This is a genomic window from Streptomyces sp. NPDC127084 (assembly GCF_042724175.1).
GTDB lineage: Bacteria > Actinomycetota > Actinomycetes > Streptomycetales > Streptomycetaceae > Streptomyces.
Map to the genome: position 1 here is coordinate 19,723 of NZ_JBHXFA010000015.1, position 50,831 is coordinate 70,553.

Genomic DNA, 50,831 nt, shown 5'->3' on the forward strand with positions numbered 1-50,831 from the left:
CCGCTTGGTGGGTGGGGGTGTTTTCCGTATGCTATATTTTGTCCGCGTTGGCGTTTTAGTGGGGGGCGGCGATACCGGCGCGGCGCCCGAAGACGTTGATGTCGAGCAGCGAGTTGGTGCCCAGGCGGTTGGCGCCGTGCACCGACACGCAGGCGACCTCACCCGCGGCGTACAGACCCGGGACGACGGTGGTGTTGTCGCTGAGGACCTCACCCTCGACGTTGGTCGGGATGCCGCCCATCGCGTAGTGCGCGGTCGGCTGGATCGGGATCGGGTCCGTGTAGGGCTCGATACCGAGGTACGTACGCGCGAACTCGGTGATGTCCGGGAGCTTGGCGTCGAGCTGCTCCGGCGGCAGGTGGGTGAGGTCCAGGAAGACGTGGTCGCCCTCGGGACCGCAGCCGCGGCCCTCGCGGATCTCCGTGTAGATGGAGCGCGAGACGACGTCACGCGAGGCCAGGTCCTTCATGACGGGCGCGTACTTCTCCATGAAGCGCTCGCCGTCCTTGTTGCGGAGGATGCCGCCCTCACCGCGGGCGCCCTCCGTCAGCAGGATGCCCATGCGCCAGATGCCCGTCGGGTGGAACTGGAAGAACTCCATGTCCTCCAACGGCAGACCGCGCCGGTAGCAGGCGGCCTGGCCGTCACCGGTCAGGGTGTGCGCGTTGGAGGTCACCTTGAAGAACTTGCCGGTGCCGCCGGACGCGTAGATGACGGCCTTCGCCTGGAAGACGTGGATCTCGCCGGTGGCCAGCTCGTACGCGACGACACCGGCTGACTTCCTGACCCCGTCGACCTCGGTGATGAGCTGGTCCAGGACGTAGAACTCGTTGAAGAACTCCACGCCCTCCTTGACGCAGTTCTGGTACAGCGTCTGGAGGATCATGTGACCGGTGCGGTCCGCGGCGTAGCAGGACCGGCGCACCGGGGCCTCACCGTGGTTGCGGGAGTGGCCGCCGAAGCGGCGCTGGTCGATGGTGCCGTCCGGGGTCCGGTTGAACGGCAGACCCATCTTCTCCAGGTCGAGGACGGCGTCGATGGCCTCCTTCGCCAGGATCTCGGCGGCGTCCTGGTCGACCAGGTAGTCACCGCCCTTGACCGTGTCGAAGGTGTGCCACTCCCAGTTGTCCTCCTCCACGTTGGCCAGCGCGGCGGCCATGCCGCCCTGCGCGGCACCCGTGTGGGAGCGGGTGGGGTAGAGCTTCGTCAGCACGGCGGTGCGGCTGCGCTTCGTCGCCTCGATGGCGGCGCGCATGCCGGCGCCGCCGGCGCCGACGATGACGGTGTCGTACTTATGGATCTTCATCAGTGTTTCGCCTCAGCCCCGTGCCTAGCGGATGTTCGGGTCGAAGGTGAAGATCACCAGCGTGCCCAGAAGAATGGTGAACACCGTGGCGGTGTACAGCAGGCCCTTGAGCCACAGGCGCGTGTTCGCCCGCTCCGCGTAGTCGTTGATGACGGTACGCAGGCCGTTGGCGCCGTGCAGCATGGCCAGCCACAGCATCAGCAGGTCCCAGACCTGCCAGAACGGGGACGCCCAGCGGCCGGCCACGAAGGCGAAACCGATCTTGGAGACGCCGCCGTCCAGCACGAGCTGGATCAGCAGGTGGCCGATGACGAGGACGACGAGCACGACACCGGACAGGCGCATGAAGAGCCATGCGGCCATCTCGAAGTTGCCGCGGGTGGTCCTCGCGGTCTTGGAGGTGCGCTTGCGCGGCGCCTCGATGACAGGGGCGGGGTACTCGGCGTCGTAGAGGGCGGCGCCCTCGACGTCCCCGATCGCGGAAGGGGTCTCAGCGGACATGTCTGGCGTCAGCTCCCGAACAGTTCACGTGCGGCATGGCCGAGGACCGGGTAGATGGCGAAGGCCATCAGCACGACCCAGATGCCCATGGCGGTCCAGAGCATCTGCTTCTGGTAGCGCGGGCCCTTTGACCAGAAATCGACGGCGATGACGCGAAGGCCGTTGAGCGCGTGGAAGAGGATGGCGGCCACAAGGCCGTACTCCAGCAGCGCGACGAGCGGTGTCTTGTACGTCGCAACGACCTCGTCGTAGGCCTCGGGTGAGACGCGGACGAGCGCGGTGTCCAGCACGTGTACGAACAGGAAGAAGAAGATGAGGACGCCGGTGACTCGGTGAGCCACCCAGGACCACATACCTTCCCGGCCGCGGTACAGCGTTCCAGCCGGCACGGAAAAACCCTCCGGGAGCGGGGATTGGAGCCGGCCGCCAGCGTTCTCCCAAAGGTGACAGCTCTGTCGGTCTGGCCCGGCCGGGTACGGTCCACCGGCCCCGGCCATGGTAGCGACGAGTTGTCGGTTCCCTCGCGCGGGGTCGTGTTGTGTGATCAAACAGGCACGGACGGGCTATCGGAACGGCCCTCCGGACAACCGGAATGGCCCTGACGGCTCTGTACGGGCACGGTGGGGGCGGCGGTCGCCGTGGCGGTCACGGTCGCGGCGGCGGTCGCGGTGGCCATCGCCCGGCTGAGCCGGAAGCGGGTGAGCCGGCGCAGTTCGTCGGCGGCGATCACACGCTCGTCGTCCGGATCGTTGCCGAGTCGTGAGCGGATCGCTGCCAGCGTCTGGTCGAGCTGCTCGTCGGGGCGGTATCCCTCCAGGCAGATCACGAAGGCATGGCCGAATCTGTCCAGGTAGGCGGTGTGTGCGGCGTCCAGCGCCATACGGGCCGCGGGCGGCGCGTCCGGCGGCAGGACGGAGGTCTCGCCGGCGAGGGCTTCGTGCAGATCGGTGCCCGAGAGGTCGTAGCCGGCCTCGTCGGCGGCGGCGAGCAGGGCGTGCAGATCGGGGTAGGGCCGGTGGGCGGCGATACGGCGGCTCCAGCGGCGGCTGCCGCAGCAGCCGAGCAGGGTCGCCTCGGCGGAGCCGGCGGATGCGGTGTTGAAGCGCTCCAGTCCGGGCAGGCGGGAGCGGGAAGGGGTGCCCGCCGAGCCACGCGACGGTCCGGCGGGGGCCGGGACCCGCGGGAGGCCGCTGTGCGATTCGCTGGACCTGGACAGCGTGTGTGCTCCTCGGCTCCGTGGCTTGCTCCCCAGCCTGCTCCAGCCGCTGTGTCCGGGCGTGTCGGACGCCTGCGGACGGTGGGGCGCATGGGTCTTGACGCTATCGATCCTGAAGTTGAAACCGTCCGGATGTTGCATGAACTTCACCCGGACGAGAGAGTTTCACGGCGCATTGTAGACGAATGTGCCCGGCTTCGCCTGATTCATCTTGATTGGTCATACTTCTTCGGGATGAGGAGGCTGATCGGATGATCTGGCAGTCCAAGGGCGGACGGCCGCTCGCGGGCTCGATAGCCGCGGCGACGGCTGCCCTGACGGCCCTGACGGCAGTGGTGTCCTGTTCCCCGGGAGCGTCCGGGGCGTCCGGCGAGACCCCGGCAGGGGCGCGGAGCGAAGGGCGGCACCCACCGGGCCCGGCCGACGCCGCCGGAGAGGGCACCACCCCCAGCCCCACTCCGACACCCACGAAGAGTTATCCGCTCTCCACCGCCCCCCGCACCATCCCCTCGGTCCGCACGCATGAGCCGGCCCGCGGTCCGGGCTGGCGCCCGATCCGCGGCAGCGCGATCGTGGTCGCCAAGGGCAGCGAGGCACTCGCCGACGAGGCGCGGCTGCTGGCCAGGGAGCTGAAGACCGGTGTACGCAACGGCGGCCAGGTCCGGGCGGGTGATGTGGAACTGGCGCTCGGCGCCGCGGGCTCCGGCGCCCCCGAGTCGTACACCCTCACCACCCGCGGCGACCGTGTCCGGATCAGCGGCCCCGACGAGGCGGGCGTCTTCTACGGCACGCGCACCCTCAAGCAGGCGCTGCGCTCGGGCGGCACCATGCCCGAGGGCGTCATACGCGACCGGCCCGACCGCCCGCAGCGCGGGCTGAACGTGGACATCGCGCGCAAGTACTACAGCGCGGCCTGGATAGAGGCGCGGCTGCGTGAGATGGCCGACCTCAAGCTGAACACGCTTGGCCTGCACTTCTCCGACGACCAGGGGTTCCGGATAGCCTCCGACACCCATCCCGAGGTGGTCTCCGCACAGCACCTCAGCAAGGCCGAGGTGCGCCGGATCATCGCCCTCGCCAGCAGTCTGCACATCAACGTCGTCCCCGAGATCGACTCCCCCGGACATCTGGGCGCCGTGCTGCGCGCCCATCCGGACCTGAGGCTGCTCAACGTCCAGGGCGTGCCGCGGCAGGGCGCGATCGACATATCCAAGCCCGGCGCCGCGAAGCTCGTGGACGAACTGCTGCGCGAGTACGCGGGCCTCTTCCCGGCCGGCTGGTTCCATGTCGGCGCCGACGAGTACCAGGCGCTGACCGTGCGCGATCCGGCGGCCTCCTACCCGCAGCTCGCCCAGGCGGCGGTGCGCGCGTACGGGCCGAACGCCGGGGTGAAGGACCTGGCCACCGGCTGGCTGAACGACCGGGCCGCGGTCGTGCGAGCGGCGGGCAAGCAGCCCAAGGCGTGGAACGACGGGTTCTTCAGCGGAGGCGTGATCAGCCCCGCCAAGAACATCGAGGTCGAGTACTGGACCGGCAAGGAGACAGGGGCCCGGCCGCCGCAGGAGTACCTGGCCGAGGGCCGCAAGGTGGTGAACCTCAACGACGAGTACCTCTACTACGTGCTCGGCGAGCCCAACGACTTCACCTATCCGACCGGCCGCCGCATCTACGAGCAGTGGACCCCGCTCGTCCTGCGCGGCAGCGCGGCGGTCCCGGCCCGCTACTCGGACCAGATACTGGGCGGACGCCTGGCCGTCTGGAGCGACCTGGCCGATGCCCAGACCGAGGGGCAGGTCGCGGCGGGGATCAGGATGCCGCTGCGGGCGGTGTCCCAGAAGCTCTGGACGCCCGGTAAGCCGCCTTTGGACTGGGCGGCGTTCGGCGCGCTGGCGAACCGGCTGGGGTAGCCGACGGCCCTCGTATCGCGCTGGACGGCGTACGGCCGGGGCACATAGGGTCCGCTGGCGGTTCCGACCAGGCCGCAGCGGTGCCTTTGGGGAGAAGGCGCCGAAGCATTTCGTACCACCACAGGGGGGAAATCTCAGCCGTGCACTGCTCCAACTGCACCACGCATCCAGCGGCGACGACCGAAGGGCTCTGCGAAGACTGCGCCGCGGCACAGGCGTCCGCGTCGGCGCCCGAGCCCGCATCCGCACCGGAACCCGCGTCGGGGTCGGCACCCGCACCGGAACCCGCGTCGGGGTCGGCACCCGCGTCCGCGTCCGAGCCCGCTTCGGCACCCGAGTCCGTCGCGGGGACGCCGACCGCTCCGGCCCAGAACCCGGCTCCGGGCCCTGTCGCGACTCTCGCCCCGGCACCCGTGCCCGTGCACGCACCCGGGCCGCTGCCCCGCCCGCCCGTCGTGCTCTCGTATGTCGTCATCACCCTGCTCGCGGTCATGGCGCTGATCGACCTGGCGTGGATCGCGGCAGCCGCGCACATCCGCGGGCTCATGGAGGACGTGGGCGCACACACCGAGGACGAACTGGCCAGCGGCGACCTGTTCATGGCCGGGACCTCGACGGTCTACGCGGTTGCCCTGGTCACGACGGCCGTCTTCTTCATCAGCTGGTTCCACCGGGCGCGCGTCAACGCCGGGGTGCTGCGCCCCGACCTGCAACGCCGCGGCTCCGGCTGGGCGATCGGCGGCTGGATCATCCCGATCGGCAACCTCTGGATTCCGCGCTCGGTGGCCGGAGACATCTGGGACGCCTCGCTGCCCGACTACGGGCAGCCCAAGAAGGGGTCGTCGCACGCCCTCCTCAACATGTGGTGGGCGCTGTGGCTGATCTCGTCGCTGGCCGGCCGGGGCGCGGCCAGCTCGTACGACCGGGCGGACACACCCGACGCGATCAGCGGCGCCGCGGCCGCGCTGATGGTCGGCAACCTGCTGGAGATCGTGGCCGCGCTGCTGGCGATCGCCGTCGTCCGCAGGCTGACGGTCATGCAGGCCCGGAAGCTCAGCGGAAGCGTGCCGAGCGTGGCGGTGCCCCAGTCTCAGCAGCAGGTCTGAATCTCCGCGAGTTCGACACTTTTCGGCCGACGGGGTGACGATTTCACGCCACGCGACGCAGAATGATGCGGGGACTACGGGGAGCACGCAGCGTCCGCATCGTTCGGGAGGCGTCGATGAGCCTGGTGGAACTGATCGCAGGAGCGGATGAGAGGAGCCTGGCCGCCAGTGGTGTGGCCTGCCTTGACCGCTGTCTGCCCCTCCTCGCAGAGGAGACCGACGTGCTGCGCCCCCTCTGGGCGGGCATCGCGGACGGCGAGGACGGCTGGGCCGGGCGGCTCCAGGACACCAGGGCGGTGCTGGACGACACCTCCGCGCTCGGTGAGGCCGCGGCTCCGGTGCGCAGGATGATCCGGGAGGCCCCTTCCGAATGGTCCACCGCGCGGCTCTGCGAATGGGCCACGGCCTGCTCGGCGCTCGCGCTGGAACTCCACCAGGAGCTCGACCCGTCGCGCGGCGCCGAAGGGCCGCTCGCCACGGGGGAGCAGCGCCGGCAGGTGCAGATCCTGGAAGCGCTGTCGGCCATCCCGGGCGGCGCCGGGCTGCGCAGGGCGCTTGACCTCTCGGTGGAGGGGCAGCGTGTGCTGCGTGCCGCCCTCTCCCGCAGGGCGAGGGCGGCGCAGGCATAGGCCGTGTCCGGCCAGGCAGGGTCCGACCTGAGCGGCTCTCAGCTCGCGGGGACCTTCGCGGCGGCGAGGGCGACGGCCCCGCCCGTTCCGCCCTTCGCCACGACCACCCCGTTGGCGAGCAGTTCGGCGTAACCGTCGCCGTCGGTGTCCCGCGCGGCGAACGCCATCGCCGTCCCCGTCGTTGCCGCCGCGGCGGCCCACCGGCCGTCGAGCACCGTTGCGCCGGTGGTGGTCAGCCCGGTGGCCGAGCCGTGGAAGGTGGCGATACCCCGGCCGGTGAGCGCGGCCAGGTCGGCGTATCCGTCACCGTTCAGATCACCGGCGGCGAGGGCCTGTCCGCCCGCGCCGAACAGCGTCGCGGGAAACGCGGTGTCGTACCCGCTCTCCGTGCCGTTCAGGATGAAGAGGGGGATGTCGCCCAGCGGTGTGCGGAAGGACAGCGCGGCGTCCTCGTAGCCGTCCCCGTTGAAGTCCCCGGTCGTGACCTGGATGCCGGAGAGGCCGGTGAGGGGCTGCGGAGTGAGGCCAGCCGCCATGGCCGTGGCCAGTGCCCGGATCTCGGGCAGATTGGCGTACAGCTTGTCACCGGGGCAGTCGGTCGCGGAGCCGTCGCGGTGACCGGAGATGCGGCGCAGGCTGACCCGCTGCCCCGCCCGGTACTTGCCGTTGTCCGTGGACACGGTGAGGGTGACGCTTCCCGAGGGGTCCTGCTTGTAGAGCCCGAGCTTCCAGGCGGCGACCCAGGCGACCGCCCTGCGCGCCGCCGTGCTGGTGGTGGCCGTCATGTAGTCGCCGAGCACCGAGACACCGCTCGTGTCGACGTTGAGGCCGAGGGTGTGCGCGCCCTGGACGGGCCGGTCGATACCGCCCGCCCGGCCCTCGAAGACCTTGCCGCACTTGTCCACGAGGAAGTGGTAGCCGATGTCGTTCCAGCCCTGGCCCACCACGTGGTAGCGGAAGATGGCGCGGATGATCGAGGGCGACTGGGCGCAGGTGTAGTTGTTCGTCCCCGCCGTGTGGTGGACGAAGACCGCCTTGGTGGTGGTGTTGTACTTCGGCGGCTCCTTGACGAGCGACTCGTCGGCGCCCCAGCCGGAGCGGCTGACGACGGCGGGCCTCGGGACCGCGGCCTGGACACGGGCATCCCGTGACCCGGCGGTCGGCGGCGGAGCGGAGGGCGGCGGTCCGGCGGCGGCCCGGCCCCCGTCCTCCGGGCCGGGGTCGACCAGCTCCAGCCGCAGTCCGTGCGGCAGTGCGTCCCCCCGCGCCCGCAGTTGTACGCCGTCGGCGGGCCCGGTCCACAGCGGCGCGGTCCCGCCGCGCAGCGCCGCGCCCGCCCGCTCAGGACCGGGCTCCGGAGCCCGGAGGCCGGCTTCGAGCGTCTGCCAGGCGGACCAGGCACCCGTACGGCTGTCCCGGGTACGCACCTCGACCGTGCCGTCCAGTGCCGCCCCGGGGTCGTCCCAGGTCAGACCGAGCAGGCTGAACGGCTCGGTAGTGCGGGCGGGCAGCGTCCGCAGCGCCGGATCCTCACCGACCGGTACGCGCACACTGCGGACGTCACCGGCCGCCCGTGCCCCGGGAGAGGGGGAGGGCGCGGGTTCGTGTGCGGGCGGGGAAACGGGCGCGGCGTACGTCGCGGGCCCCACGAGAGACATCCCCACGGCAACGGCGACGGCGGCGAGGGCGGTGCGGTGTGAACGCTTCTGGGCACGGCTGGTCATGGCGCGCGAGCTTACGGAGCACATCACGTCAAACGGTGCAGACCGGCCCGGACCAAGCGTTGATCGCCCGAAATGAGGAGGTGAGTGACGGGCCGTCGGCGTACTTCCCGACGGCTGTTCGGGTGGCGGGTCCGGGGACGCGGCTGCCCGCGGTTACCCGCTGGGCGGACGGTGGGCCGTTGGTACGGTCACCGGTATGACTGATGATCATGCGCCGACTCGTGTGCGGGTTACCGCGGACGACGTCCGGCACACCGTGCGGCTCGCGCTCACGGCTCTGCGGGCGGGCCTCGGTGCCGACTGGGAGACGAAGGCCGGGACGCTGGAGTGGAGCTGCTGGGAGACGGTCGAGCACCTCGCCGACGACCTGTTCGCATACGCTGCGCAACTGGGCCCCGAGGAACCACCGCTGGACGGTGAGGTGCCCTTCGACTGGGTGGCACGCCGAGCGGACGGACCGGCGAACGTGACCTTCGCCGACCGCGCCCATGGCCCGGCCGGGCTGCTGATGGTGCTTGAGGCCTGTGGCGCGATGCTCACCGCGATGGTGCGGACGGCGCCGGCCGGTGTGCGCGCGTACCACGGCTACGGGGTGTCCGACCCTGAGGGCTTCGCGGCGATGGGCGTGGTCGAGACCCTGGTCCACACCCATGACATCGCCGAGGGCCTCGGACTCGCGTGGAACCCGCCGTCCGGTCTGTGCGACCGCGTTCTCGCCCGCCTCTTCCCCGGCGCGCCGATGGGCACCGACCGCTGGGCCACCCTGCTGTGGGCGACAGGGCGCGGCGAACTGCCGGGCCAAGGAAGGCTGGAGAAGTGGCGGTGGTACGGCGATGTGCCCGAGTGACGAGCCTGACGTGCAACCGCAACCGCTACCGGACGCGCAACCGCAACCGCAACCGAGCCTGCACCTGGCACCGGCTCACGAACAACTCGCCGCGCTGCGACGGCGGACGATCACCAGTCGCGCCCTGCTGGAGCAGTACCTGCGCCACATCGACGCGACCAACCCCGCGCTCAACGCCGTCGTCACCCTGGACGCCGATGCCGCACGCGCGGCGGCCGACGCCGCAGACCGCCATCTGGCGAGGACCGGCAAGCCGCTCGGCGCGCTCCACGGTCTGCCCCTCACGGTCAAGGACGCCCTGGAGACCAAGGACCTGCGTACCGCCTGCGGTTCCCCCGAGCTCAGCGCCCATGTCCCCGACCGGGACGCGGACTCCGTAGCACGCCTGCGCGCCGCCGGCGCCGTCATCGTCGGCAAGACCAACGTCCCGGTGATGTGCCAGGACCTCCAGACCGCCAACCCGCTCTTCGGTTCGACCGAGAACCCGTACGACGAGACGAAGACCCCGGGCGGCTCGTCCGGCGGCCCGGCGGTCGCCGTCGCCACCGGCATGACCAGCGTCGAACTCGGCTCCGACCTCGCGGGCTCGCTACGTCTCCCGGCCGCGTACTGCGGGGTGTACGCGCTGCGCCCCAGCATCGGCATCGTCCCCACTCGCGGCCATATCCCGAGGCCCCCAGGCTGGCTCACCAGCTCCGATATGCTCACCATCGGCCCGCTGGCCCGTAACGCCGAGGACCTCGACCTCCTGCTGGACGTGCTGGCCGCCCCTGCCCCGGCCGAAGCCGCCTGGCGTATCGACCTCCCGGCGCCGCGGCACGACCGGATGGCGGGCTACCGCTTCGGACTGTGGCGGGACGACCCGTACTGCCACGTCGACAAGGACACCCGCGCGCTCCTGGACCAGGTCGCCGAACTCCTGCGGTCGGCTGGCGCCGCTGTCGACGACGGCACGCGGCCGGTGGACTTCGCCGACAGCGACCGGCTGTTCCAGCGCCTGATGTTCGCCACCGCGAGCGCCACCGCAGCGGACGACGGTTTCGGCGCGGATATCGCCGCCGCCGAGCAGATCCCTGTCGGCGACCCCAGCGGTCTGTTCCTGCACTCACGCACCATGCGACACCGGGACTGGCTGCGTGCCAACGAGGAGCGCGAGCAGTTGCGCGTCCGATGGGCCGGCTACTTCGCCACCCACGACATTCTCGTCACACCGGCCGTCCCCGCCGGATCGGTCGCCGATCAGACGTCCGTACCGGTCCCGCGGCGGTCCATCACCGTCGACGGCGAGAAGCGCCCGTACTTCGACCAGACCGCCTGGCTGAACCTGGCAGGCCTGGTCGGCCTTCCCTCCGTCGTGATGCCGGCGGGCCGAACCGCCGACGGCCTGCCACTGGCCGTCCAGCTCATCGGCCCGTACCTGGCCGACCGCACGGTGACCGCCGCCGCCACCGAGCTGGCCCGGCGCCTACCCGGCGCCCACCCGGTGTGACCAGCCCGCGCGGGCGCGACCGGAGTGACGCCCGCGCCCGCACCCTGCCGGGCGCGTGACCGGGGACGTCCAGGGACCGGGGTCGCTCTGCCCCACGGGGTGGGGCGGGGTGACCCCGCACATCACGCGCGCGACCCCGTCGGGGTGCGGGCGACTCCCCGCACTACCGTCGCCGCCACCCGCGCCGCGAGCGACGCGGTAGCACGCGGTCGCGTGAGCGCAGGGCCCGAGTGAGCGGCGGGTGAGCCCGAATTGCCACTCGGACTCACCCGCAGGCAAGGAGGAGGTCGGCGTCAGATGTGCGGCGCCGCCGCGAGGACTCGTTCCCGGTCCTGCTTGGCGGTCGTGCGTTCCGTCGAGTGATTCGCAGTTGAGCGCTGAACCGTCATGATGCCCTCACCGCCAGGCAGCGCGAGGACACCCCACTTGGTGGGATCGCCGGCGAACCAGGCACCCTGCTCAAGCCGGTCGTCCCATCGGTTCCAACGCCGCGGGTCCCGGGCGCACATGGTGGGTGACCACCGCACCTCGCCGTCCGTACCAGCGCCCAGAGCCAAGTGCACGGCCACGCCCTTCGCTTCCGGCCCCGATGCCTTCCGCGCGGCGGGAAGCTGTTGCCAGGGAAAGGCCTGCAGCGCGCTCCTCGCCTGCTTCAGGCGGGAAAGCGCGCCAAGGCACGTGTACAGCACGAAGGGGTACCACAGGAAGGCCAGAGCCCCGATGGCCGGTCCGGCCTGGTTGCCGCCGCGCCCGGCGTAGTCGGTCTGCGCCGTCACCACCGTGCTGAGGGCGAACAGGGCGACGAACAGGAGGGTCCAGAGCCAGAAGCGGCCCATGACCCTCCGTCGGGTGCGCTTCCAGGTCGCTCGCGTTTCCGGATGGTCGAACGCCATGGTGGGTGGTGGCTCCTGTGACTGGTACATCGCGTCTACCGCGCCCCTTTGCTGGATCTGTTGTCGTGTCAGGCCGATGGAGTGGGTGCGGAGGTGTAGCTCGCGCTACTTCAGGGTCCGCCCGATACCCGCCCGCTTCGCCGTTTCCTTCCGCTCCGGAGAAAGCGACTCACGCTGGTACCGGAGCGCGGGTTCATCGGCGGGCTGTGCCCAGACGAACTCGCCGGAACCAGGTACCAGGAGAACGCCGCCGAAGAGCTCGTCTCCCGCGAACCACACCCCGTCCGCGACTGAATCGGCCCACCTCGTCTCGGCTCCAAGCTGCCTGCCGAGCAGCTTGGAGGACTCCTCGTCACCATCCCCCAGCCTGAAGACCTGCTTGCCGCCACGTGAGCGGTTCAGAATCCTCACGGGCGCCCGGTAGGTGTAGGGGTACGTCTTCAGCACGCCGGAGCACTTCCCGATCGTGACCATCTGGTCAGACAGCTCATAGGAGCCGAAGAGGAACAGAAAGACGGCCAGCGGCGCCAGGGGAATCAGATAGTCGCTCCGCGTCAAGACGAAAAGCGCGACCACCACGGCGACGAGCGCCAGCAGCAGCGCGTAGCGCTTGCGGAGCACCGACCGGTAGTACTGCACCGCGCTTTCGCGATCCGCACCGTCCATGGCGTAGGGGACGGTCTGCGGCAGCCGGCTTCTCAGCAACGCCGAGGCGGTGAGAGCCCCGAGGGTCGCCATGCCGATGATTCCGGGGATGGCCAGCAGGAACCAGTCGTCGTTCAGCACGAACAGCACCAGCCCGTAGAAGACCGCGAACAGCGAGCCGAAGAACGCTACGCGGCGCAGTGCGGAAGGGACGATGCCCGCTGGAGCCGTAGCGGCCTGCGCGCCGGTGGCGGCCGCCTGCTCGCGATCGTCCCGGATCATCCGAAATCATTCCTTACTGCCTCGGCGGCCGAGCGGGGGATCGGCTCGGCCGTCCCGCCCGCACTGTCGACGAGCGCGGGGTTCGTGAAGCTCACCGTACTGGCCACGCCCCGCAGCACGTTGCGGTAGGCGTCCGCCAGGTCTACCGACGCCGTGACCAACTGGACGACGATGATCGTCGACGAGCGCACGTCCGGGATGGCGACCATGCCCTGCCACACGGGCTTCTTCTCGGGCTCGTCTCCCCCGTCCTCGGGCTGACCGGGAGCCATCGTGTGCCGCACGCTCTCGGTGAGGAACCCCAGTCCGCAGGGCAGCTCGACGGGCGCGATGCCGGCGTCGGGCGCATCAGCGGCCCCGGACGACATGAGGGTGACGAGTGCGGCCTTGGGGTCGACGCCCGGTGTCTCGACGCTGAACAGTGTGAGCATGGAGGTGGTCACGCCGCCCCGGTCGTCGGGGTGCATGCCCATCGCGCAGCCCTGCACCCTGCGCTGCTGCATCTCCCACATGACGATGCAGTACAGCCGGAACACCTCGTCGGCTCGCTCCCGGACATTCTCCGGGAGCGCCAGGATCTGGCGCGCGAGGTCGTCCAGGCTCTCGGCCGCCGGGTAGACGTCCAACTGGAGGTAGCCCTGCGGGATCTCGTACCAGAACGCGGGAGGCAGCTTCGTCACGGGGCTCTCTCGGAGGGCGCTCACAGTCGAATTCCCGTCACCAGTTCGCCGAGGCCGTACTGCAGGTCCTTGATGCCGCCGGGGACGTTGAAGCCGGCGGCGCCCGCCTTGGTGACCTCGGCGCTGTTGTGACCCGCCCCGGTGTCGGGGACCACGCCTGCCGTCTCGAGTGAGGAGACCGTGTTGGCCAGCACGTTTGCGCCGTTGATCCCGTACTGCAGCAGACCCGTCTTCGGGTCGGTGGCGACGTCGAGCGCCTTGAAGTTGAAGGCCTCGACGGTCTCCCTCCCGAAGGCGGTTGCCTTCGCGCCGAGTGACATCACGTCCCCGCCTTCCCTCGCCAATCCAGCGAGCATGCCGACCTCGCCGCCGGCCCTGGCCAGCGCACCGACGCCCGGGACCATGCCCATGGTGTCGCCCACCATGGACGCCCACGCACTGAAGGCGGCCATACCGCCGTGTTCGCCCATGAGGGAGTCCCGGAAGTCCTCACTGGCGAGGTTCTTGGACATAGCCGCGGCACTGGCGACCACCGCGATACCGGCGAAGACCGGGGCGAGCGGTGTGGGGAACAGGGCGAGCAGGCCGGCGATGGCGCCGATCGTGCCGGCGTGGTCGAGCAGGAACTGGCCGACGGCCTTCAGGCCGTCTCCGATCGCACTGAGCGTTTTACTCAACCAGCCGGGCTCCTCAGGGGCGAGCCCGTCGTCAGCGACGTCGAGCTGGTCGGCGACCTTGCCGGCCTCCGCCTTGTGCTCCTCTTCGAGGGCCTTGGCCTTGGCGATGACGTCGTTGTACGCCTGGTTCGCCTTCTCCACGTCCGCCGCCGCCTGACGCAGCCTGCCCTCGGCCGACCGCAGACGCGCAGTCGCGGCGTCGGCCTCTTCCTGGCTCGGGAAGGTCTTGCCGGCCAAGCCGAGGTCCGGGTCCTTCCTGGCCTCGTCGTACTTCCCCTGCGCGGTGTCGGCGGCGCCCTGCTTCTCCTTGGCGTCTTCGTCGTACTTCTTCGCCAGGTCGCGGTTGGAGGCCAGGTCGCCGTCCCACTTGGCCAGTTGGACCGATGCCTTCTCGATCGACTCGGCCGCCTTCTTCATGTACTCCGGCAGCTCGCCGTCGAGCGCGTCGCGGAAGGCCGACGCCGCATCGCCCTCCCAGTGGCTGCTCTGCCCGAGCAGGCGCGTGATCTGCTGGTGCGAGTCGCGCAGCGCCTTGGCGGCCTGGTCGACCTTCTTCTTGAGGCCCTGAACCTCTGTGGGGATGCCGGGGACGGGGTTCCAGCCGAGGTTCGGGTACGGATTCGTCATCACATGCCCCCGTTTGAAGTGTCCTGCTCGGCCATCTTCTTGAGCGCCTGCTCGAGGTTGTTCTCCATCTCCTCGTAGCTGAGCTTGTTCGCCTTGACTCCCTCGCTGATGCCGTCGATCAGCTTGCCCATCTGCTCGGAGCCGTACTTCCACTGGTCCTGGAACTTGTCGCAGGCTTCATCCAGTCGTGGCGTTCCGATGGCATCGGCGCGCACGTGCGACAGCGCGTTGCGCGCGTCATCCAGACTCTTGACGCTGTCCTTCAGTGTTCTGACGAACTGGTCCAGTTGGTCCGTATCGGTCTTGAAACCGTCCCCCATGAATGCACCTTCCTGCGCCGCGACGGGAGCGAACAGGCAAAGCGGGAAGGGAAGGGATCTGTCGAACACACCACTTGACCCGCTGTTCCGCCTCGCAGAGTCGGCTGATTATACGAGTGCGCGCGAAGCGTGGAGCGAGCGGTTGTGCCGACGTCATGGAGCACGACGCCGCCCCCTGTAGCGCCGCACCAGCGCCGGTACCCATGGCGCCACCCCCGCCGCGAGCAGCAGCATCAGCAGCGGGAGCCGCCACCACCATGTGAGGCTCGGCGCGGGTGGTGTCGCGGGGATGTCCGACACCCAGGGGCGTGCGGTCTTCGACCAGGCCAGGAAAGCGTCGCCGATCGGCACCAGGCCGAAGGCGTAGCGTTTGGTCCACGGGGTCTCCACCGGCGCGCCCAGCAGTTCGCTGAGGTTCGTGAGGCCCTCGGCGAGCGGTGCGTCTCCGTGGACCTGGGCCGCGCCTGCCGTGACCACGGACGCGGAGAGGCTCACGCCGAGCGGGAGGGGACCGGAGTCCACGTCGGCGGGGCCGTCTGTGCCGTCGGGGTATTCGCGGACCGCCGGGGCCAGACCGAGAGGCCTGCTGACGTAGCGGTCGCGGAAGCGGGCGTACTGCTGTTCGGCGAAGACCGGGTCGATGTCGACCAGGAAGCGCTGGATCATGCTCTGCGAGGTGGCCCGGGCCACCTCGGCCGGGGCGCCGGTCGCGGACTCCACGCGGTGCGGCATCATCCCGGTGCGCGGATCGAGACGGTCCCGTACGCCGTCGAGCCAGCGGGTGGCCGTGGCCGTGAAGCGGGGCGGCAGCAGTTTGTCGTGCAACCGCAGCGAGGCCATCGCCACCGTGGAGTCCACCGGCCATGCCTGGCCGGGGTAGGCCATCAGATACGGGGACGACCGCGAGGCGTCGAAGGCCGCGCCGAGTGCCGCCGAGTCGGCCGTGAAGCGGCGCACCTCGGCCGGGTCGCGGTGCGCGGCCGGCTGGAGGCTCAGCATGCCGCCGCGCAGCCAGTTGCACCAGCCGCGGTAGAAGACCCCGTACGAGGGGACGAGGTCCGCGCTGAACGGGGCGCGGCCCGAGTGCGAGTCCAGCCGGTCCAGGGACCAGCGCGCCTCCCGCAGTGCATCGGTCCGGGCCCGGTCGCCTTCCGGCGCCCGCATCCCCAGCTCGACCCAGGTCAGCCCGTACAGCGCGTGCAGGAAGAAGTACCCCTCGGGAAACAGCTGCTGCGCCTCGTCACCTGCCCCGTCGTCCAGAGCGCTCCGCAGGAACGCCAACTGGCGCTGGACCCCGTGAGGCTCGCCGCTCGCGCCGCCTGTCGCGGGTGCGACCAGGCGCACCATGCCCAGCAGGGCGCACAGGCTGATGGCGCAGGCGATGAGGCGGCGTGTCCACCGCAAGGCCGCCGTGTACCGATGCCGCGTTGATCGTTCCCCCGTCATACACCCAGAGCGTACATACGCCCTCGCGAAAGCGGCCCGGACGCCTGTGGAAGCATGGGAAGCATGACCAGCACCGTCATCACCAACATCGGCGCCCTCGTCACCAACGACCCCGCGGCCGGCGACGGCCCCCTCGGGCTGATCGAGAACGCGGCCCTGGTCATCGACGGCGAAACCGTCGCCTGGACCGGCCCCTCCGCGCAGGCGCCCGCCGCCGACGAGGCGTACGACGCGGGCGGGCAGGCCGTGATCCCCGGCTTCGTCGACTCGCACTCGCACCTGGTGTTCGCGGGTGACCGCACCCAGGAGTTCAACGCCCGGATGTCAGGGCGGGCCTACTCGGCGGGCGGGATCCGCACTACCGTCGCCGCCACCCGCGCCGCGAGCGACGCGGAGCTGGAGGCCAATCTCACCCGGTATCTGGGGGAGGCGCTGCGGCAGGGCACCACGACCTTCGAGACCAAGTCCGGTTACGGGCTGACCACCCACGACGAGGAGCGGGCCCTCCGGATCGCCGCCCGGCACACCGACGAGGTCACCTACCTCGGCGCCCATGTCGTCTCCCCGGACTACGCCGACGACCCCGCCGCGTATGTCGCCCTCGTCACCGGCGAGATGCTGGACGCCTGCGCACCGCACGCCCGCTGGGTGGACGTGTTCTGCGAGAAGGGCGCCTTCGACGGCGACCAGGCGCGGGCCGTGCTGACGGCGGGCATGGCCAAGGGCCTCGTCCCGCGTGTGCACGCCAACCAGCTCACGTACGGGCCGGGCGTGCAGCTCGCCGTCGAGCTCGGTGCGGCGTCCGCCGACCACTGCACCCACCTCACGGACGAGGACGTGGACGCGCTCGCGAACGGCGACACCGTGGCGACGCTGCTCCCCGGCGCGGAGTTCTCCACGCGCGCCGAGTGGCCGAATGCCCGCCGGCTGATCGACGCGGGGGTGACGGTCGCCCTGTCCACGGACTGCAACCCGGGCTCCTCGTTCACCTCGTCCGTGCCGTTCTGCATCGCCCTGGCCGTACGCGACATGGGCATGACCCCCGACGAGGCCCTGTGGTCCGCCACGGCAGGCGGCGCCGCCGCCCTGCGCCGGACCGACATCGGCCGCCTCGCCCCGGGCGCCCGCGCGGACCTCGCGCTGCTGGACGCCCCGTCGCACGTCCACCTGGCATACCGGCCGGGGGTACCGCTGGTCGGCGAGGTCTGGCGGCGGGGCGCTCGGGTGGCCTCCTTCAGCAGCCCGGCTTCCCGGGTCAGTGAGGGGTCCGGCCAGAGCCCGCGGCCGTGATGAGGCTGATTCCCGTCGGGGTTGCCGTGTGGCGCACGGAGTTGGCGTGCCGGTGGCTGGTGACCAGCCCGGCGGCTCGCAGGAGCGTGGCATGCTCGGAGGCTGAGGCCGCGGAGATGCTCAGGCTTTGTGCGAGCTCTGTGGTGGTGAGTCCGGCGGGATCCGCCAGAACCTGCAGAGCCCTTGCGCGGGTGCGGCCCAGGACGGCGGCGAGAGGTGCGGCTGCGTCCCGCCGGGTGTGCGGGGTTTCGACGGTGAGACCGCCCGCCGCGGGGTCCCAGACCGGCGCGTAGACCAGAACAGGCGTATCGACGTCGTTGAGGAGGGCACGGGGGTGTGGTCCGCAGAACAGGTGCGCACACAGCAGCAGCCCCCGTCCCTGTAGGTGGAAATCGAGGTCGCCCTGGCCGGGGAGACTGGGCACCTCGAGTACCGGCTCCCGCCACCGCACTCGAGGATGCAGCGAATCCAGCACCGCGCCGATCCCCTCGCGGGCCATGATGTTCACACGCAGCGAACGGTCCGCCTGCAGGATGGCCTGGATGCGGTGGGCGAAAGGCGCTACGGCCACGTCGTGATAGCCCTTCAGCGCGTCGGCGACCTCGTCCAAGGTCTCGGGATCCCCGGCGGCGAGTCGTCCCACGGCCGCGGGCACGCGCTGATGGCGCACCAGTCGACGCAGGTCGTCCTGGACGCGTCGGTGCGGCGTGGCTCGTATCGCCTCGATGGCTCCTGCCTCGACAGATGCCTGCCCGCTGGGGGTGAGGAAGTCCGGCACCCAGCCTGAGGCCGGCACGAGAGACGCCAGCAGGGACGGTCGGCTGGGAAGACGTTCCAGGACGTGCCGACGCCATGTGGTGAAGAGCGGACCCGAGTTGCGGCGGAGCACCTGCAGGCTCATCACAGCCTCGCTCACCGGCAACGCCTTGCTGTGCCCGATCGCGGTCGCAGCCAGGTCTTTCGAGGTGAAGTGGATGCGCAGCATACCGCCCCCTGTGGCCGCAGTTCCGGTGTCGCACGCCTGACCAGGGACATTCGGCTACACCCGACGCTCCTTGTCGAGATCATGCCCCGCCCAGGATTCTGGCCCGAGTCACCCGCTGACCCAAGAGGGGATCAAGACCGGCCGTGAAAATCCCGCGGACGGCGCTCACGGCAGGGTGGGGCCCCCACGGGGGTGGAGCCCTGCCTCGCGTAGCGGCTGTCGCGGGCTCCTCGACGGCAGCCGGCTGATCGTCCACGTACACCCGCGAGTACTCGGAGGCTTTCGACGATGCCCAGAACCTCTCGTCTCCTGTGTTTCGGCGTCCCGGTCCTGCTGGCAGGCCTGGCCGGCGCGCCGGTTCCAGCCGTCGCGCGTCAACTGCACGACAGCTACGTGGTGTCGGGCTCCCCGGGCGTCATGCCGGAGGGCATCGCCATCGGACGCGACGGCACGATGTACGTGTCATCGGACGGTAACGGGTCCCTCTATCGCGGGCACGTCCGCGACCCCCGACTGCGCCCTTTCCGCGCCGACGGCGCACAGAACAGACCCAGCACGCTCGGGGTGCACACCGACACCCGCGGGCGCGTGTTCTCGGTGGGCGGCGGGCAACTGACCGTCAATGACCGCCACGGCAACCTGCTTGCCTCGCGCACCGCCCAGGACGGAGTTCTCGGGAAGCCTCGTCTCAACGACCTGGTGATCACCAAGGACGCCGTCTACGCCACCGACTGGGCCAACCCCGTGGTGCACCGCGCCGAGATCCACCACGGGGTCCTGGGCCCCCTGCTGCCCTGGCTCGACATCCGTTCCGCCTTCCCGCGGTTTCCGGCCGAGTACTGGCTTCTCAACGGCATCGTGGCCGACAAGGACGGCACCACCCTGCTCGTGGCCTCCAACGGAACCGAGGCTGTCTGGCGCGTGGAGACCGCCACCAAGGAGACCGAGCGCCTGGACCTGGGCGAAGCGCCCTTCGGTGCGGACGGCATGCTCCTGCGTGGTCGCACGCTGTACGCCGTGCTCAACTACGGCGCCCCGAACGGCGTCTACATCGCCGAGCTGGACGAGGGCCTGCGCACCGGAACCGTTACCCACCGCATCACCGACGAGCCCTTCGACCTGCCCACCACGCTGGCCCGGCACGGTTGCCGTCTGTACGTGGTCAACAGCCAGAACGACGAACCTCCGGGGACGCCGCCGTATACCGTCACCGCGATCGACGACCCGGTATGCGCGCATCCCTGACGCGTATCGATCACTGTGGTGACTTGTTCCGGAGCCGTGCCGTGCTGGTCGTATGACGCAGCCGCACGTGGCGGAACGTCCGCTGTGAAGGGAACGCGTTCAGGCCCCGGGAGCCTCGACCGGCAGGCCCCGTTCCGCTGCTGCCGAGGCGAGCCGCTTGTCATAGGTGACGAAAGCGGTGAGCGCCTGCTCCAGGTACTCCGCACTCGCGAGGTGGATCGCGTCGAGTGTGCGCAGATGGCGAGTCGGGAACATTCCGGCGGCTCTGAGCACCGGGTCGGTGATCCTGATGCGCAGTACCCGGTCGAGGAGATCCTCGGCGGCGTCCCCGACATCGGGGTCGGCGCCGGCTCGTACCAGGGCATGGGCCACTTCGGTCTGCGACAGTGCGGAGGTGACGTGCCCTTCGGCCGCACGTGCGCTCAGGAATGCGCGCAGGGAAGCCGTCTCGGGCTCCGGCATGACGAGCTTCAGCAGCGCGCACGGTCGAGATAGATCAACGGTCCTCTTCCTCGCGCATGCGCAGCAGAACCTCGGAGAGCTTCGACGGTTCGGTTGACCGTGCGGGCAACGGCTCCCAGTCGGCAAGGCCGCGCGCCGACGCCGCGTTGTCCGGATCCACCGTGCCCGTACGGATCAGGTCTTCCATGACGCGCTGCTCCGGGTCGGGTGGCCCCAGTACGGCGATGAGGCGGCCATTACGGGTGATCTCGACCCGCTCGCCGGCCGCCACTCTGTCGATCAGCTCGCTGGCGTGCTGCTGTAGCTGCCGGATGGGAACGCGTGTGGTCATACGGCAAAGCTAGAGGCCCCGTGCGGCGCTGCCATGCATGTGCGGCGTTGTCACTCTTCCGACGTACCTTCCTACCTGCATCGGCACGTACGTGCCCGGCGGCGTGCCCTTGTGGAAGACTCACCGGGGTGATTATCGAACGCGCGTACGCACATCGGACCGAGCGTGACGACGACACATGGCCCTGGTCCGTGCCCTGCGTGCGCACGCTCCTGGCGGACGGGCTCCGCTTCACCTCGCCGGTGACGTTCCTCGTGGGGGAGAACGGGTCGGGTAAGTCGACCCTGGTCGAGGCCCTCGCGGAGGGGTTCGGCCTGGATCCCTGGGGCGGTTCGCACGACTGGCGCTATGCCACCCACCGTCCCAAGTCGTCGCTGGGTGAGCGGATGCGCTTCGACGCCGCGCCGCGGGGGCGGCGCATGATGGGGAGCTGGGCCGCCCGCAAGGGCTTCTTCCTGCGGGCCGAAACCGCCCTGGATGCACTGGACCGGGAAGGGTTCGCCCCGGATTCCGTCAGTCATGGAGAGGGCTTCCTCGCCGCGTTCCGGGGGAAGTTCCTCCAGCCGGGGCTGTATGTGATGGACGAGCCGGAGGCGGCGCTCTCCTTCAGCTCGTGTCTGGAGCTGGTCGGCCATATCGACCAGCTTGCGAAGACCGGCGGTCAGGTCGTCTGCGCCACCCACTCTCCATTGCTGACCGCGATGCCGGGTGCCGACATCCTCGAGGTCGGTGAGCACGGTATGCGGCGGGTGGCCTGGGGTGAGCTCGCGCTGGTCGATCACTGGCGCCGCTATCTCGCCGACCCGCAGGCCTATCTGCGGCACATCCTCGACTGACACCGGCCCACGTGAGTCGTTGAACGGCTCATTCGTACCTCTGGTCACGGGTTGACCGTCTCACCCTGTCCCGGGAGGTTTTCGGCCGGTACCGTCCTGTCCCGGGAAGGCTCAAGGGGGAGACCGGGGGGTCGAGTTGAGCGGTCTGCGCATACGTGTCGTCAAGCCGGGGGAGCTGTCCGAAGCCGAGTGCGAGGCCTGGAGGGAGCTGCGGGCCAAGTCCGACGCTCCCGCCAACCCGTTCATGGAGCCCGAGTTCACCCTCGCCGTAGCGGCCGTACGGCCCGGCGCGCGAGTCGGGGTGATCGAGGAGGACGGTGCCCAGGCAGGGTTCTTCCCTTACGAGAAGGGGTTGTTGGGGCAGGGTCGGGCCATCGGGCTCGGGGTGTCCGACTGCCAGGGAGCGGTGCTGCGGCCCGGGCTGCGGATGTCGGCGCGGGAGTTGCTGCGCGGTTGCTCACTGGCCACCTGGGAGTACGACAACCTGGAGTCCGGGCAGACGCTGTTCCTGCCGTACGGCGGCGCCGGGGAGTTCGGCTCGCCGGTGATCGACATCGGTGCGGGGTACGCCGCCTACCAGGAGCATCTGCGGCGGCACGCGCCGAAGTTCCACCGGACGACGGCCGCCAAGGAGCGCAGGCTCGCCCGGCAGGCGGACGGCGGAGCGGTTCGGTTCGTGTTCGATGAGCGGGATCCGGCCGCGCTGCGCACCCTCATGGAGTGGAAGTCCGCGCAGTACCGCAGGACGGGCCGCCGCGACCGCTTCGCCCAGGACTGGATCAGCACCCTCGTGCGGCGGCTGCACGGCACCCGCACCCCGGGCTGCTCCGGTGTGCTGTCCGTGCTGTACGCGGCCGACCGGCCGATCGCCGCGCATTTCGGGCTGCGTTCACGCACCGTGCTGTCCTGCTGGTTTCCCGCTTACGACACCGGCTACGCCAAGTACTCGCCGGGGCTGATCCTGCACCTTCGGATGGCGGAGGCAGCCGCGGCCGAGGGCATCGGGCTGCTCGACCTGGGCCGGGGCGCCGCCGAGTACAAGGACTCGCTCAAGACCGGCGAACTCCGCGTCCACGAAGGCTCCGCGACCCGTCCGGGGCCCAGGGCCGCGCTGCACCGGCTGAGCCGGGAGCCGGTGCGCCGCGCGCACGGCTACGTACGCAACCGGCCACGGCTCGCCAGGCACGCCCAGCGGACACTCAAGCAGCTCGGACGGCTGCGGGGCCATTGAGCACGGAGGGGGAAGCACATGTACCAGGTCGCCGAACTCGATCTCGACGGCGCCGATTCCGAGCTGCGACCGGCCCCCGGGGCGCCGCCCATCGTGCCCGGCGAGGTGTTCGTGCTCGTACGGCTGCGCGGACGGCCCGTCGCCTGCCTCACCGGGACCGTGCCCCAAGGCGCCGACCCGGCCGCTGCCCTCGCCGAGCCGGCCCGGCGGCTGGGTCCTGTACAGGGCGCGGCCCCGGCGCCCTCGAAGTCGCCCGGCGGTGAACCGCCGCCGGCCAGCGTGGTCGTCGCCACCCGTGAGCGGCCCGACCGGCTCGCCGCCGCCCTCGACTCGCTGCTCGCCCAAGACCACCCGGACTTCGAGATCGTCGTCGTCGACAACGCGCCCGTCACCGACACCACCCGCGAGCTCGTCACATACAAGTACGCCGACCGGGTCCGCTACGCGTACGAGCCCGTCCCCGGCCTGGCCGCCGCGCACAACAGGGGCGTCGCCACAGCGCGTGGAGCGGTGCTCGCGTTCACGGACGACGACGTGATCGCCGACCCGCACTGGCTCAGCGCGCTCAGCGCGCCGTTCGCGCGCGATCCGCGCATCGGCTGTGTGACCGGGCTGATCCTGCCCGCCCGGCTCAGCACACCCGCGCAGATCCTGCTCGAAAGCCACGGTGGCTTCGCCAAGGGCTTCACCGCCCGCACCTGGGACCCGGCCCGCCCGCCCGCCGCCACCGCCGAGCCACTGTTCCCGTTCACGGCCGGGCGCTTCGGATCGGGCGCCAACATGGCTTTCCGGGCTGGTGCGCTGCGCGCCGTGGGCGGCTTCGACCCGGCCACCGGTACCGGCACCGCCGCACGCGGCGGGGACGACCTCTACGCCTTCGTGCGGATACTCACCGCCGGGCACCGGCTGCACTACACCCCGGACGCCCTGGTCTGGCACCACCACCGCGAGACCCCGCGGGACCTGCGCGACCAGGCGTACGGCTACGGCGCCGGGCTCACGGCCTACCTCACCGCCCTCGTCGCCCGCCGCCCCGCGCTGCTGCCCGCACTCCTGGCCCGGCTGCCGCGTGGTCTCGCCCACGCCCGCGCGATGACCGCCGAGCGGGGGGCGGGGGAGGAGCGCGGGGTGCCGGGAGAGCACGGCGTCCAGCAGCACGCCTGGCCACGGGAACTGTCCCGGCTGGAGCGCAGGGGGATGCTGTACGGGCCCATCGGATACCTGAAGGCCAGGCGGAGGGTGCGGGGAATGCCATTGCCCTGGGGGCCGGGCGGGAAGTCCGGGGGCAAGTCCGCGGTGCGGCCCGGGGAGGCGGCGCGATGAGCGGCACAAGCGGCAGACGCGACGCGTCGGAGTCCGCCCGCATCCCCGTGCTGCTCTACCACGCGGTGATGGACGACCCGCCCGACTGGATCGCCGAATTCAGCGTCACACCACGGGACTTCTCCGCCCAGCTCGACGCGATCCAGGCCAGCGGGCGCACCCCGGTGACCATCAGCACCCTCACCGACCATCTCCGCGGAAGGGGCGGACTCCCGCCCCGGCCCGTGCTGCTCACCTTCGATGACGGCTTCGCCGACCTGCCTGGACCCACGGCCGAGGCGCTCGCGTCCCGCCGACTGCCCGCCACCGCCTACCTCACCACCGGTGCCATCACCCCGGGGCTGCGCAGCCTGCTGCCGCCCGCCCCGATGATGACCCTGGCCCAGGCACCGCTGCTGGAGCGGTACGGCATGGAGGTCGGCGCGCACACCGTCACCCACCCGCAGCTCGACACCATCGGACCCCGCCGGCTGCGCCATGAACTGCGGCAATCCAAGGCCGTTCTGGAGAACGCCCTGGGACATGAGGTACGGCACCTCGCCTATCCGCACGGCTACAACAGCCGTGCCGTACGCCGTGCCGCGCGCGCCGCCGGATACGAGTCGGCCGTCGCCGTACGCCATGCGCTCAGCTCGGAACGGGACGAGGCATACCGCATCGCCCGGCTGATCGTGCGGCGCGGACACAGCGTGGCCGACATCGAGGCATGGATGGCGGGCACGGGGGCGCGGGTCGCGCCATATCCGGACTCGCTGCCGACGATGGGGTGGCGGCTGTGGCGACGGGCGCGGGCGGTGGTGCGCGGGCCGGAGTTCGCGGGATGAGCGAGGTGAACCTGATGAGCCGGATGAAACATGATCTCTGTGTGTTTGTGTGCCGGTCGCCTATTCGGCTGTGTATTCGGGCGAGAGGGGACCAAATGTGCACCAGGTTCCTATAATTCGCTGAAGGGGGCAGCGGCGTGACGAGCCGCGACCACATCGGTGGGGGGAGTCGCACCGTGCAGCAGCAACGCGTGCCCGCAACGGCGGTCGCCGGCAGCCCTGAGCTGTCGCGGCCCCCGGCCGGAAGGTGCCGCCGGCTGCGGCGCCCCGCCTGGCTGACCGGCAGCCCCCAGAGCCTGTTCAGCTGGCTGCCGCTCCCGGTCGCCGCGGGCCTGTGGCTGTACGCCGTGCCCCGCACAGACTTCCGCGACATCGGCGACTACGGTCTGCTGGACCGCTTTCCTCCCGCCTACTACGGCGCCCTCGCCGTGCTCACGGCGGGCTTTCTGGTCACGCTGCGGCGCGCCGGGACCGCCCCGTGGTGGCCGGCCGCTTACTGCCTGGCGATGCTCGTCGCGCTGAAGGCGCCGCCCGCGCTGCTCTACGACTCCGTGCGCTACGCCTGGGCGTCCAAACACGACGCCGTGGTCACCCGCATCCTGGCCGAAGGCGCGGTCCATCCCACCGCCGAGCTGTCCGGCGGGATGTCCGCGTACGACCAGTGGCCCGGGTTCTTCTCGCTCAACGCGGCGCTGGTGCGGGCCTTCGGCGTGGACGCCGCCGCCTCGTACGCCAACTGGGCGCCCGTCGTGCTGGGTGCGCTCACGCTGCCGGTGCTCGTGCTGGTCTACCGCACTTTCAGTGACGACTGGCGGCTGGTGTGGACGGCGGTGTGGATCTTCCAACTCGCCAACTGGGTGGGGCAGGACTACCTCTCCCCGCAGGGTTTCGCGTATCTGCTGTATCTGACGGTGCTCGCCCTCGTCGTACGGCACTTCGTGAAGCCGGGCTCAGCCGGGCGGCTGCGCGAGCGCGGCGGACTCGACCCGGCTGCCGCCGGCGTGCCACCACCCACCGGGACCCGGCAGCGGGCGGTCGCCGTCGCGGTCGCCGCCCCGCTGATCGCCGCCATCAACGCCTCGCACCAGCTCACCCCGGTGATGCTGTGCGCGACCCTGGCCGCGCTGTGCCTCACCCGCCGCTACCGCAACTGGGGGCTGCTCACCGTCTCCGTGCTGATCATGGTGGTCTGGGACCTCACCATGGGGCGGGTGCTGTTCCTGGACACCCTCGGCACACTGCGCGAATCGGCGGGCGATCTGCTGTCCAACTCCCGTGCGGGATACGCGGGAGAGCCGACCGGGCCCGGACCCGAGCTGGTCGGCGCCGCCAATATCGCCATGGTGGGTGTGCTGGCCGTGCTCGCCGCTGCGGCGGTGCTGCTGCGCCGCAGGCTGACCAGAAGCGCGCTGCCGCTGCTGCTGGCCGCCGCGGCGCCGGTGCCGATGTTCGCGGTCAACGACTACGGCGGCGAAATGCTCTTCCGGGTCTACCTTTTCGGGCTGCCGGGTACCGCGTTCTTCGCCGCCGCCGCACTTGTCCCGGCCGCGGCCGGTCGCCGCCGTTCGCTGACCGCCGCCCGGCGTGTCGCGCTGCTCGCCCTGCCCGCCGCGCTCATCGCCCTGGCGGCCGGCTTCCTGCCCTCGTACTACGGCAAGGAGGGCATGCACTACGCGCCTCCGGCCGAAATCGCCCTGACCCGGCGGGCCTATGACCGTGCGCCGGACGGAGCGTTGATCCTCGCCACGACCGGTTCGTTCCCCGGCGCGTACCACCGCTACGACCACTACGAGCGCTGGTTCTTCACCGAGCAGGACGTCCGGGAGAACCTGCGGATGCTCAAGGACCCGGCGGGCTATCTGGCCCGGGGGATACCCGAGGGGCGGGCCGCGTACGTGGTCCTCACACCGACCCAGGAGAAAGCTGTGACGGGAGAGGGATATCTGCCGTCCGGCGGATTCACGCGGTTGAAGGCGGCGCTCAAGGCGTCCCCGCTCTTCCGGACCGTGGAGGAGAGTGAGCACGGGCTCGTCCTCCGGTACAGCAGCCGGTGACCGTGAAAGGGAGATCGCCATGCGGGTTATGCGGGCTACGCGGGTTGTGCGCACCATGAAACCCCACCACATCGGGCTGAGAACCGCCCTGGCCGCATCCGGCTGGATCGCCCTCGCCGCGACCGTGCTCCCCGGCGGATCGCCGCTGCGCTGGCTCCCGGTGCTCGCCTTCACCCTCATGGGGCCGGGGCTCGCCCTGCTGTACCCGCAGCCGGACGGCGGCGGACTGCGACCCGGGGCCCGGCTTGAGGCGCTGGCGCTGGCCGCCCCGGTCAGCCTCTCACTGGGCGTGCTCACGGCCACCTCGCTGCTGCTGGTGCGGGCCTTCTCGGCCACGGCCTTCCTGGTGTCGCTGGCCTGCTTCGCCACGCTCGCCGCCGCCCTGCCGGGACTGCCGCTGCCCGCGGCCACCCGGGGAGCGGTCGAACGGACCCGCGCCACACCGGACCCGGAGCTCGGGAGCGGCGGATGACGGGGACCCGCCCCGCACACCCCGGGGGTGCAAGGAACACAAGGGCCAAAAGGAACATGCGGACCGCGACGACCACGCGGACGACGAGGAGCGCGTTCGCCGCCGTCGTCCTCGCCGCCGTCGGCGCGCTGCTCGCGGGTCTCGGGGTGTGGATCGCCCACGGCGACGGGAAGGAGGAAGACCCCGGGGATCCGGGGGGCCATGTCCTCCCGGGCAACGCGGCGTCCGGCGCGCTTCCCGAGGGGGCCTGCGCGCCCACCGAGAAGCTGGAGCCGCGCTGCGGGGCCTGGTGGGGTGCCTACGTCCCGTACGCGCCCAGCGGCTCCCTCACCGAGGCGGTGTACGCCTTCGAGGCGAAGATCGGCCGCAGGCTCGATCTCGTCTACAACTACCACGACATGTCCCGCAGCCCGCTGGACGGCGAGCTGCTCACCCCCGACGAACAGGAACTGGGCCGCGACCGCCTGCTGATGCTGGCCTGGGAGTCCACCGTCTGGACCGAGCCGCACCACGCCGACTGGACCGAGACCCAGCTCGGCTGGAAGAACATCGCATCGGGCGCGTACGACCGCGACATCATCGACCCGCAGGCGCGCCGGCTGAAGGCCTACGGCAAACGCCTGTTCTTCTCCTTCGACCAGGAGGCCGACTTCCGCATCAAAGAAGGCGCTGGCACCCCCGAGGAGTTCGTCGCCGCCTACCGCCACATCCACGACCGCTTCCGCAGGCTCGGAGTCGACAACGTGGTGTGGGTGTGGACCGTTTCCGGCTACCTCGGCAACGCCGATCTGATGAAACGGCTCTATCCGGGTGATGACTACGTGGACTGGATCGGCATGGACCAGTACAACTACTACCTCTGCCACAAGTCCCCGAACTGGCTGGACTTCGAACGCAGCCAGCGCCCCTCCTACGACTGGCTGCGCGCACACGTCTCCGACCGCAAGCCGCTGATGCTCGCCGAGTTTGCCACCGCGCCCGACCCGGTGCAGCCGCAGCGCCAGCGCGACTGGTACGCCCGTATCCCCCAGGTCGCCCCGAGTCTGCCCCGGGTGCGGGCGCTGGTGCACTGGAACCGCGCGGTGCCGGGCGCGGGCTGCGACCTCACCGTCGACAGCGGCCCCGGCCTCGACGGCTACCGGATCGCCGGGCGCGCCCCTTACTTCAGACAGACCGTCCCGACCCGCTGACGCCGTCGCCCGGACGCCACCCCCGAAGACGCCGGTACGCCGACGTCCCCGCCGCCACCGCCACACAGCCCAGGAGCACCGGCAGCGGAGCCCCGGCAAAGGCGTCCTGAGCCGCCCAGCCCACCACGGCGAGCACCCATACCGCACCCGCCGTGATGCGGGCGGGTGTGCCGACGGCGGCCAGCGACAGGGCCGTCAGGCCCAGACACAGCAACTGGATCACGAACGGCAGTACCGCGAGCACGTCGTCCCGGGGGAGCAGCTCCGCCACCCACGGCCCCTGCGCGGGCCGTGGCCGTACGCCGAGCAGCGCCGGGGCCGTGTGCAGGGCCGCCACGGTGGTCAGCAGCGCAGCGGCGAGCAGCTCCGGGCGCAGCCGCCGCACCGCCAGCGCGGCGCAGTGCACCACGACCAGCAGCACCCACGCGCCGACGGACACCTGGGGCAGTGCCCGCACCAGCTCCACGCCGGAAAGCGGCCCCGGGCCGACCGGCGCCGCCCGGGTGAGCGGTATCCAGAACAGCGCGGCGGCGAGCGCGAGCAGCAGCCACAGGCAGAAGACGAGCCGTGATCCGCCGTCCTGCCTCCGCGCGGCCGTCCCGCCGCCTCGCCGGTACGCGGCCTCGGCCTCGGCCGCGGCCTGACGCGCCCAGGTCGTCCCGTACCCGGGCACCTCACGCCGCCGCCACGGCCGCCGCGCGGCACGGCGCGGACGTGGTGCGCGGCCCGCCAGGGCGGCCCTGATGCCCGGTGCCGCGGCCAGGGCCACGGCCGTCATCGACAGCAGCACCGAGAGCCCCGCGCCTGAGATCCCCAGTGGCCCGAGCAGCACCGCCGTACTCCCCAGCACCAGCGCACACATCGCCCCCTGGAGCACCGCCAGCGCGCCGGTACGCCCCTGGACCCGCAGCACCCCTATGTACAGCTCGACCACCACCCGGGGCAGCGCGGCGGCGGCCAGCAGGCGTAGCACCGTGGTGCCGTGCTCGGCGTAGTCCGGGCCGAACGGGGCGAGGATCCGCGGGGCGAACACCACCAGGACCAGCACCACGGGCACCAGCAGCAGCGTCATTCTGCGCAGCGCCCCGCGTACGCCGTCGGCCAGGCTCTCCGGGCTGTGCGAGGCGTGCGCGGTCAGCGAGGAGGCCATGTTGATGGCCATGAACTCCATGGTGCCGCCGACGGTGTAGGCGATGTAGAAGAAGCCGTTGTGCGCGGCGTCGAACCGCACGGCGACCATCACCGGCACCAGGTTGATCATCGCCAGCGAGAACAGCGCACCGACCGAGTCCCCGGCCAGGAACCGCCCGATGTCCCGCAGCCGGGGCGGTTCGCGGTCGTGGTCGGCCGCGGCCTGGCGCGGGATGAGTCTGCGGAACACCAGCCAGCCCAGCGGTAGTACGGAGAGCGCGATAGCCGCCGCCCAGGACACGAAGACCCCGAGCACCGGCAGGGCGGCGGCGAACCCGGCGAGCAGCAGCAGCTTGCCGAGCGAGAACACGGCGTTGCCGACGGGCACCCAGACCGCCTTGCGCAGCCCGGTCAGCACCCCGTCCTGGAGCGTCAGCAGCGCCCAGGCCACACAGGCGGCGGTGAAGACCAGACCGGCGGTCGGGCCGTGCAGGGGCGCGTACGAAGGCCCCCACAGGTCGAGCGTGAGCAGGAAGCCCGCGCACACCAGCGACACGACGGCGGAACTGGCCGCGTACACGCGCCACACCAGCCCCGCGGTGGCCCGCCCGGACTTGGGCACGTACCGCACCACCGCGCCGATCATCGTGGTGGCGGTGACCGATGCGAGCAGCCGCATCGCGGCGATGGCGGCGGAGCCCTGGCCGACCGCCTCCTCGGTGTAGTACCGCGCGGCCACCAGCCAGAAGCCGAGACCGAGCGCGGCCGACACACCTGTCGACAGCATCAGCGCGTAGGCGTTGCGGAACAAGGAGTCCCTGCCGCCGTCCTGGGTGGTACCGGAAGCCCCGGGCGCCGCCGGTGCGTGTCCCCGCTCGCTCAGTCGCGCGGTGTCAGTCACCGGTCCCGTCCCGGTGCGGGCCGACGAGGCCGGCGGCGACCCCTTCGGCGGGGTGTATGCCCTCGGCACGCAGCACGGCCAGCACCTGTTCCGCCTTCAGCGGGTCGGCGGGCAGGGCATGGCGGGCGAACCAGCGGGCGGGAGCGGGGTCCGGGGACGGGTCCGTGAACAGTTCGGAGGCGTAGTCGTCGAGCGGCGGATCGTAGAGATAGCCGGTGGTGATCCGGCGGCGCGCCAACGCGGCGATCGCCGCGTCCCGGTCGGCCACCAGCAGCGGTACCCGGAACAGCGGTTGTACGGAGCCGGTACCGGGCGAGCCCCAGGGGCTGTCCAACAGCCGCCGCGTACCGTCGAGATGGGCCGCCAGACGTTGGTCAAGGCGATCGAGCAGCCGGACGGTACGCCGCAGCCGAGCCGCCCCCGGCGTGATCCGGTAGGTGTGCATATCGACCCGCACCCAGGAGTGGAACGGTCCGAGCGCGGGCGCCCCGGCCACCGCCCGTTCCAACTCGGCGGCCCGCAGCGGCATACGTATCGCCTCGCGCTCCGCCATCCCGAGCAGCCGCGGCACAGCCCGCGCGGCCCGAGCCAGCCGCAGTCCGCGCACCCCCGCCTCGGCGTACGGCCGCAGGGCGTAGGCGAGTTCGGACCCCGCACGCGATGGCAGCAGCAGATCGTCGCGCGCCTCTTCGAGCGCGGCGCGCCGCGCCGGGTCGGCGACGGTCAGGAAGCCCCCGGTCTTGGCCCCGGTGTGCTTGGAGAGCGAGAACACCGACGCGTCCCCGTAGTCGCCGACCGCCCGCCCGCCCGGTACCCGTGAGCCGATGGCGTGCGCCGCGTCCTCGATCAGCGGGATGCCCAGGGCGTCGCAGCGGGCGCGCAGCGCGGGCGCCGGGTCGGGGTTGCCGTACAGATTGGTGGTGAGAACGGCGGAGAGCTTCTGCCACAACGCGTCAGGAACGGCCGCCGGATCGATGGAGCCGTGCCGGGCGTTCAGCGGCGCCTGCACCGGACGCAGCCCGGCCGCGAGCACCACGAAGAAGATCACGTCGTCGTTGACGGGCGACATCAGCACCCGCCCGCCGGGTCTGCACCAGTGGCGCAGCGCCAGGTACAGCCCGAAGCGGCACGACGGCACGTACAGGCTTTCCCGGCCGGTGCGGTCGCGCATCCACGCGTCCAGCGCCCCGTCCAGTGCCCCATTGATCGCCATATGGCCCCCCTGAACCCCGGGCTCAATGTGGCGCATTCCGGACCGCACCGTCAATAAGGCGGAAGGGCCCATCCCTTGACGGAATGGACCCTTCGGATGCCCTCGGAAGGCACTGCGGCTGCTGCCACGGGCGTGGCGTCACTCCACGACCGTGAGGCCCTTTCTCAGCCTGTTCAGCGTGCGCGCGAGCAGGCGGGACACGTGCATCTGCGAGATGCCCAGCTCGTCGCCGATCTCCGACTGGGTCATGCCCGCGACGAAGCGCAGCGAGAGGATCCTGCGGTCACGCGGCGGCAGCGAGGCGATCAGCGGCTTGAGCGACTCGATGTACTCGACGCCCTCCAGCTCGTGGTCCTCGTAGCCGATCCGGTCGGCCAGCGCGCCCTCGGAGTCGTCCTCCTCGGGCTGGGCGTCCAGCGAGCTCGCGGTGTACGCGTTGCTCGCGGCCATGCCCTCGACCACCTCGTCCCTGCTGATGCCGAGACGCTCTGCCAGCTCACCGACGGTCGGTGCGCGGTCGAGCTTCTGGGCGAGCTCGTCGCCCGCCTTCGCGAGGTCGAGACGGAGCTCCTGGAGGCGGCGCGGTACGCGCACGGACCAGGAGGTGTCGCGGAAGAACCGCTTGATCTCGCCGATGATGGTCGGCATGGCGAAGGTGGGGAACTCGACACCGCGGCTGAGCTGGAAGCGGTCGATCGCCTTGATGAGGCCGATCGTGCCGACCTGGATGATGTCCTCCATCGGCTCGCTTCGGGAGCGGAACCGCGAAGCGGCGAACTTGACCAGCGCCAGGTTCAGTTCCACGAGCGTGTTGCGTACGTACGCGTACTCGTGCGTGCCTTCCTCGAGCGCTTCGAGGCGGGCGAAGAGGGTCTTGGACAATGCCCGGGCGTCAACAGCGCCCACTTCTTCGAAGGGCGGGATGTCCGGGAGGTCGAGCAGCGTTTCGTCGAGCAGCTGCTGCTCGGGCCGCGCGGTGTGTGCGGTGCGCTCTGGGTGCTCTGTGTGCTCGGTCTGCGTGGGGCTGCCGAACACGGTGGTGTCTTCGAGGTGATCGTGCGGACGTGTCGACGTCGCGTGCGGGGTCCGCGTTTCGTCGAGCCGGGGTGACATGGTCTCCTCCATCGTTCTCGGCACAAGGCTGCCGATGCCTGATTGCTGCGCTGCGGTTTGCGGCGCCTCCAAAGCCGTCTCGTGCGGGTGATGTCCCTACTAGGCCTACCCGGTTTCTGCCCGCCATGGCAAGTGTCCTATGTCATATAAGTCCCTTTTGGTGGGGAGTTGGAGCCTTGGGTGGCCCCCGCCGGGCCCCCGCTCGCCGCGCGGAAGGCGTACTGTTCTGAGGGCGTCTAAGGCGCCCAAAGCATCGGCGATATCGGCGAAGAAGGTGGGCATGGACCGCGGGACGGTCAGTAACGCCAATCCGGTCCGGCTTCGGGTGGAAGTCCGGACCGAAGGCCGGAGTGAGATCGTCACGCCGGCGGGTGAGCTCGATCACCACACGGCCGATCTGTTGCGTACGCCACTGGAGTACGCGGTGGAGCAAGGGCGCGCACGCCTGGTCGTCGACTGCTCACTCCTTGAGTTCTGCGACTCCACCGGCCTCAATGTGCTGCTCGGCGCCCGCCTGAAAGCCGAGGCCGCGGGAGGTTCGGTGCATTTGGCCGGAATGCGGCCCATCGTCGCCAGAGTGTTCGAGATCACAGGGGCCGAGGCTGTGTTCACGGTCCATGACTCCCTGGCGGCGGCCCTGGCGGACTGACCGCCGGATCCGGTCCGGCTGATCGGGTGTTGTCCCGATTCGGCCGGGCAGAAGACCCCCCGCAGACCGGCGTGTCTCCTCCGCACGCTCTGTACTGACGTAATCACTGAAGCAATCGTGAACTGGTGAATCGGTGAGGTGAAGCGCTGATGAGCACCACCCGGCAGCATCCGCCGGGCGACCGCGGCCCGGAACCGGACGGCGCTCCCGCCGACGCCCCCGTGGCCTCTGGACCCGCCTCCGCCGTCGACGACGGCCTGGTGCGCACACTCCTGCTCGGGAACGCCAGCGGCATCGTGCCGCTCGCCCGTGACTTCACGCGGCAGGCCCTGTACGACTGGGGCTGGCTGCCGGCCGCGTCCGCCGACCGCCGCGCCGCCGCCGAGGATGTGCTGCTCGTGGTCTCGGAGCTGGTGACGAACGCCTGTCTGCACGCCGAGGGCCCGGAGGAACTGCGGGTGTCCCGCCAGGGGAAGGTGCTGCGCCTGGAGGTCACCGACCGCGGTGCCGGCCACCCCGCGCCCCGTACCCCGCACCGGGCCGGACGGCCCGGAGGGCACGGGATGTTCATCGTGCAGCGCCTGTGCCTGGACTGGGGGGTTCGGCGGACCCCCGGCGCGCCCGGCAAGACCGTGTGGGCGGAGCTCGCCGCGCCTTCCTGACCGGCCGCGGTTCCGGTGCGGTGGCCCGGAATCGCGGGATCCCCGTCATGGCGGGGCATGCGGGCGTTGTTTGAGCCGATTTTGAAGTTGTTGTGGAGCACGGCGATCCGTCGTGCTATTTGTCTTCCCTCCATCAGGGCCCAGGCGTACCTTGAGCGCCCAATCTGATGCGCCGTCAGTAACTTCTGGCGGCGTTCCGGCCTTGAGGGGGCTCGAGGTGTCGTACCGGAAGCGGACAGCTTTCACGCTCGCAGCGGCTCTGGCGGGCTCGGTGGTCCTGACGGCCGCCCCCGCCGCCCACGCCGATGTCGTGGACGTGAACTACCAGTGCCAGACCCCGATAGGCCCCAAGGGGGCCGTGTCGCCGATCGACATCAAGGCCGTCAAGAGCGGCAGTGGTTACCGGATCACCATGTCGTTCGAGAAGGGAGTCTCGTCCAGCCCGGTCGAGTTGGGCAAGGGCGCGATGAAACCCAGTGCGCGGATCAAGCTGGGCGGCGCCGACAGCGGGACGCTGACGGTGTCGGGCCCGGCCAACTCCGCGGCCATTCCGCCCAACACCCCCATCAAGATCAATGACCTGTCGGGAACGTACACCCCGAAGAAGGCCGGGAAGGTCACCTTCACCGCGAGTGTGCTCACCATCAAGGCCCTGATGACGACGACCACGTGCACCCCGCAGAACAGCCCGAAGCCGTCACTCACCCTCGATGTACAGGGTTCGAGCGGAGACACGAGCTCAGGTTCGGATTCGGATTCCGGTTCGGACACGTCGTCGGCTTCGGGCAAGGGTTCGGGCGACGAACTACCCAGGACGGGACCGGTCGACTCCGCGCTCGCGCTCGGCACGCTCGGTGGCACGGTGCTGCTCGCCGGAACCGCGGGAGTGCTGTGGCTCACCCGCCGCGGCACCCGGCCCGCGAACTGACCCGCCGTGATCGCCGCCACCGCCGCGCTGCTCTGCGCGCTGTCCACGGCCGTGCCCGTCGAGCCTGCCGCGCCCGTCGCGTCCGCCGTGCCGTGGACGGCGCAGCCCGCGGCAGGCGGCAGGCCGTACGTCTATCTGGAGGGACCGCCCGGGACCGTGCTGGAGGACGCGCTGTCCGTGACCAACCCGGGTGACCGGCCGCTGACCGTACGTCTGGCCGTGCGGCAAGACGGCCCGGCCGCCTGGATCGCGCTCGCGTCCGACCGGCTCACCGTCCCGCCCCGTACCCGCGCGGACATCCCCTTCGCCCTCACCGTGCCGGCCGCCGCGGCGCCCGGCGACCACTCCGCCGCCGTCGTCGCGGCTGCGGCGGGCAGGCGGTCCGCCGTACCCGTACGGCTGCGGATCAGCGGCCCCAGCCTCGCCGCGCTCACCGTCGAGGACGTGCGCCTTGACGGCGAACTGATCCACTACGCCCTGGTCAACCGCGGCAACACCGTCCTGTCTCCGCGCCTCGCGGTGCGCGCCCGTGGCCTCACCAGGCAGTTGATGGCGCGCCCCGCCCGCCCGCTGCCCGTGACGCTGCCCCCGGGCGGGCGCGTCGAGCTCACCGAACCCTGGCCCGATCCGCCCGCGCTCGACTCGGTCGACGTGTCCCTCCAGGCGACGGCGGCGGGCGGTGCCCATGCCGAGGGGACCGCCGAGGCGCTGTATCTCTCGCCCGGCGGTGTCGCGGCAGCCGCGACGCTCGGGCTCGGAGCAGTGGGAGGGGCAGCGGCGGCGGTGCGGGTACGCCGCCGGGCCCGGCACCGGTACGACGGCGAGGCGACGGTGGGAGCGGTGCGGTGAGGGCGGCGATCCGGCCCGGACTGCTCGGTGTGCTGCTCGTCCTGGCGCTGGCGCTGGTACTCGCCCCCGTACCGCCGGCTGCCTCCGCCGCCGCTTCATCCGCTTCCGCCGCGGACGACGGAAAGCCGGCCGTCCGGCTGTCGGCGCCGGAGGCGGGCAAGGGCGGCGACATCGCCGTCAGCGGCACCGGCTGGCGGGCGAAGACCCTGCTGATGCTGCTGATCTGCGGTCAGTCCAGCCCGGGCCGCGGGGTGATCGGCGGCACCAACGCCTGCGCCAATGCCGAGGGGCGCGCGGTCACCACCGACGACAGGGGAGCGTTCAGCACGAAGCTGCCGGTCGCCGAACCTCCGAAGCCCTGCCCGTGTGTGGTGCACGTGGCCACCGTCACCGGTGAACAGGCCTCTGTGGACACCGTGTTCACCGTGGCGGGACACCCGGCCGCGCCACTGCCCCAGCCCGCCGGGGACGGCAGACTCGTTGTACTCGCCACGCTCCGGCTGAGCGGTTCCAGCGGACTGCTGGTGTGGTTCGGTGCCCCACCCAGCCGCGAACTGGTCTTCACCGTCGGCAATCTCGGCTCCACACCCATCCGCGACCCGGTCTTCCAGGTCGGCACCGCGCACGGCGTGTTCGCCCCTCAGTGGGAGGAACGGCAGTGGCGGGGCACCGTCGAGCCGGGCAGGAAGGCGCAGATCCGCCTGCCTGTCGAGCTCACGGCCGGTGCGCACGGCGACTACCAGGTCTCCGTCAGGTACGGCTCGAAGGTCATCGCCGAACAGCCGTGGGGCGTGGGCAGACCGTGGGGCGTGACGCTGTTCTGGGTGCTGCTCGCGCTGGTCGTCCCGGCGGCGCTGTACCGGATCGGCATGGCGGTCGTGGACCGCGTACGACCCCGGATCCGGCCGGGGACGCCTCGGCGGCTCGGTGGCCGTCACCGCACCGCCCGTACCGCCGACGACGGCTCGTCGTCATCCGGCACCACCACGCAGGGCGGCCCAGACGCGCTGCCGTGGTTCACCCCCGACTTCACCCCCGACTCCGCACCGTCAGAGAACCCATCCACGACGAAAGGACACATGTGAGCTCGCAACGGAGGATGAGCGCGGCAGGGGTCGCGCTGATGCTCTGCGGCGCGGGGATCCTGCTGACCGCGGGTCCGGCCCACGCCGCCGAGGTGTCGTACGCGACGAAGTGCGTACCCCCGCCGATTTCGGGGCTGCCCCCCGTCCACGGCACGACCAAGGCCCAGATCACCGCACCGGCCGAGGCGAAGGTCGGTGACGAGATCGAGGTGGTCTGGAAGACCGTCCAGGCCGCTTCCAAGAACCCTGATGTCCTCGACCTGGAGGGGAACACGGTCAAGCCGACCGGGACGGTCAAGGTGGCCGGGGCGCAGACCGCGGAGCTGGCGATGGAGGGGCCGCGGGAGAACCCGCCGATCCCCAAGAACAGCCCTATGGTGCTGTCCGAGATGAAGGGGAAGCTCAAGCTGACCGCGGCCGGTGAGATCAGGCTGACGCCGGACGCGTACGGCATCAACGTCTCCAAGCCGATCCCAACGGACACCAAGTGTTCTCCGGAGGGGGCGGTGCAGCCGGGCGCGATCGTCAAGGTGACGGACGGCGGCGGAAGTTCGGGTGGCACCACGACATCCGGTGGCACCACGACGTCCGGCGGTACGACCACCTCGGGTGGTACGACCACGTCCGGCGGTACCACGACGTCAGGTGGCTCGGCCTCCGGCGGTACGACGGCATCCGGCGGGACCACGACCTCGGGAGGCACCACGTCCTCGGGAGGCACCACCGGTGGCACGACCGACGGCGGCACCACGGGCGGTGACGACGGCGGTCGGACCGACTTCGAGGGCAAGGAAATCGAGGTCGCCTACGCCTGCAAGACCCCCATCGGCGACAAGAACGCCGTATCGCCGGTGCGGATCAACGCCAAGAAGAACGGCGACGACTTCGACCTCACGGTGAAGTTCTCCAAGTCGGTCATGGACAGCCCGGCCGACATCCCGGCGAACTCCGTCACACCGTCCATGAAGGTCAAGCTCGGTGGCGCCGACACCGGTTTCGTCCATGTGGCCGGACCGGCGAACCAGGCCCCGATCAAGGCCGGTGAGCCGATCGCGATCCCCGACCTCAAGGGCACCTACAAGCCGGGTGCGACCGGCAAGTCGACGCTCAGTCCGGGTGTGCTCACCGTGATGGCGCTCGGCACCACCACGACCTGCACCCCGCCCGCCGATGTCCAGGTCTCCCTGGAGCTCGACACCAGTGCGCAGCCGGGCGGCGCGGCAGGCGGCTCCACCTCCGGCACCGCGAGCGGCGGCTCGTCCGGCTCCTCCGGTGGCGGCCTCGCCGACACCGGAGCCGAGGACGGGGGCGCGCTGCGCGCCCTGGCCATGGCGGCGGGCACGGTGATCCTGCTCGGTGGCGCGGTGTTCACCTTCACTCCGTGGCAGCGGCTGAGGGGGACCCGTTAGCCCCGTCGCGGGGTGATACGGAACCGGCCCGGCACGCCGAGCGTGTGCCGGGCCGGACCCCTGCTTGAGTACGACTTGAGCCAGGAAACGCAGGCGTTCCAGAACTGCGTACCCGGAATCGAAGGCCCCGATCAGGGTCGTATCCCACACTCACAGGCCTTGTGGATCATGCTTCGGTGGATCCCCCTCGCGGACTACCATCAGCCCATGACCCGTGTACTGCTCGCCGAGGACGACGCATCCATCTCCGAGCCGCTGGCGCGCGCTCTGCGCCGGGAGGGATACGAGGTCGAGGTCCGCGAGGACGGCCCGGCCGCGCTCGACGCGGGGCTCCAGGGTGGGATCGATCTGGTCGTCCTCGACCTCGGACTGCCCGGAATGGACGGCCTGGAAGTCGCCCGCCGGCTCCGTGCCGAAGGGCACGCCGTGCCGATCCTGGTACTGACGGCCCGCGCCGACGAGGTGGACACGGTGGTCGGCCTGGACGCCGGCGCCGACGACTACGTCACCAAGCCGTTCCGTCTCGCCGAGCTGCTCGCCCGAGTCAGGGCGCTGCTCCGGCGCGGCGCCTCGGAGCCGGCCGCGGCGCCGTCGACCCACGGCGTGCGGATCGACGTGGAGTCGCACCGGGCCTGGATGGGTGACGAGGAGCTCCAGCTCACGGCCAAGGAGTTCGACCTGCTCCGGGTGCTGGTGCGGGACGCCGGACGGGTCGTCACTCGCGACCAGTTGATGCGTGAGGTGTGGGACACCACCTGGTGGTCCTCCACGAAGACCTTGGACATGCACATCTCCTGGCTTCGCAAGAAGCTCGGAGACGACGCGGCCAACCCCCGGTACATCGCGACGGTCCGCGGCGTGGGCTTCCGCTTCGAGAAGAGCTGAAGGCTCTGACGGAGCAGAACCCGCAGTAACAGGAAAAACAGGAGAAAAAGAAGAAAAGGGGCACTGTGCGCCGCCGCCTCATCAGTTCCACGCTCGCAGTGGTGCTGGTCGTCATCGCCGTCTTCGGTATCTCCCTGGTCATCGTGGAGACCCGGACGATCAGCAACAGTGCGCAGGAGAGCGTGGACTCGGAGGCCCTGCGGCTGGTCAGTGTCATCGAGTCCAGGGTCGCCGGGCATGAGCCGGTCGACGTCAAGGCACTCGCCGAGCAGATCGGCCCGGAGCGCTTCGCGCAGATCACGGTTCCCGGGAGCGATCCGATCGTGATCGGTGAGCGCCCTTCCGGGGGTGTGATCCGCGGTACCGCCACGGGTGAGGAGGGGGAGCGGGTCACTGTCGAGGAGTCCCGTTCCACCGTCACCCGTGAGGTCGGACGCACACTGATGATCATCGCAGCCGTGGCCCTGCTCGCGGTGGTGGCCGCCGTGCTGCTCGCCGTACGGCAGGCGAATCGGCTCGCTTCGCCGCTGACGGACCTCGCCGAGACGGCCGAGCGCCTCGGCTCGGGCGATCCACGCCCCCGCCACCGGCGCTACGGCGTCCCCGAGCTCGACCGTGTCGCCGATGTGCTCGACGCCAGCGCGGAGCGGATCGCGCGCATGCTCACCGCCGAGCGCCGCCTCGCCGCAGACGCCTCCCACCAACTGCGTACACCCCTGACGGCGCTGTCCATGCGGCTGGAGGAGATCTCGACCACGGACGACCCGGAGACGGTGAAGGAGGAGGCGACGGTCGCGCTCACCCAGGTGGAGCGGCTCACCGATGTCGTGCAGCGCCTTCTCACCAACGCCCGGGACCCGAGGTCCGGCTCCGCCGTCGACTTCGACGTGGACGAGGTGGTGAAGCAGCAGATCGAGGAGTGGCGGCCGGCCTACCGCAGCGTGGGCCGGGCGATCGTCTGCTCGGGCAAGCAGGGCATGCGCGCGGTGGGCACCCCGGGCGCGGTGGCGCAGGTGCTGGCCGCGCTGATCGAGAACTCCCTGATGCACGGCGGCGGCACGGTGGCCCTGCGTACCAGGGTCACCGGCAACCAGGCGGTCATCGAGGTGACGGACGAGGGCCATGGCGTCCCGGCCGACCTCGGCGCGCGTATCTTCGAGCGCACCATCAGCGGGCGCAACTCGACCGGTATCGGGCTGGCGGTGGCGCGTGATCTGGCGGAGGCGGACGGCGGGCGCCTGGAACTGCTCCAGCAGCAGCCCGCGGTCTTCGCCCTGTTCCTCAGCCGCGAGGCGAACGGACTCACGGAACGCCAGGAGGGCCCGGAGCGCGAGCGCCCTATCCGCTAGTGCTGGGGCCGCGGTCTCAGGAGCCCACGCGGTCCGGGGCCGTCGGCCGCCGCTGCTCCAGGAACGATTCCGCCGTCTGTACTGCCTCCCGCGCGGGCAGCGCGCGGAACACCCACGTGCGGTACGACCAGAAGCGGAACAGCGTCGCGACGCCGATCCCGAAGAACTTGAAGAAGTTGCTCTGGAGCTGCCCGTCCCAGCCGAAGCCGTACGTCGCCGTGTACAGGATCCCGTTCTCGATCACCGCGCCCGCCGCGCTGAACAGCAGGAACAGGGTCAGCTCCTTCGTGCGCCCGCTCTTGTCGCGGTCCCGGTAGGTGAAGTACCGGAAGCCCACGTAGTTGAACAGGATCGCTATGAAGGTGGCCAGCAGGCTCGCGCGTACCACCGGGATCTCGGTGGTGTGGCGGAGCAGGTTGAAGGCAGCCATGTTGACGAGCAGACCCATCGCGCCGACCGCGCCGAACTTGGCGACCTCGCGCGCGAGCCGGTCCAGTCGCACACGCAGTGCGGCTCGTTCGCTCATGGTGATCGGGGGCCCCGTCCGTCAGGTGTTCTGGTTTCGGTCTCGGTCCGCGTCGACACCGACGCCATGCGTTCCGGTCATGTCGGCAGACGTCGCGTTCTCGTCAACGCGACCACTCTAACCAGCGTCCCTGGTACCTGCCTGTGGACAGCCGTGAAGGTGTCCGCACTCACCGCGCGTATATGTGTCATCGTACGAAAATCGGCCGATGCTGGGGCCGTATGGAGCTCCGGATACCCTGGGAGGGTGACGTTCCCGGTAGTCGGCATGGTCGGCGGTGGCCAGCTCGCTCGTATGACACACGAGGCGGGCATCCCGCTCGGCATCAGATTCAAGCTCCTCAGTGAGACCCCCCAGGACTCCGCGGCCCAGGTGGTCGGCGACGTCGTCGTCGGCGACTATCGCGACCTGGACACGCTGCGTGACTTCGCTCGTGGCTGCGATGTGATCACCTTCGATCACGAGCATGTACCGACCGAGCACCTGCGCGCCCTGGAGGCGGACGGCATCCCCGTCCGCCCCGGCCCCGACGCGCTGGTGCACGCCCAGGACAAGGGCGTGATGCGGTCCCGCCTGGACGAGATCGGGGCCCCCAGCCCCCGCCACCGGATCGTCGCCGATCCGGCGGACGCGGCGGCCTTCGCCGCCGAGGCCGGCGGCTTCCCGGTGATCCTCAAGACCGTCCGCGGCGGCTACGACGGCAAGGGCGTCTGGGTGGTCCGCAGCGAGGAGGACGCCGCGGAACCCTTCCGTGCGGGCGTCCCGGTGCTCGCCGAGGAGAAGGTCGACTACCGCCGCGAGCTGGCGGCGAACATCGTTCGCTCCCCGCACGGGCAGGCCGTTGCCTACCCCGTCGTGGAGTCCCGCCAGGTCGACGGGGTCTGCGACACGGTGATCGCCCCCGCCCCCGACCTGGACGCCGAGCTGGCCGGGCAGGCGCAGCAGCTCGCGCTGCGCATCGCCAAGGAACTCGGCGTCGTCGGGCACCTCGCGGTCGAGCTCTTCGAGACCACGGACGGGCGAATCCTCGTCAACGAACTCGCCATGCGCCCGCACAACTCAGGGCACTGGACCCAGGACGGCGCGGTCACCTCCCAGTTCGCCAACCATGTCCGGGCCGTACTGGACCTTCCGCTCGGCGATCCCCGGCCCCGGGCGCCCTGGACGGTCATGGCGAACGTCCTCGGCGGCGACTATCCCGACATGTACGCGGGCTACCTGCATTGCATGGCACACGATCCCCGGTTGAAGATTCACATGTACGGCAAGGACGTGAAGCCCGGTCGCAAGGTGGGGCACGTCAACACATACGGCGACGATCTTGACGACGTGCTGGAACGCGCGCGTCACGCCGCCGGCTATCTCAGGGGAACGATCACCGAATGACCCACCCTTCCGGCCTCTCCGGCTCCGTGTCGCACCCGTCGGCCCCGCTCGTCGGCATCGTCATGGGTTCCGATTCCGACTGGCCCGTCATGGAGGCCGCGGCGCAGGCGCTGGACGAGTTCGAGATCCCGTACGAGGTCGATGTCGTCTCCGCACACCGGATGCCGCGCGAGATGATCGCGTACGGCGAGCAGGCCGAGGGCAGGGGCCTGAAGGCGGTCATCGCGGGCGCGGGCGGGGCCGCCCATCTGCCGGGCATGCTGGCCTCGGTCACCCCGCTGCCGGTCATCGGGGTCCCGGTGCCGCTGAAGTACCTGGACGGGATGGACTCCCTGCTGTCCATCGTGCAGATGCCCGCGGGCGTGCCGGTGGCCACCGTGTCGGTGGGCGGGGCGCGCAACGCGGGCCTTCTCGCCGCCCGCATCCTCGCGACACAGGACCGCGACCTGATGTCCCGGATGCGCGACTTCCAGCAGGAGCTGAACGAGCAGGCGACGGAGAAGGGCAAGCGGCTCCGGGCCAAGGTCGAGGGCTCCGCCGCCTTCGGCTTCGGCAAGTAGGGCGCGCCCCGTGGACCTCACCGTGGACTATGCGAACCATCTCGCGGACGCCCGTTCCCTGCTCGCCGACCACCCCGTGGTCGACGGCCACAACGACCTGCCCTGGGCGCTGCGCACCCGGGTCCGCTACGACCTGGACCGGCTCGACATCGCCGCCGACCAGACCGGCCGGCTGCACACCGACATCCCCCGGCTGCGGGCCGGCGGGGTCGGAGCGCAGTTCTGGTCCGTGTTCGTACGGAGCGACTACACCGGCGACGAGGCGGTCAGCGCCACACTGGAGCAGATCGACGTGGTCGGGCAGCTCCTCGCCCGCTATCCGGACCACCTGGTCCGCGCCCTGACCGCCGACGACATGGAGGCGGCACGGACCGAAGGGCGTATCGCCTCCCTCATGGGGGCCGAGGGCGGGCACTCCATCAACAACTCGCTCGCCACCCTGCGGGCCCTCTACTCGCTGGGCGTGCGCTATATGACGCTCACGCACAACGACAACAACGCCTGGGCGGACTCCGCGACCGACGAGCCGCGCGTCGGCGGGCTCTCGGCCTTCGGCCGTGAGGTCGTGCGGGAGATGAACCGTATCGGCATGCTCGTGGACCTCTCGCATGTGGCCGTGACGACGATGCGGGACGCCCTGGGCACCTCCTCAGCGCCGGTGGTGTTCTCCCACTCCTCGGCCCGGGCGGTCTGCGACCACCCGAGGAACATCCCGGACGACGTCCTGGAGCGGCTGCCCGTGAACGGGGGCGTGGCGATGGCCACGTTCGTACCCAAGTTCATCCTGCCCGCGGCGGTCGCCTGGACCGCCGCGGCGGACGAGAACATGACGGCGCACGGGCTGCACCCGCTGGACACCACCGAGGCGGGAATGAGGGTCCAGCGGGCGTTCGCCGCCGCCAACCCGCAGCCGGTGGCCACGGCGTCCACGGTCGCCGACCACCTGGACCATATGCGCGAGGCGGCCGGTGTCGACCACATCGGCATCGGCGGGGACTTCGACGGGACGGCCTTCACCCCGGCCGGCCTCGACGATGTGGCGGGCTATCCCAACCTGGTTGCGGAGCTGCTGCGGCGCGGCTGGTCCAAGCCGGACCTGGCCAAGCTGACCTGGCAGAACGCGGTACGGGTGCTGCGGGACGCGGAGTCGGTCGCCCGGGACCTCAGCGCGGTACGCGGCCCGTCGAACGCGACCCTGGACTCGCTCGACACCGTCTGACCCCGCGCACCGTCCAGCAGCTCAGGCGCGAGGCCGCCCCATGGCCCGGTAGGTCCATCCGGCCTCGCGCCACTTCGCCCCGTCCAGCGCGTTGCGGCCGTCCAGCAGGATGCGCCGGGAAACCGCTTCGCCCAGCTCGGCGGGGTCCAGGTCGCGGAACTCACGCCACTCGGTCAGATGCAGCACCACATCAGCACCGCGCACCGCCTCCAGGGCGCTGTCCGCGTAGCCGAGGGTGGGGAACAGCAGCCGCGCGTTGGCCATGCCCTTCGGGTCGTACACGGTGACCTGGCCGCCCTGGAGATGGATCTGCCCGGCCACGTTCAGCGCCGGTGAGTCGCGTACGTCGTCGGAGTCCGGCTTGAACGTCGCGCCGAGCACCGCGACCCGCTTGCCGAGGAACGAGTCGCCGCCCACGGCCTCCCTGGACAGCTCCACCATGTGCCCGCGGCGGCGCATGTTGATCGAGTCCACCTCGCGCAGGAAGGTCAGCGCCTGGTCGGCCCCCAGCTCTCCGGCACGGGCCATGAAGGCGCGGATGTCCTTCGGCAGGCAGCCGCCACCGAAGCCGATGCCCGCCCGCAGGAACTTGGCGCCGATCCGATCGTCATGGCCGATCGCCTCCGCGAGCTTCGCCACGTCGCCGCCCGCGGCCTCGCAGACCTCGGCCATGGCGTTGATGAAGGAGATCTTGGTGGCCAGGAAGGAGTTCGCGGAGGTCTTCACCAGCTCCGCCGTCGGGAAGTCCGTCACCACGAACGGCGAGCCCTCACCGATCGGGGTCGCGTACACCTCGCGCAGCAGCTTCTCGGCGCGCTCGCTCCGCACACCCGCGACGATCCGGTCCGGGTGCAGTGTGTCGCGCACGGCGAAGCCCTCACGCAGGAACTCCGGGTTCCACGCCAGCTCCACGTCCTCCGGCGCGCGCTCGGCGAGCAGCCGTCCGAGCCGCTCGGCGGAGCCGACCGGCACGGTCGACTTGCCCACGACGAGCGAGCCGCCGGTGACACGGGGCGCGAGCGCGTGGAACGCGGCGTCGACGTAGGACATGTCGCAGGCGTACTCACCGTGCTTCTGCGGAGTGTTCACGCAGACGAAGTGCACGTCCCCGCGGAATTCCGCCAGCTCGTCCCAGGAGGTGGTGAAGCGCAGCCGCCCGGTCGATCCCTCGATGCCCGCGACATGCTTCGCCAGCAGTTCCTCGAGGCCAGGCTCGTACATCGGGACACGGCCGGCCGCGAGCATCTCGATCTTCTCGGGCACGACATCGAGGCCGAGCACCTCGAAGCCCAGCTCCGCCATGGCCGCCGCATGCGTGGCGCCGAGATATCCGGTGCCGATCACGGTGATCTTGAGGGCCATTCGGTGCTCCTGAGGGGTGCGGGGGAGATCCGGCCCGAGCATAGTCGTGCCGCGACAAGGGCATTTTCCCGCTGTCAGATAGCTCACGTACGCCTGGCCCGCACCGACCACTAGAATTTGTGTTACTTAACGGTAATTAGCAGCGGCTGGGGAGCGACCGACCTAGGCGCCTGAGGGAGATAAGCACCGTGCCTGACTTCGACCTGTACCGCCCGTCCGAGGAGCACGACATGCTCCGCGAGACGGTACGTTCGCTCGCCGAGGCGAAGATCGCCCCCTTCGCGGCGGCGGTGGACGAGGAGGCCCGCTTCCCGCAGGAGGCCCTCGACGCGCTCGTCGCCTCCGACCTGCACGCCGTCCACGTCCCCGAGGAGTACGGCGGCGCCGGCGCCGACGCGCTGGCCACCGTGATCGTCATCGAGGAGGTCGCCCGTGTGTGCGTCTCCTCCTCCCTCATCCCCGCCGTCAACAAGCTCGGCTCGCTGCCGGTGATCCTCTCCGGCTCCGAGGAGCTGAAGAAGAAGTACATGAGCCCGCTCGCCAAGGGCGACGCGATGTTCTCGTACTGCCTCTCCGAGCCGGACGCCGGCTCCGACGCCGCCGGAATGAAGACCCGGGCCGTCCGCGACGGCGACCACTACATCCTCAACGGTGTGAAGCGCTGGATCACCAACGCCGGTGTCTCCGAGTACTACACGGTCATGGCCGTCACCGACCCGGAGAAGCGCTCCAAGGGCATCTCCGCCTTCGTGGTCGAGAAGGGCGACGAGGGCGTCTCCTTCGGCGCCCCCGAGAAGAAGCTCGGCATCAAGGGCTCGCCGACCCGTGAGGTCTACCTCGACAACGTCCGCATCCCCGCCGACCGCATGATCGGCGCCGAGGGCACCGGCTTCGCCACCGCCATGAAGACCCTGGACCACACCCGCATCACCATCGCGGCCCAGGCCCTGGGTGTCGCGCAGGGCGCGCTCGACTACGCCAAGGGCTATGTCCAGGAGCGCAAGCAGTTCGGCAAGCCGATCGCCGACTTCCAGGGCATCCAGTTCATGCTCGCCGACATGGCCATGAAGATCGAGGCCGCCCGCCAGCTCACCTACTCGGCCGCCGCCAAGTCCGAGCGCGGCGACGGCGACCTGACCTTCCACGGCGCGGCGGCGAAGTGCTTCGCCTCCGATGTCGCCATGGAGGTCACCACGGACGCGGTCCAGCTCCTCGGCGGCTACGGCTACACCCGTGACTACCCGGTGGAGCGCATGATGCGCGACGCCAAGATCACCCAGATTTACGAAGGCACGAACCAGGTCCAGCGGATCGTGATGGCGAGGAACCTGCCGTAGCAGGGTTTTCGCAGGCCAGCGGATGCGCGCGGGAAAGCAGCCGCTGACCGGCACGGACAGCACGACAACAGCCCCCGGCGTCACCACGCCGGGGGCTGCTGTCGTGGCGGGGGCAGCTTCGCCGCCAGGCCACCGCCACCTCCACGGTCACGATCCCGGCGCTCACCCCGCAGGCGAACAGCCCCGGTGAGCAAGTACGCAGATCTGCGACGGCGCGAATCAGATCCAGCGCATCGTGATGGCGCGCAACCTGCCGCCGTAGGGTGCTGACATGCCGTCACCGCAGTGCTATCTCGCCCAACTCTTCTCCCTGGACGCCTTGGTGGCCCTGGTGACCGGCGGGAGTTCCGGTATCGGCGGCGCTATCGCGGGTGCCCTGGCGCGGGCAGGGGCGAGTGTGGTGATCATGGCGCGCGGGGCGGAGCAACTTGGCGCGAAGGCAGAAGAGTTGGCTGCCGACGGCTGCCGGGTGGGCTGGGTCAGTGCCGACTTGGGGACCCGCGACGGGGCCCGCAGAGGGGCCGAGGAGGCGGTTGGTGTGTTCGGGGAGCCGGACATCCTGGTCAATGCCGCCGGGATCAACCTCAGGTCGCCCATGGGGGAGCTCGGCGAGGACCTGTGGGACGCCACGATGGCGGTGAACCTGGAGGCGCCCTATCTGCTCGGGGAGCGGTTCGGGCCGCGGATGGCCGAGCGGGGTTTCGGGCGGATCATCCACATCACCTCCCAGCAGGCGCACCGCGCCTTTGCGCACAGCGGTGCCTACGGGGTGTCCAAGGGGGCGCTGGAGTCGCTGGCCCGTTCGCAGGCCGAGGCGTGGTCCCGGTATGGAGTCACCTGCAACACGCTCGTGCCAGGCTTTGTGCCGACGCCTCTGAACGCCCGGCTGTCGTCCGATCCGGAGAGGGTGTCGGCCCTGGCCGCGCGAACCATGGTCGGGCGCAACGGGCTGCCGGACGACTTCGCGGCTGCCGCGGTGTTCCTGGCGAGTCGGGCGTCCGGGTATGTCACCGGGCAGGCGCTGTTCGTCGACGGCGGGTTCTCCGTGCACTGAGCGGGTCCGGTACGGGCCCGGCGACGGTCCGCAGCCTGCCTGCCGTACCCCGTGGGGGACCGCCGCCCGGGTGCAGTTGTTCAGCCTTCTTGGGCAGCGCAGCGGCGCGCCTGTTTGAAGTGGATCTCCGGAGTCTACGGATCCCGGCGCGAGTCACGAGATCACGGCTCGCCTACCTCGTCCGAAGGAGATACCCCCCATGTCCCGACACTCGCGCTGGCTCGTCGCCCTGGCGGCGGCCACCACCGTCGCCGCCCTTGCCGCTCCGGCCGTGGCCACCGAGCAGATAGCCGTGACCGAGACGACCGCCGCCGAGAAGACGACCGACGCCGCCGAGGCGACGGATGCAGCCGAGACGGTCACTCTGGCCGACATCCTGGCAGCCGTCGAGAAGTCACCCGCGTCCTCCGAGCTGAACATGTCGTTCGGTGGCGAGGACCGCAAGCCGATGTCCGTCAGTGACAACTCCTTCTACAACGGGGAGACCGTCGAATTCCGGGCCACGGGATATGAACCGGGCGAAGTCGTGTACGTGCGGCTTATTCCGACCGCGTCGTTCCGGCTCGACGGCGAGGAGGGCGACATCGGCGAGGACGACGAGGCCAACCCGTTCACCGACTTCGGAGATCCGCGTCGCGACCGCCACACGGTGCTGCTCGGCATCTTCGCCGCCGACGAGGACGGTGTGGTGACCGGTGAGGTCACCATCGAGGACCGCTTCAGCCGGAACGGCGAGGTTCGTCCGGGTGACTACCTCTTCCAGGTCGTGGGTGAGGAGTCCCAGCTCTGGCAGTACGTGCGCGTGACGATCCTGCCGTCGCGGGACGGTCGTGGTGAGCACGGTCGTGGCTCGCACGGTCGTGGTGAGCACAGCTGGCGCGAGCACGGTGACGACGAGAAGAAGAGCCGCGACGAGCAGAGCAGCGACGACGAGCACGGCCGCAAGCACGGCGGCAGCGAACACAGTTGGCGCGAGCACGGCCGTGACGAGCACGAGAAGCGAGAAGCGCACGAGCAGGAAGGCGCGCACAAGAAGGAAGCCGCGCCCGAGAAGGAGTACGCGCACAAGAAGGAAAGCGCGCACAAGAAGGAAGCTGCGCCCGAGAAGGAAAGCGCGCCCGAGAAGGAGTCCGCGCACAAGCAGGAAAAGGCCGAGCACGGCCACGGCAAGCCGCGGGCCTGACCTGGCCCCAGCTTCGCGCGCCATAGGCGTCGCGGCGCCGTTTCCCCCTCCTCTTTCCCCCGCTGAAAGGATTCGCATGTCCAGATCCAAGGGCGCCGCACGAGTACTGGGCACCAGTGTGTGCCTGGGCTCGCTTCTGGCGCTGTCCGCGCCCGCGGCCTCCGCGACGACCCCGAGGCTCAGCTGTACCGAGATCGAGTCCGGAGTGGTCTCCTGCCTGCTTCCCGACAGTGTCTCCCAGATCGAAACCTCCTCGCTGCTGAATGCCGCGCAGGAAGAGACGGAAACCCAGCTCACCGACGCCACCCCGATGGTCATCACCGCCTTCGGCGGGGCCGGCCGGTACGGCGACAACGGTGGCGGCCTCTACCAGGGCGGCAGCGGCGGTGCCGGCGGCATGGCCCAGACCACCACCACCATCAGCGATTACCGGGAGAACTACGGTTCTTCGACTCTGCATTACCACGTCGGTGAGTTGGGGGGTACCTCCGCGGGTGGCCGCGGCGGCGCCGCGACGCTTGTCTCAGGCGTCGATCTCACCCAGGAGGACCCGTGCATCGACAACCACGGAACCTGCACGGACACGACGCTGCTCCTTGACGCCGCCGGCGGCGGTGGTGGCGGGCAGGGCAATGCCAACGGCTCCGGCGGCACTGGTGGTGACGGCGGTGTCGCCGTGTCCGGCCAGATCATCTCCGCGGGTGCCGATGGTCACGACGGCCTTGCCGTCAGGGGGACGCTCACCCGTACCGGCCGGGGCGGGGAAGGCGGATCCGAGGGCGAAGGCGGCGCAGGGGGCAGGGGCGGCGGCGGCTCCCGCAGCAAGGACGGCACGGATGGCCGGGACGGTGCCGGCGGTCTGGGCGGCCCGGTGCACACCCCCCACGGGCCCAACGCGGGCGCGTCCTGGGTCACCGTCTCCCAACTGTTCTTCGGACCCTCGGGGCAGGGCGGCCAGGGTCAGTGGCGCGTCAACGCGGTCAACTACGGCAGCGGTGCAGGCGGCGGTGGCGGCTGGGGCGGTGGCGGTGGTGGCGGCGGTGGCGGTGAGGCCGTCGCGGGCGGTGGCGGAGGTGGCGGCGGAAGCTGGGCCGTCCCCGACACCGCGAGCGCCGTACCCGCTGCCCCGGCCATCTCCAACCCCAACAGCGCCGGGCCCGGCTCCGTCTTTGTGACGTTCGTGGGCACCGTCGCGGGGGCCGCCACGTCCGGCGGCGGCACCGGCGACGAGCCCGACGGCACCGGCCGCGACGCTGACACGGCGGCGCCCGACAGCGGTGGCACCACCGACCAGGGCCGCGACAGCACTGAAGGGGCCAGCGCCAGTAGCGACGAGGCCCGGGACAAGGACGACGAGGCCCGGGACAAGGACGACGAGGCCCGGGACAAGGACGACGAGGCCCGCGACAAGGACGACGAGGCCCGCGACAAGGACGACGAGGCCCGCGACAAGGACGACGAGGCCCGCGACAAGGACGACGAGGCCCGCAAG

Annotated in this window: 46 protein-coding genes and 2 pseudogenes; 29 read left to right on the plus strand and 19 right to left on the minus strand. The window is 70.7% G+C overall.

Going from position 1 to position 50,831, the window contains the following annotated elements; translation table 11 throughout:
• Positions 1 to 64: 64 nt before the first annotated feature.
• The 4 genes and pseudogenes from ACFWI9_RS05925 to ACFWI9_RS05940 form a co-directional block, all read right to left on the minus strand.
• Positions 65 to 1,306 (minus strand): annotated as a pseudogene (locus ACFWI9_RS05925) (FAD-binding protein); the annotation flags it as partial.
• A 24-nt stretch (positions 1,307 to 1,330) separates the two neighbouring features.
• Positions 1,331 to 1,807, minus strand: a complete 477-nt coding sequence (locus ACFWI9_RS05930; RefSeq protein WP_387159279.1) for a succinate dehydrogenase hydrophobic membrane anchor subunit — start codon at positions 1,805 to 1,807, stop codon at positions 1,331 to 1,333.
• Positions 1,808 to 1,815: 8 nt separating this feature from the next.
• Positions 1,816 to 2,196, minus strand: a complete 381-nt coding sequence (sdhC, locus tag ACFWI9_RS05935) for a succinate dehydrogenase, cytochrome b556 subunit (RefSeq protein WP_387159280.1) — start codon at positions 2,194 to 2,196, stop codon at positions 1,816 to 1,818.
• Positions 2,197 to 2,351: 155 nt separating this feature from the next.
• A complete protein-coding gene (locus ACFWI9_RS05940; protein WP_387159323.1) occupies positions 2,352 to 3,023 on the minus strand; it encodes a 2-oxo-4-hydroxy-4-carboxy-5-ureidoimidazoline decarboxylase in 672 nt (223 codons plus the stop codon).
• Between the two features lie 251 nt (positions 3,024 to 3,274).
• Between ACFWI9_RS05940 and ACFWI9_RS05945 the strand changes: the two genes are divergently transcribed.
• The 3 genes from ACFWI9_RS05945 (at position 3,275) to ACFWI9_RS05955 (ending at position 6,665) form a co-directional block, all read left to right on the plus strand.
• Positions 3,275 to 4,930: a glycoside hydrolase family 20 protein gene (locus ACFWI9_RS05945; RefSeq protein WP_387159281.1), complete on the plus strand. Its 1,656-nt coding sequence runs from the start codon at positions 3,275 to 3,277 to the stop codon at positions 4,928 to 4,930.
• Between the two features lie 413 nt (positions 4,931 to 5,343).
• Complete coding sequence (locus ACFWI9_RS05950) at positions 5,344 to 6,036, plus strand: DUF4328 domain-containing protein (RefSeq protein ID WP_387159282.1); 693 nt, start codon at positions 5,344 to 5,346, stop codon at positions 6,034 to 6,036.
• A 116-nt stretch (positions 6,037 to 6,152) separates the two neighbouring features.
• Entirely contained in the window at positions 6,153 to 6,665 is a 513-nt protein-coding gene (locus ACFWI9_RS05955) for a hypothetical protein (RefSeq protein ID WP_387159283.1), read from the plus strand.
• Between the two features lie 38 nt (positions 6,666 to 6,703).
• Here ACFWI9_RS05955 and ACFWI9_RS05960 read toward each other — a convergent pair whose 3' ends face one another.
• Positions 6,704 to 8,389: an N-acetylmuramoyl-L-alanine amidase gene (locus ACFWI9_RS05960; protein WP_387159284.1), complete on the minus strand. Its 1,686-nt coding sequence runs from the start codon at positions 8,387 to 8,389 to the stop codon at positions 6,704 to 6,706.
• 196 nt (positions 8,390 to 8,585) lie between these two features.
• On the opposite strand from ACFWI9_RS05960, the gene ACFWI9_RS05965 reads away from it, so the two are divergent.
• The gene (locus ACFWI9_RS05965) at positions 8,586 to 9,236 is read left to right on the plus strand and encodes a hypothetical protein (protein ID WP_387159285.1); all 651 of its coding nucleotides are present in this window, start codon (positions 8,586 to 8,588) and stop codon (positions 9,234 to 9,236) included.
• Between the two features lie 10 nt (positions 9,237 to 9,246).
• Entirely contained in the window at positions 9,247 to 10,725 is a 1,479-nt protein-coding gene (locus ACFWI9_RS05970) for an amidase family protein (RefSeq protein ID WP_387159286.1), read from the plus strand.
• A 293-nt stretch (positions 10,726 to 11,018) separates the two neighbouring features.
• On the opposite strand, the gene ACFWI9_RS05975 is transcribed toward ACFWI9_RS05970, so the two are convergent.
• The 6 genes from ACFWI9_RS05975 to ACFWI9_RS06000 all read right to left on the minus strand — a co-directional run bounded on the left by ACFWI9_RS05975 (position 11,019) and on the right by ACFWI9_RS06000 (position 16,253).
• Complete coding sequence (locus ACFWI9_RS05975; RefSeq protein WP_387159287.1) at positions 11,019 to 11,618, minus strand: hypothetical protein; 600 nt, start codon at positions 11,616 to 11,618, stop codon at positions 11,019 to 11,021.
• 105 nt (positions 11,619 to 11,723) lie between these two features.
• Positions 11,724 to 12,545, minus strand: coding sequence for a hypothetical protein (locus ACFWI9_RS05980; RefSeq protein ID WP_387159288.1), 822 nt, complete (start codon positions 12,543 to 12,545; stop codon positions 11,724 to 11,726).
• On the minus strand, positions 12,542 to 13,225 hold the full coding sequence (locus ACFWI9_RS05985; protein ID WP_387159289.1) for a hypothetical protein: 684 nt from the start codon (positions 13,223 to 13,225) through the stop codon (positions 12,542 to 12,544). Before ACFWI9_RS05985 ends, ACFWI9_RS05980 begins: the two co-directional genes overlap by 4 nt.
• 20 nt (positions 13,226 to 13,245) lie before the next feature.
• Positions 13,246 to 14,529, minus strand: a complete 1,284-nt coding sequence (locus tag ACFWI9_RS05990) for a putative T7SS-secreted protein (protein ID WP_387159290.1) — start codon at positions 14,527 to 14,529, stop codon at positions 13,246 to 13,248.
• Positions 14,529 to 14,918, minus strand: coding sequence for a hypothetical protein (locus tag ACFWI9_RS05995; protein ID WP_387159291.1), 390 nt, complete (start codon positions 14,916 to 14,918; stop codon positions 14,529 to 14,531). The genes ACFWI9_RS05990 and ACFWI9_RS05995 overlap by 1 nt, the downstream gene beginning before the upstream one ends.
• A gap of 84 nt (positions 14,919 to 15,002) precedes the next feature.
• Positions 15,003 to 16,253, minus strand: a complete 1,251-nt coding sequence (locus ACFWI9_RS06000; protein ID WP_387159292.1) for a hypothetical protein — start codon at positions 16,251 to 16,253, stop codon at positions 15,003 to 15,005.
• Between the two features lie 105 nt (positions 16,254 to 16,358).
• Here ACFWI9_RS06000 and hutI point away from each other — a divergent pair, with 105 nt between their 5' ends.
• Positions 16,359 to 17,585: an imidazolonepropionase gene (gene hutI / locus ACFWI9_RS06005; RefSeq protein WP_387159293.1), complete on the plus strand. Its 1,227-nt coding sequence runs from the start codon at positions 16,359 to 16,361 to the stop codon at positions 17,583 to 17,585.
• On the opposite strand, the gene ACFWI9_RS06010 is transcribed toward hutI, so the two are convergent.
• Positions 17,551 to 18,570 (minus strand): ArsR family transcriptional regulator, encoded by a 1,020-nt coding sequence (locus ACFWI9_RS06010; RefSeq protein ID WP_387159294.1) that lies wholly within the window; start codon positions 18,568 to 18,570, stop codon positions 17,551 to 17,553. The two genes, hutI and ACFWI9_RS06010, sit on opposite strands and share 35 nt — an antisense overlap.
• A gap of 288 nt (positions 18,571 to 18,858) precedes the next feature.
• Here ACFWI9_RS06010 and ACFWI9_RS06015 point away from each other — a divergent pair, with 288 nt between their 5' ends.
• Positions 18,859 to 19,815: a hypothetical protein gene (locus ACFWI9_RS06015; protein WP_387159295.1), complete on the plus strand. Its 957-nt coding sequence runs from the start codon at positions 18,859 to 18,861 to the stop codon at positions 19,813 to 19,815.
• A gap of 99 nt (positions 19,816 to 19,914) precedes the next feature.
• Here the strand turns inward: ACFWI9_RS06015 and ACFWI9_RS06020 are convergent, their stop codons facing one another.
• Both ACFWI9_RS06020 and ACFWI9_RS06025 read right to left on the minus strand, forming a co-directional pair.
• A complete protein-coding gene (locus ACFWI9_RS06020; protein WP_387159296.1) occupies positions 19,915 to 20,403 on the minus strand; it encodes a type II toxin-antitoxin system VapC family toxin in 489 nt (162 codons plus the stop codon).
• Complete coding sequence (locus tag ACFWI9_RS06025) at positions 20,312 to 20,608, minus strand: type II toxin-antitoxin system Phd/YefM family antitoxin (protein WP_387159297.1); 297 nt, start codon at positions 20,606 to 20,608, stop codon at positions 20,312 to 20,314. The genes ACFWI9_RS06020 and ACFWI9_RS06025 overlap by 92 nt, the downstream gene beginning before the upstream one ends.
• A gap of 128 nt (positions 20,609 to 20,736) precedes the next feature.
• Here ACFWI9_RS06025 and ACFWI9_RS06030 point away from each other — a divergent pair, with 128 nt between their 5' ends.
• The 7 genes from ACFWI9_RS06030 to ACFWI9_RS06060 all read left to right on the plus strand — a co-directional run bounded on the left by ACFWI9_RS06030 (position 20,737) and on the right by ACFWI9_RS06060 (position 28,538).
• Positions 20,737 to 21,444, plus strand: a complete 708-nt coding sequence (locus tag ACFWI9_RS06030) for an AAA family ATPase (RefSeq protein WP_387159298.1) — start codon at positions 20,737 to 20,739, stop codon at positions 21,442 to 21,444.
• Positions 21,445 to 21,589: 145 nt separating this feature from the next.
• Positions 21,590 to 22,675 (plus strand): GNAT family N-acetyltransferase, encoded by a 1,086-nt coding sequence (locus ACFWI9_RS06035; protein ID WP_387159324.1) that lies wholly within the window; start codon positions 21,590 to 21,592, stop codon positions 22,673 to 22,675.
• Between the two features lie 18 nt (positions 22,676 to 22,693).
• A complete protein-coding gene (locus ACFWI9_RS06040; RefSeq protein ID WP_387159299.1) occupies positions 22,694 to 23,998 on the plus strand; it encodes a glycosyltransferase in 1,305 nt (434 codons plus the stop codon).
• On the plus strand, positions 23,995 to 24,822 hold the full coding sequence (locus ACFWI9_RS06045; protein WP_387159300.1) for a polysaccharide deacetylase family protein: 828 nt from the start codon (positions 23,995 to 23,997) through the stop codon (positions 24,820 to 24,822). Before ACFWI9_RS06040 ends, ACFWI9_RS06045 begins: the two co-directional genes overlap by 4 nt.
• 176 nt (positions 24,823 to 24,998) lie before the next feature.
• Positions 24,999 to 26,876: a hypothetical protein gene (locus tag ACFWI9_RS06050; protein WP_387159301.1), complete on the plus strand. Its 1,878-nt coding sequence runs from the start codon at positions 24,999 to 25,001 to the stop codon at positions 26,874 to 26,876.
• 55 nt (positions 26,877 to 26,931) lie between these two features.
• A complete protein-coding gene (locus tag ACFWI9_RS06055) occupies positions 26,932 to 27,348 on the plus strand; it encodes a hypothetical protein (RefSeq protein ID WP_387159302.1) in 417 nt (138 codons plus the stop codon).
• Between the two features lie 56 nt (positions 27,349 to 27,404).
• A complete protein-coding gene (locus ACFWI9_RS06060; protein WP_387159303.1) occupies positions 27,405 to 28,538 on the plus strand; it encodes a glycoside hydrolase family 26 protein in 1,134 nt (377 codons plus the stop codon).
• On the opposite strand, the gene ACFWI9_RS06065 is transcribed toward ACFWI9_RS06060, so the two are convergent.
• The 3 genes from ACFWI9_RS06065 to ACFWI9_RS06075 form a co-directional block, all read right to left on the minus strand.
• Positions 28,513 to 30,570 carry a lipopolysaccharide biosynthesis protein gene (locus ACFWI9_RS06065; RefSeq protein ID WP_387159304.1) on the minus strand — a complete coding sequence of 686 codons (2,058 nt, stop codon included), beginning with the start codon at positions 30,568 to 30,570 and terminating at the stop codon, positions 28,513 to 28,515. The two genes, ACFWI9_RS06060 and ACFWI9_RS06065, sit on opposite strands and share 26 nt — an antisense overlap.
• Entirely contained in the window at positions 30,563 to 31,741 is a 1,179-nt protein-coding gene (locus tag ACFWI9_RS06070; protein WP_387159325.1) for a DegT/DnrJ/EryC1/StrS family aminotransferase, read from the minus strand. The genes ACFWI9_RS06065 and ACFWI9_RS06070 overlap by 8 nt, the downstream gene beginning before the upstream one ends.
• Positions 31,742 to 31,921: 180 nt before the next feature.
• Positions 31,922 to 32,908 carry an RNA polymerase sigma factor SigF gene (locus ACFWI9_RS06075; RefSeq protein WP_387159305.1) on the minus strand — a complete coding sequence of 329 codons (987 nt, stop codon included), beginning with the start codon at positions 32,906 to 32,908 and terminating at the stop codon, positions 31,922 to 31,924.
• A 268-nt stretch (positions 32,909 to 33,176) separates the two neighbouring features.
• Here ACFWI9_RS06075 and ACFWI9_RS06080 point away from each other — a divergent pair, with 268 nt between their 5' ends.
• The 8 genes from ACFWI9_RS06080 (at position 33,177) to ACFWI9_RS06115 (ending at position 40,712) form a co-directional block, all read left to right on the plus strand.
• The gene (locus tag ACFWI9_RS06080; protein WP_387159306.1) at positions 33,177 to 33,545 is read left to right on the plus strand and encodes an STAS domain-containing protein; all 369 of its coding nucleotides are present in this window, start codon (positions 33,177 to 33,179) and stop codon (positions 33,543 to 33,545) included.
• A gap of 149 nt (positions 33,546 to 33,694) precedes the next feature.
• The gene (locus tag ACFWI9_RS06085; RefSeq protein WP_387159307.1) at positions 33,695 to 34,207 is read left to right on the plus strand and encodes an ATP-binding protein; all 513 of its coding nucleotides are present in this window, start codon (positions 33,695 to 33,697) and stop codon (positions 34,205 to 34,207) included.
• Positions 34,208 to 34,424: 217 nt separating this feature from the next.
• Positions 34,425 to 35,135 carry a peptidase gene (locus ACFWI9_RS06090; protein ID WP_387159308.1) on the plus strand — a complete coding sequence of 237 codons (711 nt, stop codon included), beginning with the start codon at positions 34,425 to 34,427 and terminating at the stop codon, positions 35,133 to 35,135.
• Positions 35,136 to 35,141: 6 nt separating this feature from the next.
• Positions 35,142 to 35,984 carry a hypothetical protein gene (locus ACFWI9_RS06095; protein WP_387159309.1) on the plus strand — a complete coding sequence of 281 codons (843 nt, stop codon included), beginning with the start codon at positions 35,142 to 35,144 and terminating at the stop codon, positions 35,982 to 35,984.
• Positions 35,981 to 37,069, plus strand: a complete 1,089-nt coding sequence (locus tag ACFWI9_RS06100; RefSeq protein WP_387159310.1) for a hypothetical protein — start codon at positions 35,981 to 35,983, stop codon at positions 37,067 to 37,069. Before ACFWI9_RS06095 ends, ACFWI9_RS06100 begins: the two co-directional genes overlap by 4 nt.
• A gap of 14 nt (positions 37,070 to 37,083) precedes the next feature.
• Complete coding sequence (locus ACFWI9_RS06105; RefSeq protein ID WP_387159311.1) at positions 37,084 to 38,478, plus strand: hypothetical protein; 1,395 nt, start codon at positions 37,084 to 37,086, stop codon at positions 38,476 to 38,478.
• A gap of 207 nt (positions 38,479 to 38,685) precedes the next feature.
• Positions 38,686 to 39,363 carry a response regulator transcription factor gene (locus ACFWI9_RS06110; RefSeq protein ID WP_387159312.1) on the plus strand — a complete coding sequence of 226 codons (678 nt, stop codon included), beginning with the start codon at positions 38,686 to 38,688 and terminating at the stop codon, positions 39,361 to 39,363.
• A 65-nt stretch (positions 39,364 to 39,428) separates the two neighbouring features.
• Entirely contained in the window at positions 39,429 to 40,712 is a 1,284-nt protein-coding gene (locus tag ACFWI9_RS06115) for an ATP-binding protein (RefSeq protein WP_387159313.1), read from the plus strand.
• Between the two features lie 16 nt (positions 40,713 to 40,728).
• On the opposite strand, the gene ACFWI9_RS06120 is transcribed toward ACFWI9_RS06115, so the two are convergent.
• On the minus strand, positions 40,729 to 41,238 hold the full coding sequence (locus ACFWI9_RS06120) for a GtrA family protein (protein WP_387159314.1): 510 nt from the start codon (positions 41,236 to 41,238) through the stop codon (positions 40,729 to 40,731).
• 189 nt (positions 41,239 to 41,427) lie between these two features.
• On the opposite strand from ACFWI9_RS06120, the gene ACFWI9_RS06125 reads away from it, so the two are divergent.
• From ACFWI9_RS06125 to ACFWI9_RS06135, 3 genes are read left to right on the plus strand one after another with little or no spacing between them, the layout of a single operon-like run.
• Complete coding sequence (locus tag ACFWI9_RS06125; protein ID WP_387159326.1) at positions 41,428 to 42,624, plus strand: 5-(carboxyamino)imidazole ribonucleotide synthase; 1,197 nt, start codon at positions 41,428 to 41,430, stop codon at positions 42,622 to 42,624.
• Positions 42,621 to 43,184 (plus strand): 5-(carboxyamino)imidazole ribonucleotide mutase, encoded by a 564-nt coding sequence (purE, locus tag ACFWI9_RS06130; protein ID WP_387159315.1) that lies wholly within the window; start codon positions 42,621 to 42,623, stop codon positions 43,182 to 43,184. Before ACFWI9_RS06125 ends, purE begins: the two co-directional genes overlap by 4 nt.
• Before the next feature lie 22 nt (positions 43,185 to 43,206).
• Positions 43,207 to 44,403 (plus strand): dipeptidase, encoded by a 1,197-nt coding sequence (locus ACFWI9_RS06135; RefSeq protein WP_387159327.1) that lies wholly within the window; start codon positions 43,207 to 43,209, stop codon positions 44,401 to 44,403.
• Positions 44,404 to 44,424: 21 nt separating this feature from the next.
• On the opposite strand, the gene ACFWI9_RS06140 is transcribed toward ACFWI9_RS06135, so the two are convergent.
• On the minus strand, positions 44,425 to 45,765 hold the full coding sequence (locus ACFWI9_RS06140; RefSeq protein WP_387159317.1) for a UDP-glucose dehydrogenase family protein: 1,341 nt from the start codon (positions 45,763 to 45,765) through the stop codon (positions 44,425 to 44,427).
• A 179-nt stretch (positions 45,766 to 45,944) separates the two neighbouring features.
• Here ACFWI9_RS06140 and ACFWI9_RS06145 point away from each other — a divergent pair, with 179 nt between their 5' ends.
• The 4 genes and pseudogenes from ACFWI9_RS06145 to ACFWI9_RS06160 all read left to right on the plus strand — a co-directional run.
• On the plus strand, positions 45,945 to 47,102 hold the full coding sequence (locus ACFWI9_RS06145) for an acyl-CoA dehydrogenase (RefSeq protein WP_387159328.1): 1,158 nt from the start codon (positions 45,945 to 45,947) through the stop codon (positions 47,100 to 47,102).
• 271 nt (positions 47,103 to 47,373) lie between these two features.
• On the plus strand, positions 47,374 to 48,156 hold the full coding sequence (locus tag ACFWI9_RS06150; protein WP_387159318.1) for an SDR family NAD(P)-dependent oxidoreductase: 783 nt from the start codon (positions 47,374 to 47,376) through the stop codon (positions 48,154 to 48,156).
• A gap of 199 nt (positions 48,157 to 48,355) precedes the next feature.
• Entirely contained in the window at positions 48,356 to 49,339 is a 984-nt protein-coding gene (locus ACFWI9_RS06155) for a hypothetical protein (RefSeq protein ID WP_387159319.1), read from the plus strand.
• Between the two features lie 76 nt (positions 49,340 to 49,415).
• A pseudogene (locus ACFWI9_RS06160) lies at positions 49,416 to 50,831 on the plus strand (hypothetical protein); the annotation flags it as partial.

Coding starts and splice junctions, on each gene's coding strand:
- ACFWI9_RS06140 (WP_387159317.1), bottom strand. CDS start 45,765: ATGGCCCTCAAGATCACCGTGATCGGCACCGGATATCTCGGCGCCACG.
- ACFWI9_RS06015 (WP_387159295.1), top strand. CDS start 18,859: ATGCCCAGAACCTCTCGTCTCCTGTGTTTCGGCGTCCCGGTCCTGCTG.
- ACFWI9_RS05980 (WP_387159288.1), bottom strand. CDS start 12,545: ATGATCCGGGACGATCGCGAGCAGGCGGCCGCCACCGGCGCGCAGGCC.
- ACFWI9_RS06150 (WP_387159318.1), top strand. CDS start 47,374: ATGCCGTCACCGCAGTGCTATCTCGCCCAACTCTTCTCCCTGGACGCC.
- purE (WP_387159315.1), top strand. CDS start 42,621: ATGACCCACCCTTCCGGCCTCTCCGGCTCCGTGTCGCACCCGTCGGCC.
- ACFWI9_RS05965 (WP_387159285.1), top strand. CDS start 8,586: ATGACTGATGATCATGCGCCGACTCGTGTGCGGGTTACCGCGGACGAC.
- ACFWI9_RS06075 (WP_387159305.1), bottom strand. CDS start 32,908: ATGGAGGAGACCATGTCACCCCGGCTCGACGAAACGCGGACCCCGCAC.
- ACFWI9_RS06045 (WP_387159300.1), top strand. CDS start 23,995: ATGAGCGGCACAAGCGGCAGACGCGACGCGTCGGAGTCCGCCCGCATC.
- ACFWI9_RS05955 (WP_387159283.1), top strand. CDS start 6,153: ATGAGCCTGGTGGAACTGATCGCAGGAGCGGATGAGAGGAGCCTGGCC.
- ACFWI9_RS05930 (WP_387159279.1), bottom strand. CDS start 1,807: ATGTCCGCTGAGACCCCTTCCGCGATCGGGGACGTCGAGGGCGCCGCC.
- ACFWI9_RS05990 (WP_387159290.1), bottom strand. CDS start 14,529: ATGACGAATCCGTACCCGAACCTCGGCTGGAACCCCGTCCCCGGCATC.
- ACFWI9_RS06040 (WP_387159299.1), top strand. CDS start 22,694: ATGTACCAGGTCGCCGAACTCGATCTCGACGGCGCCGATTCCGAGCTG.
- ACFWI9_RS06070 (WP_387159325.1), bottom strand. CDS start 31,741: ATGCGCGACCGCACCGGCCGGGAAAGCCTGTACGTGCCGTCGTGCCGC.
- ACFWI9_RS06010 (WP_387159294.1), bottom strand. CDS start 18,570: ATGCTGCGCATCCACTTCACCTCGAAAGACCTGGCTGCGACCGCGATC.
- hutI (WP_387159293.1), top strand. CDS start 16,359: ATGACCAGCACCGTCATCACCAACATCGGCGCCCTCGTCACCAACGAC.
- ACFWI9_RS06085 (WP_387159307.1), top strand. CDS start 33,695: ATGAGCACCACCCGGCAGCATCCGCCGGGCGACCGCGGCCCGGAACCG.
- ACFWI9_RS06120 (WP_387159314.1), bottom strand. CDS start 41,238: ATGAGCGAACGAGCCGCACTGCGTGTGCGACTGGACCGGCTCGCGCGC.
- ACFWI9_RS06080 (WP_387159306.1), top strand. CDS start 33,177: ATGGACCGCGGGACGGTCAGTAACGCCAATCCGGTCCGGCTTCGGGTG.
- ACFWI9_RS05960 (WP_387159284.1), bottom strand. CDS start 8,389: ATGACCAGCCGTGCCCAGAAGCGTTCACACCGCACCGCCCTCGCCGCC.
- ACFWI9_RS06060 (WP_387159303.1), top strand. CDS start 27,405: ATGCGGACCGCGACGACCACGCGGACGACGAGGAGCGCGTTCGCCGCC.
- ACFWI9_RS06055 (WP_387159302.1), top strand. CDS start 26,932: ATGAAACCCCACCACATCGGGCTGAGAACCGCCCTGGCCGCATCCGGC.
- ACFWI9_RS06110 (WP_387159312.1), top strand. CDS start 38,686: ATGACCCGTGTACTGCTCGCCGAGGACGACGCATCCATCTCCGAGCCG.
- ACFWI9_RS05975 (WP_387159287.1), bottom strand. CDS start 11,618: ATGGCGTTCGACCATCCGGAAACGCGAGCGACCTGGAAGCGCACCCGA.
- ACFWI9_RS06155 (WP_387159319.1), top strand. CDS start 48,356: ATGTCCCGACACTCGCGCTGGCTCGTCGCCCTGGCGGCGGCCACCACC.
- ACFWI9_RS06025 (WP_387159297.1), bottom strand. CDS start 20,608: ATGACCACACGCGTTCCCATCCGGCAGCTACAGCAGCACGCCAGCGAG.
- ACFWI9_RS06105 (WP_387159311.1), top strand. CDS start 37,084: ATGAGCGCGGCAGGGGTCGCGCTGATGCTCTGCGGCGCGGGGATCCTG.
- ACFWI9_RS05945 (WP_387159281.1), top strand. CDS start 3,275: ATGATCTGGCAGTCCAAGGGCGGACGGCCGCTCGCGGGCTCGATAGCC.